Origin of the sequence: Paracerasibacillus soli, assembly GCF_042432965.1 — a bacterium.
Lineage (GTDB): Bacteria > Bacillota > Bacilli > Bacillales > Amphibacillaceae > Paracerasibacillus > Paracerasibacillus soli.
The window spans coordinates 430507-472674 of record NZ_JBHLWL010000022.1 but is presented as its reverse complement, the minus strand read 5'-3'; the positions used below and the strand labels follow the sequence as shown (position 1 = coordinate 472674).

Sequence of the window (42168 nt, the reverse complement as noted above, 5' to 3'; positions counted from 1 at the left end):
TGATAAGTCTTGAACTGGCACTTTTATAGGCATTGATGAATTTCGATAATTCACTGTTGGGGTGTGCTTTGAACAAAATATGAATATGATCAATATCGTGATTCCATTCAACTAATGTGATATTATATTTTTCACTCAACGACACAAATTTATCTTTAGCATAGTCTGAAATAGTATCATCTATTACTTTCCTTCGATACTTTACGACTAACACAAGATGGTAATACATCGAGAACACCGAATGGTTATTACTGTCCAACTTCATTATAATATCAACTCCGATACTTTATATGACTGATTATACCATATTGAGCAAAGAGGCAAAAGAAAAAGACTTTGGGCTGTCACCCAACCGAAATTCATCTCCCCCTTACCGTTGGGCTACGCCCTTCACACGCTTGAAGAGGGAGACTTCTTTCGGAAGTACGTTAAATGCGTAGGTTGTTGTTCTACGTCGGTTAGTATGTTGCGGTGGCAGTGTCATTTATGCTGTTACCATGGGATAACTGGCTGTAAGTCCGCGATTGATTAAAATTTTACTTGTTTTCATCAAATTTTCACAATCGATGTGTACGCTTAGAATATAAGTTTAAGGAAAAAGCAATTTGTTGGAGATTGGCCTGTAAGTAGAATGATTTTTCTTTTCTTCTGTTTATTGGAGTAGCTTACAAAAAGAAAGTCAATAGCTACAAGTTATAATATGGTCTAGCAGTTTGGTTTTTGTCGTATATTTAACCAATGTTATTTTTAGAAAGAGGGATATTCATGAGTGGAATTGAAGCAGATACAATGTTAATTGTCGGAATGTTTTTAGCCATGGGTGCAGGGGCATTATCGTTTTTGTCTCCTTGTGTACTACCGATTTTTCCGGCTTACTTGTCGTACATTACAGGCATAAGCGTAAAAGAATTACAAGGTAGCAAGAATACTAAAGTTAGGAAGGAGATTCTAAGTCATTCACTATTCTTCCTTCTTGCAGTATCACTTGTTTTTATTGGTCTAGGTGCAAGTGCATCGTTTTTAGGCCAGTGGGTGCAGAATTTATTAATCGGAAATTCAGGATTACTCATTCAACGAATTGCTGGTATTTTTATTATCTTTATGGGGCTATTTGTAGCTGGTTGGATCCAAATACCAGCTCTAATGAAGGAAAGACGTTTTCAACAATCTAAAAAACGAGCTGGTTACATCGGTACTTTTTTTATTGGATTAGGCTTTGCTGCTGGTTGGACACCTTGTATTGGTCCAATATTTGGTTCTATATTATTTCTAGCCGCAAGTAATCCAGGACAAGGGATCTTTTATACTATGATGTATGTCATTGGCTTTACATTACCGTTCTTAGTGTTAAGTTTTTTTCTAGGCTCTACGAAGTGGATTGTTCGCCGAAGTGGCATCATCATGAAAGTTGGGGCAGTCATGATGATTATGATGGGACTTATTTTGTTTTTTGGACTCATGCCATCAATCACAGGATTCTTGCTTGATTTAGTAGAAAACACTTGGTTATCTAAGTTAGGATAAAACAGGAGGGTTTGACAAATGAAAAAGTCGGTGATGGTGATTGTTCTTGTATTGATGTTTGGCTGGACAGTGTATCATTTTGTATTAAACACGGATGACTTGTCAGCAGAAGATGACAATAATGAATCAGGAAATTCGACAGATATAGAAGTAGGATTAGAGCTCGGCAATATGGCGCCTGATATTACAGTGAAAACTTTCGAAGGAGAAGATGTGCACCTCTCTGACTTTCGTGGTGAGCGTGTTATGTTAAACTTTTGGGCATCATGGTGTGGGCCTTGTCGTGCAGAAATGCCTGATATGGAAAAATTTCATCAAAATACAGACGTTAAAATTCTAGCAGTAAATTTAATTGAAACGGAGTCAAATGAACAACAAGTGCTAAGTTTTATCGAGGAGTATGGTCTAACGTTTCCCGTTTTTCTTGATGAAGGAAATGCTGCAGCAACTACATACCGTATTCAACCAGTACCAACAACTTTTTTAATTAACTCAGATGGAACCATTCATAATAAAGCATTTGGTGCATTAAATTATGAACTAATGGTTCAAGAGTTTGCAAAGATGAAATAACAGTTTGTTTTCTCTACAATGGATTAGAGGTGTTTACGATGAAACAGACGATATTAATTGTTGAAGATGACCAAATGATTCGTAACCTTGTAAGAATTTATTTGGAAAAAGACGGATATGATGTCATAGAGGCGGCGGATGGTAAGGAAGCAAAGGAAAGCTTTTTAATGCACCATCCTTGCTTGATTATTCTCGATTTAATGTTACCAAAACTAAGTGGGGAAGACTTTTGCAAATGGGTGAAAGAGCAGGAACCAAATGAAGTGTCGATTATTATGCTATCTGCTAAAACAAAAGTTGATGATAAAATTAACGGGCTTAGAATTGGTGCTGATGACTATATAACAAAACCGTTTCATCCTGATGAACTGCTTGCTCATGTGGAGGCAGTTTTACGTCGAACAGGCCAGTATTGTCAAAAGGTAACGTTTGACGGATTATGCATGAAGCCGAGAAAAGGAGAAGTATTGCTATTTGATAAAGTACTTGACTTAACAAAACATGAATTCAATCTTCTATTCCATTTTATGAAAAATCCAAATATCGTTTTATCAAGAGAAGATTTAATTGAGCAACTATATCCAAATGCAGATAAAACGGTTTTAGACCGTACCATTGATGCTCATATCAAAAAGTTAAGAGGTAAAATAGAAAGCAATCCATCTTCCCCAAAACGTATCCGAACTGTCCGAGGAATGGGGTATACTTTTGTCCATGAATAAACATAAAAAGTCGTGGTTCCCAAAGAAGTTCTTGATACGCTTGACCTTATTAAACATCTTGATTGTTTCTTTATTTATTGTTCTTAGTAGTTGGGCGATATATCATACAGCTTGCTTTTTAGTTGAAGGAATGGGAACTATGAATCATTGGAAGCAAAGACAGTTTAATGCAACGCTGTTTCATTATCTGTGGATGTTCAGTTTGATTGCAATCATTGTTGGAAGTATGATTCATTTTTATTTCACGAAAAAATTAATGAAACCTTTAAGAAAATTAATAGTATCTACAAAGAGTATGAAATCAGGCAATTATCCGGAACCGCTTGAAGTTACTTCGAATGATGAAATAGGGCAATTAATTGAGCATTTTAATGGGCTAGTTGGACAATTAAAGTCGAATCATGAACATCGACAAAAATTAGTAACGGATTTATCGCATGAGTTAAGAACACCATTAACAAATTTGAATGGGTATTTAAATGCACTGAAAAATGGAGTGATTGTTGGAGACGAAAAATTATATCACTCACTCTATAAAGAATCCGAGCGACTAACGAAAATGGTTACACAACTTGAAGCTTTAAAAGAGTGGGATTATATTTCAGAGCAGTCTTATGTAGAAAAGGAAAAAATAGCGATCGATGTGCTTATTAAAGAGTCTATAAAGATGTTTTACTGGCAACTGCAGGATAGAAATATTTCAGTGAAAGTTCAAGTAGAACATGTGGAAATAAATATATATAAAGAGGGGATGTCTCAGGCGATTAGTAACCTCCTTGATAATGCCATTCGATATTATGAAGGCAGGGGGCCAATTACAATTATTGGCAAAAGGGTAAGATCTGAATATCACGTTTCGATTTCAGGTCCAAGCCAGGAAATTTCTCCTGAAAACGAGGAGAAGATATTTGAAAGATTTTACCGATTGGATGCATCCCGTAACCGTGAGACAGGAGGTACGGGTCTTGGGCTAAGTATTACAAAAGAAATTATTGAACAACATTATGGGAAAATAGCATGTAAAGCTAATGAAGATACCAATACATTTTGGTTCAGAATACCGTTTTAAACACACTTCTGTTGCCTATTTTAGACAGCATAAGTGTTTTTTTAGTCAAGTTTATCAAGGTATAGAAAGAAATTGGAAGTGCTAATTTCCTTAAAAACAGAACGTCATTTTTTATCATTATATGTATATACACAATGATATCTATTGATATTTGAAGGTGGGCGCTATTTATATGCTTTCTAATTGAAAGAAAAGGAAAACATCGTTATGATAACAAATAGGAGTTGATATGCATGCAAACTATACAATCTAAAGAGCAATTTCGTGAATTAAAAGATAATGGAAAAACAATCTTCGTATTTTCTGCTGACTGGTGTCCAGATTGTCGATTTATTGAGCCTTTTATGCCAGAGGTTATCGAGAAACATAAAGAATATACGTTTCGTCTTATTGATCGTGATGAATTTATCGATATATGCCAAGAACTAGATGTGTTTGGCATTCCAAGTTTTATTGCTTTTCATAACGGAACAGAAGTTGGTAGGTTCGTGAGTAAAGATAGAAAAACAGAGGAAGAAATTAATCAATTTATTGATCAGTTACCAAGTGAATGATGATATAAGTCATTGTTCTCCCGTTACCCAAATAGGAGGCAATTAGATGAAAAAAAATATGACGAGCTTCAAAATGAAAAGTATTTTAGAAGAAAGATTAAAAGATGAAGATATTCGCACATCATACAATCGGAATAATGATACATTGCGTGTAGAATGGAAGGAATCCAAACAAGGTGTGACAGTAGCAGTTCCAAATATTGTAGGAAAATATCAAGTCGATGGGGAACAGGCAATTGATGAGATTGTAGAGCATTTACAAGAGTCTTTACGAATCATGAATCAAACATACGAATTAACTGGAATGGAAAAAAATATATTTCCGGTTATTCGATCCACTTCCTTTCCAACTGAAACAAAAGCGAAAACAAACCTTGTTTATCAAGACCATACAGCAGAAACACGTATTTTTTATGCATTAGATTTAGGTAAATCATATCGATTGATTGATGAACCAATGTTAGAAAAAGAAGGTTGGACGAAAGATAGAATAGAGGAAATTGCTACGTTTAATTTACGTTCATTGAAAACTGAACCACGTAAAGATCGAGTTGCTGACAATGATTTTTATTTCATTGCGACGCAAGATGGTTACGATGCAAGTCGTATTTTAAACGAGGCATTTTTAGAAGAAATGCAGGCCAATGCAAAAGGTGAAGTAGCTGTTGCAGTTCCGCATCAAGACGTGCTGATTATTGCTGATATTCAAAATAAAACTGGCTATGATATCCTTGCGCAAATGACGATGCAATTTTTTGCAGATGGACGAATTCCTATCACTTCATTATCCTTTATTTATGAAGATAAAACATTAACACCTATTTTTATACTTGCTAAAAATCGGCCAGAATAAGATGGAGAAAGAGGTTGGAACATGAACGTATTTTATAATCAAAAAGGGATTGGTGATGTTTTAATTGTCCCGGTAAAAGATGGTAACCGATATGACATAACAGAAGAAGCATTCGGTCCCATAACGAAAATTACTACAGTTAATGGTGAATTGTTAGGATATAATATATTTCAGGCCTCAACATTGCTATCTATTGATACAGAAGTAGCCGGAAGCATGAAGCTGACAGAGGAACTAATCGGTGAAATGAAACAACTTTTTGAAAAAAACGGATTAACAGATCCATTAGATTTTGATTTGAGTCCGAAATTTGTAGTAGGGTATGTGAAGGAGAAAAACCAACATGAAAACGCAGATAAATTAAGTGTTTGTCAAGTTGATGTTGGAAGTGAAACCTTACAAATCGTTTGTGGTGCACCGAATGTTGATAAAGGACAAAGAGTTGTAGTTGCTAAAGTTGGTGCAGTTATGCCGAGTGGATTACAAATAAAACCAACGAGCTTACGTGGTGTCGCATCAAATGGTATGATTTGTTCTCAAAAAGAATTAGGTTTACCAAATGCTCCAGAAGAAAAAGGAATCTATGTATTGGAAGAATCCTATGAGATTGGACAAGCATTTGAATTTTAATATAGAATAAAAGCAATCTATGTTTATTTCTAACATAGGTTGCTTCTTTTTTATCACAGGTTAAAGAAGCTAAAATTTGTTGTATAATAAAATTTCTAGCTTTCATGAATAAGACAATCCTATGTTGACGTATCATAGAACGTCGTGTTTTTCGCAAGTTATTTGTAAGTTAAATGGCGTAAGGTCTTTTTACCTACTTTAAAATTACTAGAAAACTGCTAAAATAGAGTGAGAGTGTACTAGAACAAAAGGAAATGAGTGAACGATATGTGGGATAAGTGGAAGAAGCGAATAGAGAATTTTATATGGAAAGAAGTGGAGGTTGAAGTGGAAGAAGAGGATGATACATATATTCAGTATGATGAACGGTCGCCGATTCAAGCTAAAATAGCATATAAATATCCCAGTAAGGATGCTTTTCAAATCCCATCTCATTCCATAAAATCTAATAAACCATCAAGTAAACACGAGATAGAAAATATACCAGCTTATAAAAGAAGGAACCGGATACGTCAAGAAGAGCAAATACCACATGAGCAAAATAAGCGATTGCAGCGGACAAAAGAGGAGACACCAATAAAAAAACGTGCGCCCTTTAAAGTGAATGAGGTTGCTTCCCCTATTTACGGTTATCAGAAACGCCAAGAAAAAAGGGAAGTTTCAATACCAGCTTATAAAAGAAAAAATGCGCAAAGGCAAACAAGTACAGAATTTATCCAACCACTTAAAGAGGTTGCAAGTACAATGGAAGAAAGAAAAGAGCAACATTCTTATACAGAACAAACACATGAGGCTAGTAGTACCGTGAGAAAATTCCCAGAACAAGAGATATCCAAACGTACTACACAACAAGCACAAACAGCGCACAATCAAGTTGCGAAGCTCATTCCATTTAATGTGCTGATGACATCAGAAGATAAACAAAAAATACGAAGTGAACAAAGTTTGCAGATGGGAATGAAACAACAGGAGCATATTCAAACTGAAAAGCAAGCATTCACGCAGCATACTGAGATGGATTCAGCGAAAATAGAAGAGTCAGAATTAGAAAAGCCTATTTCAACAATGCCTTTACACTTATTAAACGACCTTGTAAATGGCGACGGTGATAATCATGAATGGATTGAACAACAACAAGTGTTACTAGAACAGACGTTACAGCATTTTAAAATTCGTGCAAAAGTAGTTAATATCTCACAAGGTCCGTCAGTTACAAGATTTGAAGTGCAACCCGAATTGGGAGTGAAGGTAAGTAGAATTAAAAACTTGAGTGACGATTTAAAACTAAATATGGCGGCTAAAGATATTAGAATTGAGGCACCGATACCCGGGAAAAATACAATTGGGATAGAAGTACCTAATTTGAATAGAAGAGCAGTTAGTTTGCTTGAAATTTTTGAAACAGAAGCGTTTAAGCAAAGTGAAGCTCCTTTAACGGTACCATTAGGTTTAGATGTTGAGGGTACGCCTGTTATGACAAATATTCAAAAGATGCCGCATGGTCTCATCGCAGGTGCGACGGGATCTGGAAAAAGTGTTTGTATCAATACGATTATGATTAGTCTGTTATACAAGGCAAGTCATGAAGATGTAAAATTTTTATTAATTGACCCGAAAATGGTTGAGCTAGCACCTTATCATGATATCCCTCATCTAATTGCACCAGTAATTACGGATGTAAAGGCAGCAACAGCAGCGCTAAAGTGGGCAGTAGCAGAAATGGAAAGAAGATATGAGTTGTTTGTAAAAGAAAGTGTACGTGATATGACACGCTATAATGAAAAGATGCGAAAACAAAACCGCCCAGACGATAATATGCCGTATTTGATTATTGTAATAGATGAATTGGCCGACTTAATGATGGTATCTCCACAAGATGTGGAAGATGCGATTTGTCGTATAGCTCAAAAGGCGCGTGCTTGTGGAATTCATCTCCTACTGGCTACACAACGCCCTTCTGTAGATGTCATTACGGGTCTTATTAAAGCTAATATACCTACTAGGATTGCATTCAGCGTTTCATCGCAAGTCGATTCTAGAACAATGATAGATCATGTTGGTGCTGAAAAGCTTTTAGGAAAAGGGGATATGCTGTTTGTCGAAAACGGAGCAGGAAAAAGTATTCGACTACAAGGTGCTTTTGTTTCCGATGAAGAAATTGAGCGCGTTACTGCGCACGTTCGCAAGATAGCCCCACCACAATATGAGTTTGAACAAGAAGCATTGTTAGAACAAGTACTTTTTGAAGAAGAGGAAGATGAATTATTACATGATGCGATAGAATTTGTGATGGAGCATCAGAGTGCAAGTACATCTTTATTACAAAGAAGGTTTAAAATAGGGTATAATCGAGCAGCAAGACTAATTGATTCAATGGAAGCAAAAGGGATTATATCGGGTCAAAATGGAAGTAAACCAAGAGAGGTTCTAATCACCTCTTCACAGTTTGAACAGATGAATTTATAATCGTCTTTATACTGATAAATATGTAGCAGAACAAAATAGTTATACTTTATCGAGTCTTGTCTCGTCGACTCGCCGATGTATAAAGAATTGATGTCCTGCCGTTAAGTGAATGAAGTTTAATTTTAATTTAACAAACTACATAAATTAATCGTAACATGCTGAAGGAGAAACAAATGAAAGAAATAGAAGCAAAACTAAATGGAGACATTGACAGATTGACAAATAAGACTTTTAAATTTGATGAAAGAATTGGAGAAGGTTGGTTTTCGGCAGTATACTTTTTGAAAACAAGGGAAATTGCAGAAAAGAAACTACCGAATAATTATATTACGATGCAGTTTTTTCAAAAAAATGATGCTGTACTTTGTGGTACAGATGAAGCTATCGCTTTAATTCATACATTTGCTGAAAGTCCGGAAACTTTAGAAATTTATTCCTTAAAAGATGGTGACAAAATTAAACCATTTGAGTCTGTCTTAACAATTTCTGGTGCATATCAACAGTTTGGCTTTTTGGAAGGAATTATAGACGGTATTCTAGCAAGAAGAACATCAGTAGCAACGAATGTATATAATGTGGTAAAAGCAGCCCGCACCTCTGGTGAGCAGAAGCCCGTTATTTTTATGGGAGATCGTGATGACCATTATACACAGCAAGCTGGAGATGGTTATGCAGCATTTATTGGTGGTTCGACGGCACAGGCAACACACGCTATGAACGAATGGTGGGGTAAAAAAGGAATGGGTACGATGCCCCATGCCCTTATTCAAATGTTTCGTGGGGATATCGTTGCTGCTTCACGAGCCTACCATGAAATGTATCCAGAGGATGATTTAGTTGCATTAGTTGATTTTAATAACGATGTCATCACAGATGCGTTAAAGGTTGCTAGAGAGTTTCAACATGATTTAAAAGGTGTTCGCTTGGATACATCACGTACACTTGTAGATAAATACTTTTTAAGAAATCATCACCTAATGGGAACGTTTGACCCGCGTGGTGTTAATCCAGAATTAGTATTTGCATTAAGAAAAGCATTGGATGAAGAAGATTTTCAACACGTAAAAATAATGGTGAGCGGTGGATTTACAGAATCGCGAATACGGCAATTTGAAGAAAGAAACGTGCCGGTTGATATGTATGGTGTTGGAGGAAGTTTATTAAAAATAAATATTGGCTTTACGGGAGATAATGTTTTGCTTAATGGCACACCATCAGCAAAAGAGGGAAGAAGATTACGACCTAATCCACGATTAGAAAAAGTCGTATATCATGGAAATTAAGTTAAATCCGAGTCATTATTCATTTTCTTAATGAGCTGGTTCTGCTATAATATTCAACGATGGCAATTTTGCTTCTCCAAGTCTTTTTAAAATTAAAGTTTCTATACATTTTTGGAGGTTCATTTTATGACAACTTACCATTTCATTGGTATTAAGGGTACAGGTATGAGTGCATTGGCACAAATTCTTTATGATTCTGGTGAAACAGTGCAAGGTTCAGATATTGAAAAAAGAATTTTTACCCAAGAAGCACTTGAAGAAAAAAATATAGATATTTACCCTTTTTCAGAGAAAAACATCAAAGAAGGACTAACTGTTATTGCTGGAAATGCATTTTCCGACGATCATATAGAAATAAAAGCAGCAAAGGAACTTGGTTTGCCGTTCTATAGATATCATGATTTTCTTGGTGAATGGTTAAAACAATATACAAGCATTGCTGTTACAGGTGCACATGGTAAAACATCTACAACAGGATTACTTGCACATGTTCTAAATGAAGCTTTTCCTATCTCTTATTTAATTGGTGATGGAACTGGCAAGGGACATGTTGACAGTAAATATTTTGTATTTGAAGCTTGTGAATATAGAAGACACTTTTTGCGTTACCAACCAGATTATGCAATTATGACAAATATCGACTTTGATCACCCAGATTATTTTTCAAGTGTGAACGACGTATTTGATGCGTTTCAATCCATGGCAGATAATGTGAAAAAAGGTATTATTGCTTGTGGTGATGATGAGCAATTGCAACGCATACAAGCGAAAGTTCCCGTTGTATATTATGGTTTTTCATCTACGAATGATTTTCAGGCACAAAACGTAAAAGAGACGGATCATGGGACAACATTTGATGTTTTTGTTAGAAATACGTTTTATGATTCATTCACCATTCCAATGTATGGTGATCACAATGTTCTAAATGCATTAGCAATTATTGCGATGTGTCATTATGAAAATTTGAGTGTACAGGATATTAAAAAGCTCTCTACATTTCGAGGTGTAAAACGTCGATTTACAGAAAAAAAATTAGCAAGTCAAATTATTATTGATGATTACGCGCACCATCCGCGTGAAATAACTGCAACAATTGATTCAGCTAGAAAGAAATATCCGAATAAACAAGTCGTGGCTGTATTTCAGCCGCATACTTTTACGCGTACAAAGACATTTTTACGGGAGTTTGCAGACAGTTTAAGCTTGGCCGATCGTGTGTATTTATGTGATATCTTTGGTTCAGCACGAGAGGATAGCGGACAGTTGACAATTGACAGTTTACAAGAATTAATCGCTGGAAGTGAAATTCTTGAATTAGAACATACAGAAGTGTTAAAGCAATTCCAAGATAGTGTTATCATTTTTATGGGTGCTGGAGATATACAAAAGTTTCAAGAAGCATATGAAGATAAAATAGCAAAATAAAATAGTGAATGTGATTTTCTGTATGATTTATGTATGGAAAGACAAGCTATACATACTCAGACGCTACATAGCATTGATGTGCAGGAAATTGCAAGGAATGCGACAAAATAATATGTTTTATGACAAAGCATGTAGGGTATAGTATCATTATAGACTTACTACACTAGACGGAATAATGGAAGTTAAATTTTTCATGGAAAGTAAAAGGAGCTGTTTTACGATGGAAGGAATATTATATATCGCTGCATTAATCGCTGCAGTAGCATTTGCGGTACTAGTTGTGTTTTTAGGAATTACATTTATGGCTGTTAAACGTACAATGAATAGTGTTGCTAATACGATGGATAGCATGGAGAAGCAACTGGTTGGTATTACAACTGAGACGACAGAACTGTTAAAGAAAACAAATGTTTTAGCAGAAGATGTCATTAACAAAACAGGTAAATTAGAAGGTATTTTTGATGGTGCAAAAGGAATTGGGGAAACATTAATGGATTTTAACGAGTCCATTAAACATATAACAAGTCAAATTAGCCGAAATGCATCTCAAAACCAAGAAAAAGCTGCCCAATCTGTAAAATGGGGAGCCGCCTTATTTGATTTATGGAAGAAAAATCGAAATAAATAAGGGAGGATTATAATGGGTGATCAAAAAGAGAAACTTAGCAGTAAAGATTTTGTAATTGGAACAGTGTTAGGTGCAGTTGCAGGAGCTGGATTAGCTTTATTATTTGCACCAAAGTCAGGAGAAGATTTAAGAAATGACGTTAGTCAAGGTGCGATGAAAGTAATGGATCGTGCGAATGAATGGAAAGATAGTGTGACGGATGGCGAATTAAAAGAACGCGCGTACACTCTAAGCATGGATTTAAAAGACAAGGCGATAGATAAAACATCGCAATTGACAAAGAAAGTTGCTGAAAAGACAGAAGAAATTACAAATAAAGCAACAGAAAAAGTGCAGGAATTCCGCGACAAGGTTTAAAGGGTGTAAGTGGACAAGGATTACCGATAAAAATACTTATATGAAACAGATAAGAATATTGCCATTAAAATGAACAAACCGCATGAAAATCGATGTTAATTTGATTTCATGCGGTTTGTTTTTATCCCCATTTAATTTCCAAAGAATCCCCGTCCTGAATAGTCTCATCAAATCCTGTTGGAAGTCCATTTTTTAATAATGTAAAGTTTCCGTTTGCTTGGGCTAAATCGACATCTACAAAACGAAAAATATCTTGAAAAATAAAAGGTGTTAATTTTCTTGATTCAATTGTAATATGATCGTGGTGTTTCAATATATAATCTTCGGCTACCTCAAAATCATCCTTTTTAATGATGATTTGTTGTTGTTTTAATGTAATTGGTTCATGTTGAAAGGTAACGCAAATCTTATGCCAAAATGATTGATCTAGTTGCTGTAAGATGTCTTGAATACTTGGCTTTTTGCCATATTTTATATCAAGTCGATCATATTGTCTTAATTTATAATCGAGAGAAACTTGCTTATCATTTACAGTACAAGTAGATTGCCCGACATCTATAATCGTTGGGTGACCATTAACAAAAATCTTGAATGCTTCCATATTTGGTAAATGTACAGAGCTTACTTCACTTAAAAATTCGAAAATAGTATGTTGTTGTCGTACGATTAAGTCGTCCTTATCTTGTATATAATAGTATTTCGAAACTTCCTCGTCGTTGACTAACAAAGTTGTTTTTAATTCATATGGTTGGTCTTGAAAATAAACGGTAATAACCGGAATGTCATCGAGTAATTCATTGATAGTTAAAGAAGGCTCTTTACCATCTTTTCCTTTCTCAATGATTATTTTACTGCCATTAGAGATTGTTGTGTCGACAGTAGCTGGCTTATCGTTTAAAAGTATCTTGGGTTGCTCGCCCAATTCACCAGGTAGGGTGACATGCTTCCCATTTAATCGAATCATATATGCGATGCCTGGTCTCCCATACTTTTTGTTTATTTCAATGTTTGCTTGGATGAGTGCATCTCCAATTGTTAGTTGCTTTAATTCAAATAGTCGAATTACCTGTTCATTTACATGTACGGTAATGTAGTGAATTGGATTTTGTTGTGCCGAAATAGCGATACCAATTGGTGTAACAGCATCTGGACCGGTAGGCATATTATCCGATTTTATTAAATGTTGTACAGCGTCAAGTTGTCTGACTGCAACTCGGTTTGTCGGTAAATTTAATTTGGCCGCGAGTATTTTCGTTAACTCTGGAGTTAAGCTACCACCACCTATAAGCATAACTGCTTTAGGTGATACGTGATTCAAACGGAAAATTTCCTCAGCGATAGTTGAAGCTAAACTTTCTATTGCAGGTTCAATATGTGCGACTAAGTCAGCGTATGTAATCGTTGTATCAAATCCTAAAATATCGTGTACAACTGTTTCTCCATTATTGACAACTTCTCTTTTAGCTTGTTCGGCCAAAGGAAAATCTAATAAATAATGGTCGCTTATTGCTTCTGTGATTTCATCTCCCGCGTTCGGTACCATTCCATAGGCTGTTACAGTCCCTTGGTTTGTAATTGCTATGTCACTTGTCCCTGCACCAATATCAACTAAGGCAACATTAAGACGGCGCATGGACTCCGGAATAAGAACGTGAATAGCTGCAATTGGTTCCAATGTTAAAGCTTCCAATTCTAATCCAGCACGATGTAATGCCGATAAAAGAGATTCAATCACCACTTTTGGTAAAAATGTTGCAATTATTTCTACAGATGCAACTTGACCACTTTGATCAATAAGTGATCCAATTATTTCATTATCGAGTTTGTAATGTAATACTGAGTAGCCAACACAATAAAATTGCGCCTCATGTCCTGAAAACTCCGTTAACAATTGCTCTTGTGCTTGATTTACCGCGCTTAGTTCTAAGTGTTTAATAGTTTCTTCATCTGTAATAGGTGTATGATTGATCTGTCGTGAAGCGACACCTGTATTCGTTTTTAAAGACCTTCCCGCTGCAGCAACGCATACCTTTACAAGATTTCCATGTTTTTTTTCTAGTGTTTCTTTCACATGGTGAATGACTTCGGACACTTCTAATACATGATGGATCTGTCCATCTTGCATATACCTTCCATGATGTTCCTTCATGTAATAATCTACTAAGCGATACATGTTATTTTCTCTTTTTAAAATGATGCCAGTTACAGATCTCGTACCAATATCTAATGCGAAAATTAAGTTTTCCAAGATGTAAACCTCTCCTATTATTAGCTAAACTGATGTTATAGGTCCACTTATATTATAATCATATAAGTGACAAAGGAAAAATTATTAGCTATAATTGTCACTACTTGGTAAAAGATAAATGTTAATACTTTTGTCATATACATCGGTTAGGGAACTTTCAATATAAAACCATGCGAATGCCCTTCTAACCTAATGGAAATGTATATTTATTTAGGGAGAGAATATGAATGGACAACCTTTCAATAGATAGTTTAAGGCAAGAAATGAATGAGGTAAATTTAACATTGTTAGAAATGATTAATAAACGTGCGCGACTTGTACAACAAATAGGTGAACGAAAGGGAAAACAAGGTGTGGATCGATTTGACCCTGTACGTGAACGAGAAATGTTAAATGAATTAATCAAACATAATAACGGACCGTTTAAAAATACAACGATAACGCATATCTTTAAAGAGATTTTTAAGGCAGGACTGGAATTACAAGAAATTGATCACCAAGATGCTTTGCTTGTTTCAAGAAAAGTGAAACCTGAAAATACGGTAATTACCATAAAAGATAAGCAAATTGGCGATGGAGAGTTACATTATTTTGTTGGGCCATGTGCTGTAGAAAGTTATGAACAAGTAGCTGAAGTTGCAAGAGCTGTTAAGGATAAAGGGTTAACATTTTTAAGAGGTGGGGCATTTAAGCCACGTACTTCCCCTTATGACTTTCAAGGATTAGGATTTGAGGGACTACAAATATTAAAAACTATTGCAGATGAATATGATCTAGCTGTTATTAGTGAAATCGTGAATCCTGCTGATGTAGAAAAAGCAATGGAATATCTCGATGTTATTCAGATAGGTTCAAGAAATATGCAAAACTTTGAACTGCTAAAAGCTGCTGGAGAAATCAATAAACCAATTCTGCTTAAAAGGGGACTTTCTGCAACAATATCAGAATTCATTAATGCTGCGGAATACATCAATTCACGAGGGAATGGAAATATTATTTTATGTGAACGCGGTATTAGAACTTATGAAACGGCTACCCGTAATACATTAGATATTTCAGCGGTGCCGATTTTAAAACAAGAAACACATCTTCCGGTTATTGTGGATGTGACACACTCCACTGGTAGAAGAGATTTATTAATTCCAACAGCAAAAGCGGCGATAGCAATTGGTGCCGATGGTATCATGGCAGAAGTTCATCCCGATCCAGCTGTAGCATTATCTGACTCTCAACAACAAATGGATTTACGAATGTTTGATACCTTTATGGATGAGTTACAAATGTTGCAAAGGCAAATGAGATAGATGCACAAGCCGGTTTATCGTCGATAAATCGGCTTGTTTCAAAATACATTACAAGATGATATAAAAAGTTGTATAATGGTGTATAAAAATAATCTACAGGCTGGTTTTAAAATACAAAAAGCAATAAGCTTGATAAACTTTTTCAAATTTACTTTTTGTATTTTAAATGCTAGTGGAGTATGATAAAGTCAATAGACAAGACGATATATACATGCTGTTAGATAGATGAAATGAATGATATGGAGGAAAGAAACATGACAATTACGATTTATGACGTAGCAAGAGAAGCGAATGTGTCCATGGCAACGGTTTCCCGGGTAGTAAACGGTAATCCAAACGTAAAACCATCGACAAGAAAAAAGGTGTTGGCAACAATTGAACGGTTAGGTTATCGTCCAAATGCGGTCGCAAGAGGTTTAGCTAGTAAGAAGACAACGACAGTTGGGGCAATTATACCGGATATTTCTAGTATTTTCTTTGCCGAATTAGCAAGGGGAATAGAAGATATTGCGACAATGTATAAATATAACATTATTTTAAGTAATTCTGATGAAAACAAGGAAAAGGAATTGCAACTCATTAATACAATGCTTGAAAAACAAGTAGATGGTATTTTATTTATGGGCGGAAATATTACGGAAGAACATGCGAAACAATTTGCTACTTCGTCAGTGCCGGTTGTTTTAGCGGCCACTTATGACAGTACGAATAAAATACCATCAGTTAATATTGATTACGAATTAGCAGGTTATGAAGCAACAAAACATTTACTTGAAAATGGAGTGAAAGAGATTGGTTTTGTTTCTGGAGAGGAACAAAATACTGTCAATGAAATGAAATATCAAGGTTATGTTCGGGCGTTGTCTGAAGCCGGTTTAGAAGTAGATGAAGAGCTGATTGTAAATGGCGATTACACGTATCATTCTGGAATCAAAGCAGTTGAAAAGTTAATGCGTCTTTCGAATAAACCGGCTGCTATTTTTGCTACTTCTGACGAGATGGCTTTAGGTGTTATTCATGGTGCGCAAGATATGGGGTACAATGTACCTGATGATATACAAGTAGTTGGTTTTGACAATACACGACTTGCAACAATGGTTCGTCCGATGCTTACTACTGTTGTACAACCGATGTATGATATTGGTGCTGTTGGAATGCGGTTACTTACAAAATTGATGAATAAAGAAGAGATAGAAGAAACAAAAGTAATTTTACCACATCGAATTGTAGAAAGAGACTCAACAAAATAATAAACGAGCCGATAATAAGGATATAGAAATAAACGCAGTCATCAAATTGAAAAATACACGTTGCATTTCTTTGTATGACTTCATACTTTATATATGGTTGCTACGTGTATGATTCAATTAGGTTTGGAGAGAGAAATAATGCGAAAACGGGATTTATTAACTCCTATCGGTATTACGCTCGGTTTTATTATGATTATGCTAGCCATTCTCTCAAGTGGGGGAGAAAAAGTAAGTTCGTTTATTGATATTTCATCTATCTTGATTGTAATCGGAGGGATGATTGCCTCCTTACTCATTAATTTCAAAATGGAACATATAAAGTTAACGAATAAGGTGTTAAAAGAAGCTTTTCATAAAAATAATCAACAATTACCGGATTTAATTCGTTTGTTTATCAAACTATCTGAGCGAGCACGTCGCGAGGGCTTATTAGCGTTAGAAAGTGAGCTTGAGGAAGTAGAAGATCCTTTTATAAAAAAAGGTGTACTACTTGCTGTTGATGGGATTGAACCTGAAGTAATCAATGAAATTATGCATGCAGAAATTACCGCGTTAGAAGAACGTCACTATAAAGGTCGATTAATCCTAGAAAAATGTGGGGAATACGCACCTGCATGGGGAATGATTGGGACTTTAGTTGGACTGGTCTTAATGCTTACTACTTTAGATGATCCATCATCATTAGGACCAAGTATGGCGGTTGCGTTATTAACAACCCTTTATGGAACTGTACTTGCGAATTTAGTATTTATCCCAATGGCTAGTAAGTTAGAAAATAAAACGGAAGAAGAAGTATTTCTAAAACAAATTATTATCGAAGGTGTCATCGGTGTACAGTCAGGACAAAATCCACGGATTTTAGAAGAAAAACTGAGTGCTTTTCTTACTACAGATAATAAAAAAGACGTGAAAGTGGAGGATACAGTATATACGGGAGAGAGCATCCATGAAGCGTAGAGAAGTAAAAAGAAGTAAAAATGCAGGAGCACCTAAGTGGATGGTCACGTATTCTGATATGGTTACACTTGTTTTGGTGTTTTTTATATTATTATTTTCCATGTCACAAATTGATTCAGTAAAATTTCAAGCAGTATCAGATTCATTTCGCAATCGGATGATTTTTGACTTTTATCCTTCGCCAGTTCCAATGGAAAACCCTACAAATAGTGCAAGTGTTGAAGAAAATGGGAAGAATGCCAATGAATTTGAAAAACCACAGATGCCAGATCGAAAGAATAAAAATGAACATACTGAAGAATTCCAAGCGAAAGAAGATGCATTAAATAAACTTGTTGAAGATGTAGATAAGTATTTAGATGATAATGGATTAAATAGTGTTATTACTGCGAATCGGACAGATCGTGGTGTAGTACTTGTCTTACAAGAAAGTGTCTTATTTGATACGGGTGAAGCGGATATATTAAAATCTGGTAAACCTTTTTTAAATAAAGTCGGGTCATTATTAGAAAATATACCGAATCATGTAAAAGTTGAAGGACACACAGATAACCGACCAATTTCTAATTACCGTTATCCATCCAATTGGGAACTATCTGGGGCAAGGGCAAGTAGTGTTGTCCGATATTTTATGGAACAACATCACTTTAAGGAAACACGTTTTTCGGTTGCAGGATATGCAGACACCAGGCCAGTTTCAAATAAAAATACGCCCGCGGGATGGAGTAAGAATAGAAGAGTGGAAATTGTCATTATGGAAGACTCATCTTCATCTAACATAGAAGAATAGATAGAGGCTGTGATAAAACAAAAAGATCAGACCCCTCCACTACTACATTTTATATTAAATCTTTAATATAGTAGTTCAATGAGGAGGGTCAGACCCTTAAGTCGCAACCTCTATTTTTTCTAAACTATTGCCAGTTTTAACTGGCTATAAGACCTTCACCTTAAGTACTTGAGTGGGTTTAAAAGAATGATAAGAGACCCCCACCAGCAAATCTAGATTCATCCCACTTGACAATTATTCGTAGTAAAGTATAAAATCCCTTACCGAGTGAAGTTATATTTTATGATTTATTTTGAATGTATTTCAATGTATGTTGCAGTGTTCTATCATTTTTTTCATTTATATCTAACTTTCTTGGAATAACTGGAAATTGTTCCTCATGGTCGTGCCAGGTGGATGGTAAGGTGACATTGGTTTCTTTTTGCCACTTTTTTAGCCACTTTTTAGATAAAGAACCTATTTGCGGTTGATTTGTTTTCATAACAGACCAGACTTGTGCCCAAGCTCTTGGGACAACTCTCCATATATCATAACCACCACCACCTAATGCGATCCATTTCCCATCACAATATGTATGTGCCAGTTTATGTGCTAGTCGCGGTATTTCTTCATAAATTTTCATACTTGCACTTAAATGAGTTAATGGGTCATAAAAATGGGAATCGGCTCCGTTTTGTGTGACAATAATATCAGGTTGAAAAAAATTGGCTATTTCATTGAATGCGGTTTCATAAACTGTCAAATATGATTCATCTTGGGTAAAAGCATCTAGTGGAATATTAAAGCTATACCCATGTCCATCTTTTATCCCTCTTTCATTTGAATTCCCAGTACCAGGAAATAAATATCTTCCTGTCTCATGAATAGAAAATGTACAAACGTTAGGATCATCATAAAACGCCCATTGTACGCCATCTCCATGATGTGCATCTGTATCTACATAAAGTACCCGCAAATTATAATGCTTACGAATATATTTGATAGCAACAGCAGCATCGTTGTAAATACAGAAACCAGCTGCTTTACGCTTGAATCCATGGTGTAATCCGCCACCTAAATGTAAAACATGATTTGACTTTCCTTCTAATACGGTGTCAATTGCAGTTAATGTTCCGCCAACAAGTAAAGAAGCTGCATCATGCATATTCGGAAATATTGGCGTGTCTTCTGTCCCTAGACCAAATTCAATACTATCAAATTCAGTCAGTTTTCCCGAACTCGCCTTTTTAACTGCTTCAATATATTCTTTATCATGGAATAAAAGCAGATCCGATTCACTAGCAGTTCTGGGCTTCACAATGTCTGTTTGGTTTAATAGATTCATAGATTCTAATAGTTCTTTTGTTAATAATACACGAATTTGATCGAAAGGATGTTCTGCATGGAATTGATACTGTAATAAATCTTCTGAGTAGATGAAAGCTGACTGGCAATCCATCATAGTATCCCCTGATTTTCCTGCGGCCAAATTAATTCAAATCCAGCATTTATTAAATCTGCTATCACTGGTAACGGGTTCATCGTTTGCACACGAAATACTAAGGTTTTATAATGTTGGTCATCGTCGTAAGGATAAATAAGGACAGAAACAATATTTATTTTCCGCTTTCCAAAATAGGCAGCTACTTCAGGTAAAATACCAGGACGGTCTGGAACTTTCACCTCTATATGTGAACTTTGAACGTGTGTTCCAGTTAATTGTATCAGTGTATATAACAAATCTTTTTCTGTTATAATGCCAACAAGTTTATTATTTTTAACGACAGGTACACATGCAAAGGCTTCATCATAAAAAATCTTGGCAATTTCTTCTACAAAATCAAGTGGATGAACCGTAATGACGGGGTGACTCATAATGGATTCAATTTTATGATTTAATTGTACTTGATTTGTATCTTTATCAAAAATGGACGGGCTCGCGTCGCGAACGTCCCGATCTGAGACGATGCCAACAACTTGACCTTGATCATCAACAATCGGAATGTGGCGAATGCGATGTTTTTGTAAAAGATGAAGTGCTTCGGCAATCGTTGCAGAAGGTTGTAATGTAATGACGTCCGTTTTCATCATGTTTTCTACGATCATGAATCTTCACCTCTCATTTTCCGGTATTTATATCGTTGTAAAAACTTAAGTTTATCAAATTGAGCAATTGTTTCTTTTGATACAAGATTCCCAATGCGAACCATTAAGCAATTAGCTGGATGTGAGATAATTTCAGGGTCATCAGTAGGTGTTGGGGTTAGCCCTCCAGCTGCCATCATTTTTTCCATTACGTTACGGTATTGCCAAATTGTTAAATTCGTTTTACGTAAATCCCAATGCCAATAGTATTCTGTGGAGATAATAATATAGTTCTCCATATACTCATCCATCATGGAAACTTCTAATAAAGTAGAGGCAACTTTAAAACCACGATAATCAGGGGCAACTTCAACTGCACCTAGCACAATTAATTCATCTATTTTTATTTCCGACCATCTTTCGCTAGCATCTGGATACAAATAAGTAACATAGCCAATTATCGTGTCATCTGTTCTTGCGATAATAATTCGTCCTTCCGGAAAGTCTGCGATTTTCAAAAGGGCTTCGTATTGTTTATTAGGTGGACGAAAAGCCGTCAAACCATCATGCATCATATATGAATGTAATTGTTGTTTTGTAATTGGGCCTTCAATTGTAATTTGACCAATTTGCGTATCGATTGTTTTTTTATAATACGATTTAATATGATCCACGTTACTTTCTTCACCACCTATTCATTAATCTTTTCTTATTATTCATTATACAGGATATTACCACTCGTATAGTAGTAAGTTTGTGAATAATTGTAGAATACTTTACTTTAACGGCTAAATAAAAGGGTCAGACCCCTCAACTACTCATTATCGTAGTTAAACGAGGGTGTCAGACCCTTATGACCTAGATATTAATCACCATCATCGGTAATGGAATCATCATCTTGGTCATGATTTTGATCTTGATCTTGATCGCTATCATCTTCGTCATTGTTTTGATTATCATTTCCGTTATTATGCTTTGTGTTTTGATCGTTATTTTCATTTTTTTCATCAGACTTATCTTTATCAACAGGTGGTGTTACTTTTCCGTTTTTAAATGGCTTACTTATGCTCGATTCCCTACCGAAATAGTTGACGGCTTTTACATAAAATACTCCAGATAGGTTGGATAAAGTCATGTTCGTACTTGTTGTACTTCCTACTAATCGTAACGAACCGTCAGTGCTTTTTGCATGATAAATACGATAGCCAACAACATGACCAGATGCCTTGTTCCAAGAAAGGGTATTTCCACTTGCCTTTAAAGCGGTTGGGGTTGATGGATTACTACCATCGTCGGTTAGCGCACTTCCAACAGAACCTCTAGGCACACCGATTTTTTCCCAACGGTCCCTATTTGTAGAAGGGAATAGTTGCGTTAAATCTTTTAGTTTATCATAGCCTTTACGTTTTAGAAATTCTGGATTAAATGTATACCCATCACCTTTAACAAATTCTTTTGGCGTATTTGCACCGGCAGGGACTGACTTTCCATCAACAGCGACAAATGAACCACTAATCAAGCTATCATCCACTTTTGTTGGTACATATTTCGCATAAAATAGATCTGTTCTTAGTAAACCGGCTTTTTTACAAAGTTCTGAAGGTAAGTCTCCAGAAATTGCACAAATTGTTTTTGAAACGATTCCTTCAGGTTGTTTAAATTTATTTTTTGGTGCCAATAGATCCGGATTAATTTCTGTAGCTGCATTAATTAATTCAGTCCATAATTTTTGGTTACGTTGACTGTAGCTATACGAACAACCTGGACAATAGTCTAAGTTCAAGTTCTCATTATATCCAATCCATGTTCCCATCGTAACGTTTGGATTAGAGGCGATGAACCATGCATCCCAATAATCGTTTGTTGTTCCTGTTTTACCAGCCCAGTCCACCTCTTTGTTTTTAAGTTGTGGACGTAAAAACGTAGCTGTACCATAACTTAACACATCACGCATCATATCTACAGTTAAATAAGCTGCCTGTGGTGAATATACTTCCACTGGTTCAGGCTTATGCTCATAAATAACTTCCCCATCTTTTGTTGTTATTTTTTCAATCATATAGCCTTCAGCATATTTTCCCTGGTTAGCTAATGTTGCAAATGCATTTGTGTTTTCTAATACAGTTGCTCCATTCTTTAAAGCTCCAAGTGCCATAGACAAGTTAAAGTAATCTCCTTCAACCAGATTATTGAAATTCATCTTATCTAAATATTGATGCACAGGATTTTCATTTATGATTTGACTGTATGTTCGATAAGCTGATACGTTATATGATTTTGCAAGTGCTTCTCTAGCCGAAACTAAGCCATAATATCTGCTCTTGTTATAGTTTCTTGGTGTGTGCGGCTTTTGTCCTGGAACTGTAACAGGTAAATCGATATCTGCTACTGGTGTTCCTGGGTGTAATATTCCCATATCGATAGCCGGAGCATAATCCAAAATCGATTTAATCGTACTACCTGTTTGGCGGTGTGCTTGTGTGGCGAAGTTAAAATTATACTCATCATAGTCACGACCACCAACAAAACTAATAATTTTACCCGTACTATTTTCGATTAACATGCCACCCGTTTGAACACGGGCTACTTTGTTCACTTTTTTTCCTGATTTATCTTCGACTTGTATGGTTCGGTCAGGTCCATAATGTTGATAATTTTTTGCCACTTCTTGAAATGCATCATAAATTTCCTTATCTATTGTTGAATAGATATGATAACCTTTCATTTTTAAATCACGTTCACCAAGAATCCGATATTTTTCATAAAGTGCATGATCTTCGTTTAAGTCTTCTTCTGAGTAGCCATCTTTTTCAGCTAATATTTTAGTTAGAATTTTAATGGCTCTTTCTTTTAGTTCGTCATTTAAATAACCATATTTATCGGTTGGTGATGTTTTTTTCTTAGCAAAATCAGCGGTAATATCATAATCTAAGGCTTCTTTGTATTCAGCGGTAGTAATGTATTTTTCATCATGCATTCGCTTTAATACAGTTTTCATTCGATTTATTCCAGGTGAGATCCCCTCTTCGCTTTTCACACCGCCACCAACTTTAAATGGTGTGAAACTATAAGGATTTTGTGGCATACCTGCTAAATATGCAGCTTGGGGTATATTTAGCTTTTTGGCACTAATACCAAATACGCCTTTTGCTGCAGTTTGTATACCAGCAATGTTCCGCCCTGAGGCATCACGTCCATACGGAATAACATTCAAATAAGCTTCAATGATTTGATCTTTACTAAAAAACTTTTCCAGTCTCAGTGCGAGAAGAATTTCTTTTGCTTTTCGATCGAAGGACACTTCATTCGTTAAAATCTGGTTTTTGATTAACTGTTGGGTTAATGTACTTCCACCTGATTTTGTGTCTGAGTTCAATGCCTCCTGGGCAATAGCCCGAACGATGGCTTTAGGAACAACGCCATTATGTTCTCTAAACTGTTGATCTTCTGTCGCAATAACGGCATTAATTAGATGTTCGGATACGTTATCCAAAGAAGTTTCTTCGCGGTGTAAGTCTGCTTGGACGTCAGCAAAGTAAACATTGTTCGCAAAATACAATTTAGAAGTTTCTTCATAATTGTAGATAGACTTTTCCATTTCTTGGGCACTACGGATAGGTTCATCCTTTACAAGTGAAGCAAAATATCCTGCACCAATTCCAACACCGAAAAATAGCCCAACTACACCAATAATAAGGAAAAATAAAATAACATTCCAAACAACATCATATGTAATACGAAGTGAGCGTTGAATTTTTCCAGTTTGTAAGATTTCTTTTGATTTTCCACCAAGATTTCGTAGAATTTGTTTAAAATCCACGTTTATACCCCCTAAATAATCACAGTTATTATATCATAAGCATTGAAAATGGTATATATTAAAAATAAAAACATTGCCATGTAAAAATTAATGTGCTAATATTCATCTATATAACTTTATTTAAACAGGCATTGAAAGAATACAGTAGTCTCGTAAATCACTATGACAGAGAGCTAGCGGGTGGTGGAAGCTAGTATAAATTTACAGGCGAATTACAATCTGGAGCTTCTCTTTGCATAAAAGTAAAGAGACGGTGTATAACATCGTTAACAAGACCAAGTGGCATATTAAATGCAACAAGGGTGGTACCGCGTGTTCAACTCGTCCCTTATGTTATGGGAGGGGTTTTTTTGTGTTTTCAATTACAAATAGGAGTGTGAATGTGATGGATATACTATCGGATTTAGAAAGTAGAGGATTAATTAATCAAACAACAGATTTAGAAGGATTAAAAAAGCATTTAGCAGAAAATGAAGTAACTTTATATTGTGGTTTTGATCCAACAGCTGATAGTTTACATATTGGACACCTCGTCCCATTAATGATGTTACGTAGGTTTCAAAAAGCAGGACACAAACCAATTGCTTTAGTTGGTGGGGGAACAGGGATGATTGGAGATCCAAGTGGTCGCGCTTCAGAACGTTCCTTGAATACGACAGAAGTTGTGAAAGGGTACGCTGATAAAATTGCCAGTCAAATTGCAAAAATCCTGGAGGTTCACGAAGGAGAAAATACAGTTCTTGCTAGAAATAATCATGATTGGCTTTCTAAAACAACGATTATTGACTTTTTACGGGATACCGGGAAGCATTTTACAGTGAACTATATGTTAGCAAAAGAATCTGTTTCAGCACGGATTGAACAAGGGATTTCGTTTACAGAATTTAGTTATATGCTTTTACAGTCATTAGATTTTATGAAACTATATGAAGAAGAAAATTGCACTTTGCAAATCGGTGGAAGTGATCAATGGGGTAATATAACAGCTGGAATGGAACTTATTCGTCGTACACGGGAAAATCCGGAAGAGAATATAAATGTATTTGGATTAACAGTTCCTTTAATTACAAAAGCAGATGGTACAAAGTTTGGAAAAACTGCTGGGGGTGCAATTTGGCTAGATCCCGAAAAAACTACAGCCTATGAATTTTATCAATTCTGGATTAATACCGATGACCGCGATGTGATGAAATTTATTCGCTACTTTACATTTTTAACGGAAGAGGAAATGATTGCACTTGAAAATGAGGTGAAAAATCATCCGGAGAATCGTGTCGCACAGAAGCGTTTAGCTGAAGAAATGACAAAAATGGTCCATAGTGAAGCGGCACTTCAACAAGCGAAACGGATTACGGATTCTTTATTTAGCGGGGACTTGAAAGGTCTATCTGCTGAAGATGTGAGACAAGGATTTAAAGATGTACCAACTTTTGAGACAGCAAAAGAAGAGAAAAACTTAGTGGATTTATTAGTAGAAGCGTCCATTAGTTCTTCAAAACGACAAGCTAGGGAAGATATACAAAATGGAGCTATTTATATTAACGGTGAGCGTGAACAAGACCTTCAATATGTTGTAAGGGAAGAAGATCGCTTAGAGGACCAATTCACGATTATTAGAAGAGGTAAAAAACGTTACTTTTTAATTCACTACTATGGATAGGTAAAACCATTTATTCTCATTCCGTTTTCGTACAAACAAGCGGAATGAGAATTTTTTTTCGGGAGATATAGAAGTTTTTAGTTTATTTTATAAAAATATGCAAAAGCTGTATGAGAAAGCACTTGTTTCAGTTTTTTCATAGGAAGATGTCTGATTCCTAACCAAGTTCGTGCAAATTGTAAAATTTACCTCTTGAAATGTAAGTTTATGGTAAATATAATAGTATAGTGGGCCATTTAATATGTGTCTTCCGTTCTTATTTTAAAACTATAAGTTCAGACTATTTAAACTTCATAAAGTACAATTGCAATAATTAAAAATAAGGAATGCAAAGGTGGAGGACAATCCCTATCAACATCCTTGTGAAGATTACAACTAGACTGCAATAGAAGGGGTTTTTTGATGAAAATGACTAGAGAAGAAATAATGGCGACAATTCCCCAAAAGGGATTTTTTGGACATCCTAAGGGGCTGTTAACATTATTTTCAATTGAGTTTTGGGAAAGATTTTCATACTATGGCATGCGTGCTATATTAATCTATTATATTTATTATGAAACAACCCGTGGAGGACTTGGTCTTAGTGAGACGACTGCTGCCTCTATTATGTCTATTTATGGTTCGTTAGTGTATATGTCAACAATTATTGGAGGGTGGCTAGCTGATCGTATTTTAGGTAGTCGTTCCACCATTATTATGGGTGGTATACTCATTGCTTTTGGACATATCGCTTTATCTTTTCCAGGTAGTGTGACAGCATTATTTGTTTCTATGGCATTGATAATTGCTGGATCGGGTATTCTAAAACCAAATTTAGCTAATATTGTAGGGGATTTATACACAAAAGAAGATTATCGACGAGATGCTGGTTTTAGTATTTTTTACACAGGTGCTAACGCAGGTGCATTATTGGCGCCACTTGTAGTAGGCACACTTGGTCAAAAGTATAATTTTCATTTAGGATTTGCAATAGCTGCAATAGGTATGATACTCGGTTTAATATGGTATATCTTTACTTCACGTAAAACATTGGGCGAAGCAGGAAGATTTATTCCGAACCCGATTTCAGCAGAAGAAAAAAAGAAACTTACAAAGTGGTTTAGTTTTTCAGGAATTGCTTTAGCTTTAATCGTTACGATTGCGATTACGACAGGTTTTCTTACAATTGGTGTATTTACGAATATCATCAGTATTCTAGGCTTTTTAATTCCAACTGCATACTTTGTCGTGATGTACAATAGTAAAAAAACGACGGCTGTTGAAAAGTCTCGATTACTAGCATATATTCCACTTTTTATTACAGCAATATGTTTTTGGTCGATACAAGAACAAGGATCAACGATATTTGCCCAAATCGCAGATAAACAGACAGATTTATCAATTGGTGGATTTCTCATTGCATCAAGTTGGTTCCAATCAATTAACCCAGTATATATTGTCATATTCGCACCATTATTTGCAGTATTATGGACAAAACTTGGTAAACGGCAACCAACAACACCTGTTAAGTTTGCTTTAGGTGTTATATTAGCAGGGCTATCATTTTTGATTATGCTCATTCCGTTAACAGGTGCTTCCAGTGGTTCAATTAACCCGTTATGGTTAGTGCTAAGCTTTTTTGTCGTAACGGTAGGGGAATTATTATTATCACCAGTAGGAGCATCTGCAACAACGAAACTTGCACCAGCAGCATTCGCTTCCCAAACAATGAGTGTTTGGTATTTATCGAATGCGGCAGCACAAGCATTAAATGCACAGCTTGTAAAATTATATGATGTGAATACGCAAGTACAATATTTTATGATTATCGGGATTGTCTCAATTGGAATAGGTGTTATTTTACTTTTATTATCGAAGAAAATACATGCACTGATGAAAGGTGTAGACTAAATAGAAAAAACCTTGGAGCATATCTGAGTTCCAAGGTTTTTCTTTGTTACAATCTTTGCTTCAAGTAAATCATTACAAATAACGATTTTTATATTATAATAGATATATGTTTTTTATTTTCAGTAATTTTAGTTAATATGGAGAAGGTAGGGAGAGATCATGTCAGGAACTTTAATTCAAGCTGACGAAACATGGATATTATTAGCATTTCTTGCTGGATGGGCAGCAATTAGTATTGTGTTAGAGCAAAGATATAAATGGGCTGCCAGAATATCAGGAGCTATTATTGCATTAGTAGGAGCACTTATTTTATCAAACTTAAAAATTATACCTACAGAGGCACCAGCTTACGATATTGTATGGGGCTATGTCATTCCATTAGCAATTCCGTTATTGTTATTCCAAGCAAATTTAAAAAAGATTTGGAATGAAAGTGGGCGTTTATTATTTATCTTTTTAATTAGTTCTATTGGAACAGTTGTAGGCGTATACATAGCCTTTTTTGTGTTAAAACATAGTATTCCACAACTATATAAAATTGCAGCAATGATGACAGGTTCGTATATTGGTGGAGGAGTAAACTTTGTTGCTTTATCGGCTAAATTTGAAGTGCCTGGTGAATTGATATCATCTACGACTGTAGCTGATAATTTAATGATGGCATTATACTTCTTTGTCTTAATGGCGATTCCAGCAATTACTTTTTTTAGAAGAAAGTTTTCTACACCGCATATTGATGAAGTTGAAAAACAATCAAATGCTAATGGGGAATCAACTGCAAGCACATACTGGAAACGAAAAGATATATCATTAAAAGATATCGCATTGTCATTAGGAAGTGCCTTTGCAATTGTCGCTATTTCATTTAAACTTGCTGACTTGTTTGGCTCATGGATTCCGTCAGGGGATGATGCCGGTGCTTTCATGAATATATTAAATGGCATATTTGGAGATCAATATTTAATGTTAACGACAATTACTGTTACGGTTGTAACTGTATTTCATAAGTTTTTTGATAAGATTCATGGATCACAAGAACTTGGAACATATTTAATTTATATGTTTTTCGTAGTCATTGGAGTTCCTGCATCACTGCCTGTACTACTTGAAAATGCGCCATTATTACTCGTGTTTGTCTTTATTATCGTGTTCATAAATATGCTCATTACATTTTCGGCTGGAAAACTGTTTAAATTTAATTTAGAGGAAATGATTTTGGCAAGTAATGCGAATATAGGTGGACCAACAACAGCTGCTGCGATGGCAATTGCAAAAGGTTGGACCCGTCTTATCGCCCCCATCATGCTTGTCGGCACGCTTGGATATATAATTGGAAACTATTTGGGCAGTATGATGGGAGTTTTACTAGAATCGCTCATGTAAAAAAAGGTGAGTTCCTACGATTTTTAGGGACTTACCTTTTTTTGTATGTATGAAAAGTATGTCTAAGTATAACTGGTCACGTAAAATTACTCTTCACTCTATTTAATAACAATTAAGAAGGCCTTAATCGTAAAGAACAAATCCACACGTTTGACAAAAAGAAGTATAGATTATATAATTATCTCGAATTCGAGATAAAATTACGAATGCAAATTGCATAAATAGAATATTCTATTGCCCAAATCAATTTTATACATGATAAATTATAAGTCCCCCTATAATAGGAATAATATAGAGCGAATGGGCGACTTGATACTAATTTTAGTGACAAAAGAGATGAATTAAGGAGGAATAACATGAAAGAGTTAAAAGGAATTCACCACGTAACAGCAATTACAAGTAGTGCGGAAAAAATTTATGAGTTTTTCACATATATATTAGGCTTGCGCTTAGTTAAAAAAACGGTAAATCAAGACGATATTCAAACATATCATTTATTTTTCGCTGATGACAAAGGCAGTCCGGGAACAGATATGACATTTTTTGATTTTCCGGGTATACCAAAGGGAGTTCATGGTACGAATGAAATTGCAAAGACATCATTGCGAGTTCCAAGTGACGAGGCTTTAAATTATTGGGAAAAACGATTTGATCGTCTTGACGTAAAACATACAGGGATTAAAGAGCAGTTTGGAAAAAAGACACTTTCATTTGTTGATTTCGACGATCAGCAATACCAGTTAATATCAGATGAACATAATAAAGGTGTAAAGGCAGGTATTCCGTGGGAAAAAGGGCCAATACCTATAGAATATGCAATTACAGGACTGGGGCCAATTTTTGTTCGGGTTGACAACTTTCAATATTTTAAAGATGTCATGGAAAAAGTGCTGTTATTTAAAGAAATTGCGAAAGAAAATTCTTTTCACTTATTTGAAGTAGGTGAAGGAGGAAATGGTGCGCAAGTTATTGTTGAATATAATGCAATGTTGCCGAGAGCACGCCAAGGATATGGTACTGTTCACCATGCAGCATTTCGTGTAGCGGATAGAGCGGAATTGGAAGCATGGATGAAACGAATGCAATCCATTGGGTTACCTAATTCTGGGTATGTGGAGCGATATTATTTTGGATCATTATATACAAACGTAGCGCCACAAATATTATTTGAAATCGCGACTGATGGCCCTGGATTTATGGGAGATGAGCCGTATGAAACGCTAGGAGAAAAATTATCTCTACCACCGTTTTTTGAATCCCAACGTGCGGAAATTGAAAAATTGGTACGGCCAATAGATACAGTGAGAAGTACGCGAGTATTTAAGAAGGAATATGAGGACAAGGAATAAATGTAACGGATGAGGTGTATTGATGATGCAACACATATTTCATAAAGGAAACGATCCTTCAAAGCCAACTCTACTTTTATTACACGGTACCGGCGGAACGGAACAAGATCTTTTACCACTAACGAATATAATTGATCCTGATGCAAATATATTAAGTGTAAGGGGTAATGTGCTAGAAAACGGCATGCCACGTTTTTTCAAAAGATTAGCAGAAGGTATTTTTGATGAGGAAGATTTGATTTTCCGTACAAAAGAATTGTATGGATTCCTGGATAAGGCGTCTGAAAAGTATACTTTTGATCGTAGGAATATAATCGCAATAGGGTACTCAAACGGTGCAAATATCGCAGCAAGTTTACTATTCCATTATCAAGATGCTTTGAAAGGAGCAATACTTCATCACCCGATGATTCCAAGAAGAGGTATTAAACTACCAGACTTAACAGCATTATCTATATTTATAGCAGCAGGAACGAATGATCCAATTTGTTCGCCACAAGAGTCTGAAGAATTAACTACCATTTTGGAAAATGCAGGCGCAAAGGTTGAACTACATTGGGAAGATAAAGGTCACCAATTAACAGCAACAGAGGTTGAAGCGGCCAAGAAGTGGTATAGCAAATTTAGCTGAGCATAAAAGTATAGAAAGATAGAACAAATTTGGCTGTAAGCCCCAAATTCTTTTAAAACAAGAATTTGGGGCTTTTATAATGTGTTACCCTTTTATTGCAAGTTTAATTTGCCGTAAGCCCGTTTCTTCAAGAATTTGAGAGATTTAAGAATGATAGTTTCAACCTATTTTTACATCCCCTATTACGAGCATATAACGAATGTTTTAAAGAATTCAAATTAAAGGTAGGTATTTAGACCCTTGTTTTTTTAACGAAAAGAAAATAAGTCATTACTAAAGGCTTAATTTTTTTTATTGTCTAATTATAGATTCAGAACTATAAGCTTTTATGGTAATATTAGAAGCAAATACCCTAATTTAACTGCCCTGATTACGTTATTCAAAAGGTTCGGTGAAAAGCCATACTACATTTTAAGTGAAAAGTCACCGTTAGGGTTCAAGACCTATTTTTACGCTTTATGCTTGTGGTCATAAAAGAAAACAGAAACTGTTAGATTTAAGGTGGTGCTTTCGTGACATTTATATCAGCATATTTTACAGATATAGGAACTAAAAAAGAGACGAATCAAGATGCTTTACTTATAAAAACTGCAAAGACATCTAAAGGAAATGTCGGATTGTTTGTTGTATGTGATGGGATGGGTGGCTTAACAAACGGTGAAATCGCGAGTACAACTGTTATTCAAGGTTTATCTGACTGGTTTGAAAAGGAATTACCGGATATTGTACTAAACGTTAATGTCACGGATAAAATCATCGGTAAACATTTAGATGAAAAAATACGGTTTTTAAACAAAAAAATTATCAAATATGGTAAAAAAAATGGCATTACATTAGGAACTACATTATCAATATTTTTGGTGATAGATAAAAAATATTATATTGTACAAATTGGTGATAGTCGCATCTATGAAGTAGGGACAGAATTATTACAACTTACAAAGGATCAAACCCTTGTTGCTCGCGAAGTGGAAAGGGGAAATTTAACACCCGAACAAGCAAAGTTTCATCCAAGACGTAATGTGCTCCTTCAGTGTGTCGGGGCTAGAGAAGAAATAGAAGTAGTGATGACAACAGGTAATATAAATGAAACGCACACGTATTTACTTTGTACAGATGGTTTTTATCATAAAATTGATGATGAGGAATTGATTGATTTTATACATAATGTGCAGGATGAATCACCTATGAAAAAAAACATTGCAGAACTAATCAATATAGCAAAGGATAGAGGGGAGACAGATAATATTTCCGCAATCCTCGTAAGATGTTCAAGATAAAATACATCAAAAGTTAATTTTCATCTAATAGATGCAGGAGATATGGGAGGGACAAAATGTTAAAAATTGGTGACATTGTTGACGACCGTTATGAAGTGCTAAAAGAAATTGGTCGTGGAGGAATGAGTGTTGTATATCTTGCAATGGATAATCGCTTAAATAAATCCCTCGTAATCAAGGATATAAGAAAAAAAGATACGATTAACAATGAGTTACTCGTAAATAGCTTAGTTGTAGAAGCGAATATGTTAAAAAAACTCGATCATCATGCACTTCCCCGTATTTATGACATTATAGAATCGTCCGGTGATATCTATATTGTGATGGATTATATTGAAGGGGAATCTTTAAAGCAGAAACTAATGCGAGAGGGCGTTTTGCCAGCTGAAGATGTGATCGAGTGGGCAAAACAACTTACAGACGTCTTAAATTATTTACATACGAGAAAACCGAATCCAATCATATATCGGGATATGAAGCCAGATAATATTATGATAACTCCTGAGGGACAAGTTAAATTAATAGACTTCGGCATTGCAAGGGAATATAAGCAGGAAAAAACAACAGATACGACAAATTTAGGTACAAAAGCGTACGCAGCTCCTGAGCAAATATCAGGAAAACAAACAGATGCAAGAACAGACATATATAGTTTAGGCATCACGTTATATCAACTTATAACGGGTAAGACATTAAATGATCCACCATTTGAAGTAAAACCTATACGCTATTGGGATTCTACTTTACCTGAGGGATTAGAAATTATTATCGAATATTGTACACAGCTAGAACCAGAAAATCGTTATCAATCAAGTGCTGAATTGCTACATGATCTTGATAACATAGAAAAATTAACACAAGGCTATAAAAAAATGTTGTACAAGAAATTAGTTAAATTTTTTGTGCCGTTAGTATTGTTTCTTACCTTTTCTATATCGACAGTATTTGGATATAATGGCATGCAAAAGGAGCAATTTCAAGATTATACTCGTATTATTAATGCAGCAAACAGTAATTTTATTGAAGGAAACACATCCGAATCAATTAAGTTATTAGAAAGTGCAATAAATTTAGACGGTAAGCGTTCTGAAGCATATATCAATCTTATAGATATTTATATTAATAGAAGTAACGTGATTAGTAATGAACATCATGCAGGTCATGAAGAAAAGGAACAAGATTCACATCGAGATGAGATTGAAGTAGGATTGCAACTTGTTAAATCTCATATTGAAAACAAGTATGGCAATACACATAAGAATAATGAAGTATTATACAAAATGGGCATGACATATTTTGATTATCAAAAAAATTATCAGGAAGCACTTACTTACTTTCGTCAAGTTGATCAGAAAGAGTTTCCATCGGTTGTATATTATAAAACATTGGCTACTGCCATGAGCCAATTAGAAATTGATTATGATAAATTTGTTGATGAATTAGTTTCGTTTGAAGCATTTAATGATTCCTTACCAAATAACTATAAAAAGGTTGACAATTACCACGCATTAATAAATATTTACTCATCTTATCGAAATTTCATTGATAATGCGAATACGAAATCTATTGAAATCATTGAGAAAGCGCAACAAGTGCTCACTCTTATTGATGAAGACTCCTTAAATTTAAAGTACGAACTGAGCCTTGAATTAAAATTGGCCCAAGCCTATCACAGCAGAGGATTAAGTAGGAAATATGATACAGAATTCGAGGATCCACAATTAGCTTATGATGATTTTAAACATGCTAATATGCATTATCAGACTTTAATTGATTTAGAAGTAACAAATCAAGAAGATATCATGGTGACGATAGGCACTATATTGCAAGAAATGGAAAAGTATGCAGAAGCTGAGCAATATTTTGAAGAAGCAATTCAAAAATATCCACAAAGTACGAAGGCTTATGTAAAACTTATCAATCTACTATTAGATGTAGAACAAATAAAAGAAAATACAAGTCAAAATTATGAAAAAGCAAAAGCTACATTCGAAAAATCTAAAAAACTACACGGAATAGAAGATGATGAAAGTTATAAAAAATTGATAAGAAGATTTATCAATCTGGGGCTAGAATAGAGGAGTGATTAGTTGGGAAATCAAATATTATTTTATACCGGTTTGATTGGGACAATAATTACTTTCCCGCTCGTAATTTATTTGTTTATCAGATTGCAAATTATGGAAGTCATTGAAGACATTACAGGATTGCGTTTACGTAAAAAAAGTAGGGTACGAATTCAACAGTACCGCGCATACACGGATGGAAAATTGAGTGAAACCTCCAAAAGTATTAAATTACGAAAAAACGAGACAACTGCCGATAACTATGTTAGCTTAACGGAGGCTTTAGAGAAGGCGGATCAATTTCTAGAGGATACGGAGGATTTGCAAGAACAATCAAAAGGAAAGGCAAAAAACATACCGTTACAGTATGTTGATATTAGTGAGGTTTTAAATAATCAGGTAATAGATACAGGAGATATTCAAAGTATAAATCATCATAACATGGATGAAACGGTGTTGTTATCTTCTGATGAAGAAACGGTACCATTGACAGATGAAATTGAAGAAACGGTCTTATTAGAAACTCCGATTGAGTCTAGCTTTGTTGTAGAAAAGGATATTGTCATCGTACACTCGGAGCCAATCAAGGAGGAGGAGATAACCCGTGGCTGAGATATTCAAACAAAAATACAGGAAGAATAAAAGCGTTTTCTTAATTTCTACTATTCTATTTGTCTTTATGTCAGCAATCATTTTTGCAAACCATGTTTTTTCGGCAGATAAGTTAGTCATGAAAATAGGTTTTCACGAAGATAATGAAACAACTTCTATATGGGATATAAATGAAAAAGATCCAGAGTGGTATACAAGAAATGATAAGATTAATTTTGAAATCGATTTAAGTGAAGCGTATAAAAAGATACAACAAAAGGATGGGAAACAGCAGGGGAAATCTGAGGATGTTGCTGAAGAAGAGGAAGAAGGAAATATAACATCTGAAGTGATAGAAGAAATTTTACATATTACTACTTTTTATAATAAAGAAGAGGTAAATCATTCAATCAAATTACTGAAAAATGATAAGAACGAATTTGAGGGTAAAGTAATGGTTGAGGTACAGCAGATAGAAACCTCACAAAATGATGCTAACTTCGCAGTGGAAATTGAAATACCGACAGAAAACCCATGGAACTTACCACCACGGGAAAAGGAGAAGGCAATTAAATTTATGGTGGAGCGTGACACAACGGATCCAACTATTACTTTTACAGGAGTACAAGATGGTGAAGTCTTTGAACCAAGAAAGCCATTTGGTAAACATGTAAAAGCGGATATAGGGATAGAAGTTATAGACAAGAATTTTGATGAAGAAAAGCTTACGATTCAAGTGACGAAAAATGAAGAAGTTCAAGATTATAAGTTTACTAAAAAGGATGGGAAATATTTATATACATTTCAAGATGATGGGAAATATGTTATAAAAGTTCAAGCTACAGATCGCGCTGGCAACATAAGCGAAGAGGATATAACGTTTTATATACATAATGAAGGGCCACAGATGAGTGTTCAAGTTGGCCAGAATGTGATTAGAGATGGTGACTTTATTAATCAAAATGAAATGGAAGTTTCACTTGAAAGTTTGCTAAAAATGAAACAAGGGACATTCAGCTTAGCACTTGATGATGAGCAACATGAAACTAATCCTATCATGATAAATGACTCGAATTTCAAATGGAAACCTCAGCTAAAGGGCGATGGTCACTATAAATTAGATGTTATGGTTCAAGAGGAACGCGAAAAAGATCATAGAGAGTATACTCTAGATTCCTTTAACTTTACTTTAGACACGACTACCCCGGAAATTACGATTGTACAAGATTATGAGCAAGCGATAAAAAATGATGTCAGTAAACAGAAAGAAGTTACCGTTAAAGTTGTGGAAGAAAACTTTGTATCTGATGTGGCGGTAATTGAATTACTTCAAGAGGCAGACGATGGAACATGGGCTCAAGCAGAAAATATAACGTTTCCTAAGTTTCGTAACACCAAGAATCATACATACTTATCAACACTAAATATTGACAAGGATGGAAAGTATAAAATAAATGTGACTATTACGGATGCCGCAAACAATACTGCAACTGCATCCACGGTGCCGTTTACTATAGACCAAACAAAACCTGAGATTACTATTTCACAAGAAGATGGTAGAGATGTACAACGTGATTATTCTAAGTATAAAGAAGTAAATGTACAAGTGAAGGACGATAATTTTGATTTTAATAAGTCTACAATTACAGTATATCAAGCAACAGAAGATGGCGCATTCATAGAGGTAGAAGGAATTGCGTTTCCGACTTGGGAGACTGGAAAAAATGATATTTTTTATTCAACCAAAGCATTTTCTACGGATGGTGTTTACAAAATTGTAGTAGAAGCAGAAGATGAAGCTGGTAACAAAAGTGTAAAGGAATCAGAAGTATTTACTATTGATACAATTGAACCGATAGTGAACGTAATTGATGAAAATGGTTCTTCATTACTCGAAAAAGATAAAGAATTTATTAGTAAAAGTCGAAATGTTATATTGCAAGTGGAAGAAACAAACTTTTCATCTGAATTGACAACTGTAAAGGTTTGGAAGGAAAATAGTAAAGGTGAATTTAAGGAAATACAGCAACGTTTTTCTAAATGGAAACAGGATGGAAAACAATATGTTTCATCTAATAGCTTTACGAAAGATGGCACGTATAAAGTGGAAGTAGAAGTAATAGATAAAGCAGGAAATAGAAAAAAAGCAATGACTGAGCCTTTCGTAGTAATACGTAAGCTTATTGATCCTTATTCAATTGAAGGTGTAGTGGACAAGGAGCATTATAAAGAAGATCGAGATGTGGAAATAACAATAGAGGCGCATTATATTGATAAAGCAAAAACTTCTGTTACAGGCGAAGTTTTTAATCAGCAAACAGGTAAATACGAGCCATACGACATTGGGGAATTAGAATATAAGAAAAAGGATATCGCAAAAATTGCGCATACCTTTTCAGAAGAGGGAAAGTACCGCTTAACGCTTACTGCAGCGGACAGAGCTGGAAATGTTGCGCCTAATGAAGTGATAACTTTTGTAATTGATAAAACAGCACCTGCCTTAAGTATTTCAAATGTTGAAACATATACTCATGCTAATCAAGAAGTAATAGTAAAAGTAGAGGAACGATATTTTGAAACAAATAATGTGATGTTTCATGTAAAAAAGAATGGCAGAGAAATTACGGATGAAGTTGAAAAATCCCATGAATTAGGAAGTAAATGGAGCACGGAGGCTGAAATATCTAAGCTTGCATACACATTTACCGAAGATGGATTTTATGAGATAGAAATAGCATCTCAAGATAAGGCAGGAAATGTTGCAAAAAAACAATATTTGTCTTTTACGCTTGATAAAACGAAGCCTACAATTGAAATAAGCAATGTGAAAGATAATAAGCATTATCCTGAAACAAAAATAGTTGATTTTATTATTACGGATGTAAATTTAGATCATAACCAAGTGGAAGTTACGAGAAATGGGAAGAAGTATAATATCGATGAGGAGTTTGTAATTGAAACGAATCAATACGAAAATTCTATTGCTAAGTTGACGCATGAGTTTAATAAAGAATGCGAGAAAAATTGTGATGATAAAGAACAAGAAGGTAACTATGAAGTTACAGTTCTAGCTAAAGATAAAGCTGGGAATAAAACGGAGAAAACGATACAGTTTACAATTGATAAAAAAGACCCAGTTATTACGATTGATCATCATATTAGGTCTCACATCAACTCAGAAAAACTAAACAAACAGGGAATTAATCAAGCAATTCCCATTCTCTTAACAGAGGTGAACGTAAAACAGAAAAATGTCACGGTAGAGCATGTTCGTTTAAATGGCAAGAAAGATGTGTATAGAGATGAAGAAATTGGCCAATGGGTTCAGGATGACAAACGGGAAGATCGTTATCAATTTTTAATACATGATCGTTTTTTTGATCGGGATGGCGTATACACAATTACGGTTGAAGCAGAGGATCTTTCTGGGAGAAAAGATAAAAAGTCTATGTCATTTACTGTAGATAATATTGCACCAGAAATCTCTATATCTTCCATTAGTCGTTATAATAATGAAGCGAAAACTGTAAAAGTGACGGTAAATGAGCACAATTATGCTAAGAATAAAGTGGATATTCAAATCAAGCGTGAAAATCCAGATGGAACGATTCAAAACTATTCTCCTTCTTGGAAAAATGAAGGTACGACAACAACATTGGATATTCCATTTACTGATGATGCGTTATATCATATTGTAGTGAATGCAACGGATGATGCAGGAAATAAGGCGAAAGAAAAATCTGCTACATTTACAATAGATACAATCAAGCCGAAACTTTCTATTCAAGGTGTAGAAAATACAAATGAAGTGAAACATTATAATGAGAGTAAAGATGTCACATTCAAAGTTACGGATACAAATATTGATAAAGAAAAAACAGTATTAATCGTAAAAAGACTAAATCGTGGAACAGGCAAAATGGAAAATGTGAATGTTGGTAAATTAGCCTTTACGAAGACAAAAGCTGAACTAAAATACCGTTTTTCACAAGAAGGATTGTATACGGTAGAGCTTCATGCAACAGATAAAGCACGAAATCAAGCGGAACCGGTAAAGATAACATTTGTTATCGACAAAACAGCCCCAGTACTATCGATTGATAATGTGACAGATCATGCATATTATCCAGCTAATCGTATAGTGGCTGTAAATGTACAGGAGACAAATTTTAAATCAAATGATGTTACATTCACCGTAACAAAAGATGGGGTGGATATTACAAACGAGGTAGAAGGTTCTGCTAGAAATGCAAGTTGGGCAAACGAGAAAAGCAATGCGAAACTTACGTACAATTTTAAAGAGGATGGCACATACACAATTTCCATTCAAGCGCAAGATTTAGCAGGAAACAAAGCCAAATCACAACAAAAGTCTTTTACCATCGATAAGACGAATCCAGTAATTGATATTTCTGGTGTTACGGAAGGGGAGCACTATAACACGGATAAACCTGTTCATGTCACGATTAAAGATGTTAACTTTGAAAAGAATACAATCCGAGTCCTCAAAGATGGAAAATCCTACTCGGTTGGGGGATTTTCTATTACGAATCATAAATATAAGGATTCTCTGGCATCTTTAAAGCATACATTTAGTCAAGAAGGTGACTATGAAATTTTGGTAGAATCTCGCGACCGTGCTGGTAATAGTGCAAATGAAAAGGTTACGTTCACGATTGATAAAACACCTCCTGTTATTACACCGAAAATGAAGGGGGAAAATCGCGAACTAAAAAATGGTGAGTTTATTAATAAAGTGTTTACACCTGAATTCGTGTTGGATGAAAAAGAAGACAAAATTACCTCGGTAACACTTAATGGGGGTAAAAATATTGCAGGTAATATTCCACTTGCATCCAAAGAGATGGAATACCAATATAAAGTAGTTGCCCAAGACAAAGCAGGTAATAAAACTAACCTAGACTTATCATTTACAGTTGATACGACAAAACCAAAACTAGTTATAGCAAATGTTCTTGGCAAGTTTTTTAATAAGAATATAACACCAACTGTTACGTATTCTGATAAATATTTAGATACAAAGAAAACATCAATACTTTTAAATAACCGCCTATTTGGTAATGAATTGCAAAAGACAAAGTTGGGTGACTATGTTTTAAGTGAAAGCATTACAAATGAAGGGCATTACGCATTAAAAGCAAAAGTAACAGATTTGGCTAAAAACGTATCTGAGCAATCTATTTATTTTACGCTTGATAAGGCGAAACCAAAAATAATTTTCAATAATGTTTTGAATGCAGCATACTTCAATGAAGTACTTATACCTGAACTGTCAATCATTAACGAATTAAGTGATTATGAGATCATCGTGCTTACGTTAAATGGCGAACCATATGAGATAGGTGACCCTATTGAAAAGGATGGAAAATATGTACTGTATATTGAAGTGAAGGATCAAGCAGGTAATATTGCGAGACAATCGATTGAGTTTATCGTTGATATGACACCTCCGAATGTGAAGTTTACAGGTGTTAACAATGAAGATGTCTATTATGATCCAGTAAAGATGGAAATCTCCTTAGATAATCAAGAAGATTGGATAAAGTCGGTTCATATTAATGATGAAGTGTTTGAAGGAGAAACGATAGAAAAGACACCGGATGGCAAAGTTTCGAAAATTAAACTATCATTTAACGATATTGATAAATATCAAGTTGTAGTAGAAGCGGAAGATAAAGCAGGGAATGTAGTGGAAGAGCAATTCTATTTTGAAATTGCTGATAAGAACTTTGTATTAAAATGGTATGAAAATAAACCATTATTTTACGGATCCCTTATTGGCTTCATTGGATTTATGGCCGCTGGTGGAGCCGTCGTCCTTCAAAGACGTAATAGGAAACCAGATGAAACTACAGTTGATAAGGAAGTTTCATGAACTATTAAATGTAAATAAGTCTAAGAAGCTGACTCAAAGATATTTGTATTTTGAGTCAGCTTTATTACTATAAAGAAATCCCCAAAACCTGATAAGACAAGTTTTGGGGATTTTGGCATACTGGATAAACCCTAGAATAGTGATCCTTTAATCAGCCGCTGCTTATTTATTTGCAGTATAAGCGTGATCTCTCCCGTAAACTTTCTAACACTTCTTCTGGCACTTCCCTAAACTTGATATCCTCACCTAAAAAAAGTAGCCAATTTGTTATATCAGTCAATTCTTCGGGGATATTAACATTGATAAAAGTCTTTAGAATGCCTGTTGCTTGGTAAGAATTCGTATAGGAAATTGAAAGTTTAAAAGGATGGTACTTTTTGAACTGGGCAATTGCCTTTGGACCAAATTCAATAACAAGGTTGATTTCATCTTCCTGTTTACTTAGATTTTCCAAAACCTTTTTCTTAGTTACCTTTGATTTCGTAGGATATGTTTTTACATTGATGAGATGGTCGACAGGAAAAATTCTTCTCCTTTCTTCCTCTAAGTCGTATCCCTCGATTTGCCATAGGCCTTTTTCTTGATAAAGGTGCAGAAGATAAATTGGATAAGACCTCTCTATCTTCCCTTCTTTGATGGTAATCAATAAATGGCAATCCAAAAGAAGCAGTTGGATGAGATTATCTAACATAGGATGAGGAAGGTCCGACAGTTCAAGTAAATCAGGATTATTGGGGTTTGTTCCTTCGAAAAGCAAGATCTGATTTAATAAAACTAAGGTTTCTTGTTGGCTTTCCGGGATGAGGCCTAGTAATTTTTCAGCTAAAGACCGTCTACCTTTTAGATAAGGAAGCTGTTGATTTCTTGAGGCCATAAAGGCTATAAAAAGTGCTTTAACTTCATCA

Annotated in this window: 32 protein-coding genes and 1 other annotated feature; of the genes, 25 read left to right on the top strand and 7 right to left on the bottom strand. The window is 35.1% G+C overall.

Annotated elements, in window-relative coordinates:
- Nucleotides 1–265, bottom strand: a 265-nt coding sequence (gene tnpA, locus ACFFIS_RS08910; RefSeq protein WP_390187061.1) for an IS200/IS605 family transposase, incomplete at its 3' end; no start/stop codon positions are given.
- Nucleotides 266–765: 500 nt separating this feature from the next.
- Between tnpA and ACFFIS_RS08905 the strand changes: the two genes are divergently transcribed.
- From ACFFIS_RS08905 to ACFFIS_RS08850, 12 genes are all read left to right on the top strand, one after another.
- Entirely contained in the window at nt 766–1524 is a 759-nt protein-coding gene (locus ACFFIS_RS08905) for a cytochrome c biogenesis CcdA family protein (protein WP_320379438.1), read from the top strand.
- A gap of 18 nt (nt 1525–1542) precedes the next feature.
- Nucleotides 1543–2097: a TlpA family protein disulfide reductase gene (locus ACFFIS_RS08900; RefSeq protein WP_390187059.1), complete on the top strand. Its 555-nt coding sequence runs from the start codon at nt 1543–1545 to the stop codon at nt 2095–2097.
- Between the two features lie 38 nt (nt 2098–2135).
- A complete protein-coding gene (locus ACFFIS_RS08895; protein ID WP_320379436.1) occupies nt 2136–2819 on the top strand; it encodes a response regulator transcription factor in 684 nt (227 codons plus the stop codon).
- Complete coding sequence (locus tag ACFFIS_RS08890; protein ID WP_390187057.1) at nt 2812–3888, top strand: sensor histidine kinase; 1077 nt, start codon at nt 2812–2814, stop codon at nt 3886–3888. The genes ACFFIS_RS08895 and ACFFIS_RS08890 overlap by 8 nt, the downstream gene beginning before the upstream one ends.
- Before the next feature lie 233 nt (nt 3889–4121).
- Nucleotides 4122–4442 (top strand): thioredoxin family protein, encoded by a 321-nt coding sequence (locus ACFFIS_RS08885; RefSeq protein WP_390187055.1) that lies wholly within the window; start codon nt 4122–4124, stop codon nt 4440–4442.
- A gap of 46 nt (nt 4443–4488) precedes the next feature.
- Entirely contained in the window at nt 4489–5295 is an 807-nt protein-coding gene (locus ACFFIS_RS08880) for a DUF1444 domain-containing protein (RefSeq protein ID WP_390187052.1), read from the top strand.
- A gap of 21 nt (nt 5296–5316) precedes the next feature.
- Nucleotides 5317–5925 (top strand): YtpR family tRNA-binding protein, encoded by a 609-nt coding sequence (gene ytpR, locus ACFFIS_RS08875; RefSeq protein WP_320379433.1) that lies wholly within the window; start codon nt 5317–5319, stop codon nt 5923–5925.
- A gap of 267 nt (nt 5926–6192) precedes the next feature.
- The gene (locus tag ACFFIS_RS08870) at nt 6193–8391 is read left to right on the top strand and encodes a DNA translocase FtsK (protein ID WP_390187051.1); all 2199 of its coding nucleotides are present in this window, start codon (nt 6193–6195) and stop codon (nt 8389–8391) included.
- Nucleotides 8392–8564: 173 nt separating this feature from the next.
- Complete coding sequence (locus tag ACFFIS_RS08865; protein WP_390187049.1) at nt 8565–9674, top strand: nicotinate phosphoribosyltransferase; 1110 nt, start codon at nt 8565–8567, stop codon at nt 9672–9674.
- 126 nt (nt 9675–9800) lie between these two features.
- Complete coding sequence (gene murC, locus ACFFIS_RS08860) at nt 9801–11099, top strand: UDP-N-acetylmuramate--L-alanine ligase (protein ID WP_320379431.1); 1299 nt, start codon at nt 9801–9803, stop codon at nt 11097–11099.
- A gap of 220 nt (nt 11100–11319) precedes the next feature.
- Nucleotides 11320–11727, top strand: coding sequence for a DUF948 domain-containing protein (locus ACFFIS_RS08855; RefSeq protein ID WP_390187048.1), 408 nt, complete (start codon nt 11320–11322; stop codon nt 11725–11727).
- A 12-nt stretch (nt 11728–11739) separates the two neighbouring features.
- Complete coding sequence (locus tag ACFFIS_RS08850) at nt 11740–12084, top strand: YtxH domain-containing protein (protein ID WP_320379428.1); 345 nt, start codon at nt 11740–11742, stop codon at nt 12082–12084.
- Nucleotides 12085–12205: 121 nt separating this feature from the next.
- On the opposite strand, the gene ACFFIS_RS08845 is transcribed toward ACFFIS_RS08850, so the two are convergent.
- Nucleotides 12206–14332: a cell division protein FtsA gene (locus ACFFIS_RS08845; RefSeq protein WP_390187046.1), complete on the bottom strand. Its 2127-nt coding sequence runs from the start codon at nt 14330–14332 to the stop codon at nt 12206–12208.
- A gap of 227 nt (nt 14333–14559) precedes the next feature.
- Here ACFFIS_RS08845 and ACFFIS_RS08840 point away from each other — a divergent pair, with 227 nt between their 5' ends.
- The 4 genes from ACFFIS_RS08840 (at nt 14560) to motS (ending at nt 18633) form a co-directional block, all read left to right on the top strand.
- Nucleotides 14560–15636, top strand: a complete 1077-nt coding sequence (locus ACFFIS_RS08840; protein ID WP_320379425.1) for a bifunctional 3-deoxy-7-phosphoheptulonate synthase/chorismate mutase — start codon at nt 14560–14562, stop codon at nt 15634–15636.
- Between the two features lie 254 nt (nt 15637–15890).
- Complete coding sequence (ccpA, locus tag ACFFIS_RS08835) at nt 15891–16886, top strand: catabolite control protein A (protein WP_390187043.1); 996 nt, start codon at nt 15891–15893, stop codon at nt 16884–16886.
- Nucleotides 16887–17024: 138 nt separating this feature from the next.
- Complete coding sequence (motP, locus tag ACFFIS_RS08830; protein ID WP_390187041.1) at nt 17025–17843, top strand: flagellar motor protein MotP; 819 nt, start codon at nt 17025–17027, stop codon at nt 17841–17843.
- Nucleotides 17833–18633: a flagellar motor protein MotS gene (gene motS / locus ACFFIS_RS08825; RefSeq protein WP_390187040.1), complete on the top strand. Its 801-nt coding sequence runs from the start codon at nt 17833–17835 to the stop codon at nt 18631–18633. The genes motP and motS overlap by 11 nt, the downstream gene beginning before the upstream one ends.
- Before the next feature lie 280 nt (nt 18634–18913).
- Here the strand turns inward: motS and ACFFIS_RS08820 are convergent, their stop codons facing one another.
- The 4 genes from ACFFIS_RS08820 to ACFFIS_RS08805 form a co-directional block, all read right to left on the bottom strand.
- A complete protein-coding gene (locus ACFFIS_RS08820; protein ID WP_320379423.1) occupies nt 18914–20071 on the bottom strand; it encodes an acetoin utilization protein AcuC in 1158 nt (385 codons plus the stop codon).
- Nucleotides 20071–20718, bottom strand: a complete 648-nt coding sequence (locus tag ACFFIS_RS08815; protein WP_320379422.1) for an acetoin utilization AcuB family protein — start codon at nt 20716–20718, stop codon at nt 20071–20073. Before ACFFIS_RS08815 ends, ACFFIS_RS08820 begins: the two co-directional genes overlap by 1 nt.
- Nucleotides 20715–21371, bottom strand: coding sequence for a GNAT family N-acetyltransferase (locus ACFFIS_RS08810; RefSeq protein WP_320379421.1), 657 nt, complete (start codon nt 21369–21371; stop codon nt 20715–20717). Before ACFFIS_RS08810 ends, ACFFIS_RS08815 begins: the two co-directional genes overlap by 4 nt.
- A gap of 191 nt (nt 21372–21562) precedes the next feature.
- On the bottom strand, nt 21563–24517 hold the full coding sequence (locus tag ACFFIS_RS08805) for a transglycosylase domain-containing protein (protein ID WP_390187037.1): 2955 nt from the start codon (nt 24515–24517) through the stop codon (nt 21563–21565).
- 122 nt (nt 24518–24639) lie between these two features.
- Nucleotides 24640–24849 (top strand) — a binding site (T-box leader).
- A gap of 53 nt (nt 24850–24902) precedes the next feature.
- On the opposite strand from ACFFIS_RS08805, the gene tyrS reads away from it, so the two are divergent.
- From tyrS to ACFFIS_RS08760, 9 genes are all read left to right on the top strand, one after another.
- Nucleotides 24903–26177 (top strand): tyrosine--tRNA ligase, encoded by a 1275-nt coding sequence (tyrS, locus tag ACFFIS_RS08800; RefSeq protein ID WP_390187036.1) that lies wholly within the window; start codon nt 24903–24905, stop codon nt 26175–26177.
- A gap of 399 nt (nt 26178–26576) precedes the next feature.
- Nucleotides 26577–28067 carry a peptide MFS transporter gene (locus tag ACFFIS_RS08795; protein ID WP_390187034.1) on the top strand — a complete coding sequence of 497 codons (1491 nt, stop codon included), beginning with the start codon at nt 26577–26579 and terminating at the stop codon, nt 28065–28067.
- A gap of 159 nt (nt 28068–28226) precedes the next feature.
- Nucleotides 28227–29450 carry a DUF819 family protein gene (locus ACFFIS_RS08790; RefSeq protein ID WP_390187032.1) on the top strand — a complete coding sequence of 408 codons (1224 nt, stop codon included), beginning with the start codon at nt 28227–28229 and terminating at the stop codon, nt 29448–29450.
- A gap of 356 nt (nt 29451–29806) precedes the next feature.
- The gene (locus ACFFIS_RS08785; protein WP_320379416.1) at nt 29807–30799 is read left to right on the top strand and encodes a ring-cleaving dioxygenase; all 993 of its coding nucleotides are present in this window, start codon (nt 29807–29809) and stop codon (nt 30797–30799) included.
- Between the two features lie 22 nt (nt 30800–30821).
- Nucleotides 30822–31430, top strand: a complete 609-nt coding sequence (locus ACFFIS_RS08780) for an alpha/beta hydrolase (RefSeq protein ID WP_390187030.1) — start codon at nt 30822–30824, stop codon at nt 31428–31430.
- 512 nt (nt 31431–31942) lie between these two features.
- A complete protein-coding gene (locus tag ACFFIS_RS08775; RefSeq protein WP_320379415.1) occupies nt 31943–32710 on the top strand; it encodes a PP2C family protein-serine/threonine phosphatase in 768 nt (255 codons plus the stop codon).
- A gap of 56 nt (nt 32711–32766) precedes the next feature.
- Entirely contained in the window at nt 32767–34788 is a 2022-nt protein-coding gene (locus ACFFIS_RS08770; protein ID WP_320379414.1) for a protein kinase domain-containing protein, read from the top strand.
- 12 nt (nt 34789–34800) lie between these two features.
- Nucleotides 34801–35388 (top strand): hypothetical protein, encoded by a 588-nt coding sequence (locus ACFFIS_RS08765; protein WP_390187026.1) that lies wholly within the window; start codon nt 34801–34803, stop codon nt 35386–35388.
- On the top strand, nt 35381–41263 hold the full coding sequence (locus ACFFIS_RS08760) for an Ig-like domain-containing protein (protein ID WP_390187024.1): 5883 nt from the start codon (nt 35381–35383) through the stop codon (nt 41261–41263). The genes ACFFIS_RS08765 and ACFFIS_RS08760 overlap by 8 nt, the downstream gene beginning before the upstream one ends.
- A 166-nt stretch (nt 41264–41429) precedes the next feature.
- Here ACFFIS_RS08760 and ACFFIS_RS08755 read toward each other — a convergent pair.
- The coding region (locus ACFFIS_RS08755; RefSeq protein ID WP_390187023.1) for a WYL domain-containing protein at nt 41430–42168 on the bottom strand (739 nt) is incomplete at its 5' end.

Bases quoted from the DNA above. Each gene is read 5' to 3' on its own strand.
- ACFFIS_RS08905 (WP_320379438.1), top strand. From the start codon at position 766: ATGAGTGGAATTGAAGCAGATACAATGTTAATTGTCGGAATGTTTTTA.
- ACFFIS_RS08900 (WP_390187059.1), top strand. From the start codon at position 1,543: ATGAAAAAGTCGGTGATGGTGATTGTTCTTGTATTGATGTTTGGCTGG.
- ACFFIS_RS08895 (WP_320379436.1), top strand. From the start codon at position 2,136: ATGAAACAGACGATATTAATTGTTGAAGATGACCAAATGATTCGTAAC.
- ACFFIS_RS08890 (WP_390187057.1), top strand. From the start codon at position 2,812: ATGAATAAACATAAAAAGTCGTGGTTCCCAAAGAAGTTCTTGATACGC.
- ACFFIS_RS08885 (WP_390187055.1), top strand. From the start codon at position 4,122: ATGCAAACTATACAATCTAAAGAGCAATTTCGTGAATTAAAAGATAAT.
- ACFFIS_RS08880 (WP_390187052.1), top strand. From the start codon at position 4,489: ATGAAAAAAAATATGACGAGCTTCAAAATGAAAAGTATTTTAGAAGAA.
- ytpR (WP_320379433.1), top strand. From the start codon at position 5,317: ATGAACGTATTTTATAATCAAAAAGGGATTGGTGATGTTTTAATTGTC.
- ACFFIS_RS08870 (WP_390187051.1), top strand. From the start codon at position 6,193: ATGTGGGATAAGTGGAAGAAGCGAATAGAGAATTTTATATGGAAAGAA.
- ACFFIS_RS08865 (WP_390187049.1), top strand. From the start codon at position 8,565: ATGAAAGAAATAGAAGCAAAACTAAATGGAGACATTGACAGATTGACA.
- murC (WP_320379431.1), top strand. From the start codon at position 9,801: ATGACAACTTACCATTTCATTGGTATTAAGGGTACAGGTATGAGTGCA.
- ACFFIS_RS08855 (WP_390187048.1), top strand. From the start codon at position 11,320: ATGGAAGGAATATTATATATCGCTGCATTAATCGCTGCAGTAGCATTT.
- ACFFIS_RS08850 (WP_320379428.1), top strand. From the start codon at position 11,740: ATGGGTGATCAAAAAGAGAAACTTAGCAGTAAAGATTTTGTAATTGGA.
- ACFFIS_RS08840 (WP_320379425.1), top strand. From the start codon at position 14,560: ATGGACAACCTTTCAATAGATAGTTTAAGGCAAGAAATGAATGAGGTA.
- ccpA (WP_390187043.1), top strand. From the start codon at position 15,891: ATGACAATTACGATTTATGACGTAGCAAGAGAAGCGAATGTGTCCATG.
- motP (WP_390187041.1), top strand. From the start codon at position 17,025: ATGCGAAAACGGGATTTATTAACTCCTATCGGTATTACGCTCGGTTTT.
- motS (WP_390187040.1), top strand. From the start codon at position 17,833: ATGAAGCGTAGAGAAGTAAAAAGAAGTAAAAATGCAGGAGCACCTAAG.
- ACFFIS_RS08820 (WP_320379423.1), bottom strand. From the start codon at position 20,071: ATGGATTGCCAGTCAGCTTTCATCTACTCAGAAGATTTATTACAGTAT.
- ACFFIS_RS08815 (WP_320379422.1), bottom strand. From the start codon at position 20,718: ATGATCGTAGAAAACATGATGAAAACGGACGTCATTACATTACAACCT.
- tyrS (WP_390187036.1), top strand. From the start codon at position 24,903: ATGGATATACTATCGGATTTAGAAAGTAGAGGATTAATTAATCAAACA.
- ACFFIS_RS08790 (WP_390187032.1), top strand. From the start codon at position 28,227: ATGTCAGGAACTTTAATTCAAGCTGACGAAACATGGATATTATTAGCA.
- ACFFIS_RS08785 (WP_320379416.1), top strand. From the start codon at position 29,807: ATGAAAGAGTTAAAAGGAATTCACCACGTAACAGCAATTACAAGTAGT.
- ACFFIS_RS08780 (WP_390187030.1), top strand. From the start codon at position 30,822: ATGATGCAACACATATTTCATAAAGGAAACGATCCTTCAAAGCCAACT.
- ACFFIS_RS08770 (WP_320379414.1), top strand. From the start codon at position 32,767: ATGTTAAAAATTGGTGACATTGTTGACGACCGTTATGAAGTGCTAAAA.